The 57,671-nt window shown below is 28.7% G+C and carries 54 protein-coding genes and 1 pseudogene (1 of these 55 running past the window's edge); 4 read left to right on the forward strand and 51 right to left on the reverse strand.

Features of this window, described 5'->3' with window-relative positions:
• From CRU95_RS12135 to CRU95_RS12260, 26 genes are all read right to left on the reverse strand, one after another.
• A partial coding sequence (locus tag CRU95_RS12135; protein ID WP_164969782.1) for a hypothetical protein occupies positions 1-619 on the reverse strand: 619 nt, incomplete at its 3' end.
• Between the two features lie 22 nt (positions 620-641).
• Positions 642-1,100 carry a flagellar basal body rod protein FlgC gene (gene flgC / locus CRU95_RS12140; RefSeq protein WP_129101383.1) on the reverse strand — a complete coding sequence of 153 codons (459 nt, stop codon included), beginning with the start codon at positions 1,098-1,100 and terminating at the stop codon, positions 642-644.
• A gap of 13 nt (positions 1,101-1,113) precedes the next feature.
• The gene (gene fliE / locus CRU95_RS12145) at positions 1,114-1,416 is read right to left on the reverse strand and encodes a flagellar hook-basal body complex protein FliE (protein ID WP_129101384.1); all 303 of its coding nucleotides are present in this window, start codon (positions 1,414-1,416) and stop codon (positions 1,114-1,116) included.
• An 11-nt stretch (positions 1,417-1,427) separates the two neighbouring features.
• Entirely contained in the window at positions 1,428-1,754 is a 327-nt protein-coding gene (locus tag CRU95_RS12150; protein ID WP_129101385.1) for a hypothetical protein, read from the reverse strand.
• A gap of 14 nt (positions 1,755-1,768) precedes the next feature.
• Positions 1,769-2,593, reverse strand: a complete 825-nt coding sequence (locus CRU95_RS12155) for an AAA family ATPase (RefSeq protein ID WP_129101386.1) — start codon at positions 2,591-2,593, stop codon at positions 1,769-1,771.
• Between the two features lie 9 nt (positions 2,594-2,602).
• Positions 2,603-3,763: a flagellar biosynthesis protein FlhF gene (flhF, locus tag CRU95_RS12160; RefSeq protein WP_129101387.1), complete on the reverse strand. Its 1,161-nt coding sequence runs from the start codon at positions 3,761-3,763 to the stop codon at positions 2,603-2,605.
• On the reverse strand, positions 3,760-4,161 hold the full coding sequence (locus tag CRU95_RS12165) for a hypothetical protein (RefSeq protein ID WP_129101388.1): 402 nt from the start codon (positions 4,159-4,161) through the stop codon (positions 3,760-3,762). The genes flhF and CRU95_RS12165 overlap by 4 nt, the downstream gene beginning before the upstream one ends.
• The gene (locus tag CRU95_RS12170) at positions 4,145-4,522 is read right to left on the reverse strand and encodes a hypothetical protein (protein ID WP_129101389.1); all 378 of its coding nucleotides are present in this window, start codon (positions 4,520-4,522) and stop codon (positions 4,145-4,147) included. The genes CRU95_RS12165 and CRU95_RS12170 overlap by 17 nt, the downstream gene beginning before the upstream one ends.
• A 13-nt stretch (positions 4,523-4,535) precedes the next feature.
• A complete protein-coding gene (locus tag CRU95_RS12175; protein WP_129101390.1) occupies positions 4,536-4,829 on the reverse strand; it encodes a rod-binding protein in 294 nt (97 codons plus the stop codon).
• Positions 4,826-5,596, reverse strand: coding sequence for a flagellar motor protein MotB (locus tag CRU95_RS12180; protein ID WP_129101391.1), 771 nt, complete (start codon positions 5,594-5,596; stop codon positions 4,826-4,828). The genes CRU95_RS12175 and CRU95_RS12180 overlap by 4 nt, the downstream gene beginning before the upstream one ends.
• A 12-nt stretch (positions 5,597-5,608) precedes the next feature.
• A complete protein-coding gene (locus CRU95_RS12185) occupies positions 5,609-6,364 on the reverse strand; it encodes a motility protein A (RefSeq protein WP_129101392.1) in 756 nt (251 codons plus the stop codon).
• Between the two features lie 3 nt (positions 6,365-6,367).
• Positions 6,368-7,252, reverse strand: a complete 885-nt coding sequence (locus tag CRU95_RS12190) for a FliM/FliN family flagellar motor switch protein (RefSeq protein ID WP_129101393.1) — start codon at positions 7,250-7,252, stop codon at positions 6,368-6,370.
• Between the two features lie 13 nt (positions 7,253-7,265).
• Complete coding sequence (locus CRU95_RS12195; RefSeq protein WP_129101394.1) at positions 7,266-7,583, reverse strand: flagellin; 318 nt, start codon at positions 7,581-7,583, stop codon at positions 7,266-7,268.
• Between the two features lie 63 nt (positions 7,584-7,646).
• Entirely contained in the window at positions 7,647-9,635 is a 1,989-nt protein-coding gene (locus CRU95_RS12200; protein ID WP_258238707.1) for a tetratricopeptide repeat protein, read from the reverse strand.
• Between the two features lie 42 nt (positions 9,636-9,677).
• A complete protein-coding gene (locus tag CRU95_RS12205) occupies positions 9,678-10,007 on the reverse strand; it encodes a hypothetical protein (protein ID WP_129101395.1) in 330 nt (109 codons plus the stop codon).
• A 48-nt stretch (positions 10,008-10,055) separates the two neighbouring features.
• The gene (locus tag CRU95_RS12210) at positions 10,056-12,392 is read right to left on the reverse strand and encodes a flagellar hook-basal body complex protein (protein ID WP_164969783.1); all 2,337 of its coding nucleotides are present in this window, start codon (positions 12,390-12,392) and stop codon (positions 10,056-10,058) included.
• Between the two features lie 77 nt (positions 12,393-12,469).
• Entirely contained in the window at positions 12,470-13,930 is a 1,461-nt protein-coding gene (locus CRU95_RS12215) for a flagellar hook-basal body complex protein (protein ID WP_129101396.1), read from the reverse strand.
• Positions 13,931-13,941: 11 nt separating this feature from the next.
• Complete coding sequence (locus tag CRU95_RS12220) at positions 13,942-14,532, reverse strand: flagellar hook assembly protein FlgD (protein WP_129101397.1); 591 nt, start codon at positions 14,530-14,532, stop codon at positions 13,942-13,944.
• A gap of 9 nt (positions 14,533-14,541) precedes the next feature.
• Positions 14,542-14,829 (reverse strand): FliM/FliN family flagellar motor switch protein, encoded by a 288-nt coding sequence (locus tag CRU95_RS12225; RefSeq protein ID WP_013136293.1) that lies wholly within the window; start codon positions 14,827-14,829, stop codon positions 14,542-14,544.
• Between the two features lie 137 nt (positions 14,830-14,966).
• A complete protein-coding gene (locus CRU95_RS12230) occupies positions 14,967-15,638 on the reverse strand; it encodes a FliH/SctL family protein (protein WP_129101398.1) in 672 nt (223 codons plus the stop codon).
• A gap of 3 nt (positions 15,639-15,641) precedes the next feature.
• The gene (gene fliG, locus CRU95_RS12235; protein ID WP_129101399.1) at positions 15,642-16,646 is read right to left on the reverse strand and encodes a flagellar motor switch protein FliG; all 1,005 of its coding nucleotides are present in this window, start codon (positions 16,644-16,646) and stop codon (positions 15,642-15,644) included.
• Positions 16,647-18,389, reverse strand: coding sequence for a flagellar basal-body MS-ring/collar protein FliF (fliF, locus tag CRU95_RS12240; protein ID WP_129101400.1), 1,743 nt, complete (start codon positions 18,387-18,389; stop codon positions 16,647-16,649). It abuts the gene before it with no gap.
• A gap of 16 nt (positions 18,390-18,405) precedes the next feature.
• Positions 18,406-18,813 (reverse strand): flagellar basal body rod protein FlgB, encoded by a 408-nt coding sequence (flgB, locus tag CRU95_RS12245; RefSeq protein ID WP_129101401.1) that lies wholly within the window; start codon positions 18,811-18,813, stop codon positions 18,406-18,408.
• Positions 18,814-18,815: 2 nt separating this feature from the next.
• Positions 18,816-19,541, reverse strand: coding sequence for a flagellar hook-basal body protein (locus CRU95_RS12250; RefSeq protein WP_129101402.1), 726 nt, complete (start codon positions 19,539-19,541; stop codon positions 18,816-18,818).
• Positions 19,542-19,544: 3 nt separating this feature from the next.
• Positions 19,545-20,684 carry a hypothetical protein gene (locus tag CRU95_RS12255; protein WP_129101403.1) on the reverse strand — a complete coding sequence of 380 codons (1,140 nt, stop codon included), beginning with the start codon at positions 20,682-20,684 and terminating at the stop codon, positions 19,545-19,547.
• A 20-nt stretch (positions 20,685-20,704) separates the two neighbouring features.
• Complete coding sequence (locus tag CRU95_RS12260; protein WP_129101404.1) at positions 20,705-21,076, reverse strand: response regulator; 372 nt, start codon at positions 21,074-21,076, stop codon at positions 20,705-20,707.
• Positions 21,077-21,228: 152 nt separating this feature from the next.
• Between CRU95_RS12260 and flgG the strand changes: the two genes are divergently transcribed.
• Genes flgG through CRU95_RS12275 form a run of 3 tightly spaced genes read left to right on the forward strand, consistent with a single transcriptional unit; the run spans position 21,229 to position 23,754 of the window.
• The gene (gene flgG, locus CRU95_RS12265; protein WP_129101405.1) at positions 21,229-22,020 is read left to right on the forward strand and encodes a flagellar basal-body rod protein FlgG; all 792 of its coding nucleotides are present in this window, start codon (positions 21,229-21,231) and stop codon (positions 22,018-22,020) included.
• A 13-nt stretch (positions 22,021-22,033) separates the two neighbouring features.
• Positions 22,034-22,471, forward strand: a complete 438-nt coding sequence (locus CRU95_RS12270; protein WP_013136302.1) for a hypothetical protein — start codon at positions 22,034-22,036, stop codon at positions 22,469-22,471.
• Between the two features lie 2 nt (positions 22,472-22,473).
• Positions 22,474-23,754 (forward strand): hypothetical protein, encoded by a 1,281-nt coding sequence (locus CRU95_RS12275; RefSeq protein ID WP_129101406.1) that lies wholly within the window; start codon positions 22,474-22,476, stop codon positions 23,752-23,754.
• Here CRU95_RS12275 and rimM read toward each other — a convergent pair.
• The 25 genes and pseudogenes from rimM to CRU95_RS12400 form a co-directional block, all read right to left on the reverse strand.
• A complete protein-coding gene (gene rimM, locus CRU95_RS12280; protein WP_129101407.1) occupies positions 23,751-24,278 on the reverse strand; it encodes a ribosome maturation factor RimM in 528 nt (175 codons plus the stop codon). The two genes, CRU95_RS12275 and rimM, sit on opposite strands and share 4 nt — an antisense overlap.
• Before the next feature lie 6 nt (positions 24,279-24,284).
• Positions 24,285-24,524, reverse strand: coding sequence for a KH domain-containing protein (locus CRU95_RS12285; RefSeq protein ID WP_129101408.1), 240 nt, complete (start codon positions 24,522-24,524; stop codon positions 24,285-24,287).
• A gap of 8 nt (positions 24,525-24,532) precedes the next feature.
• Entirely contained in the window at positions 24,533-24,763 is a 231-nt protein-coding gene (rpsP, locus tag CRU95_RS12290; RefSeq protein WP_013136306.1) for a 30S ribosomal protein S16, read from the reverse strand.
• A gap of 83 nt (positions 24,764-24,846) precedes the next feature.
• On the reverse strand, positions 24,847-26,202 hold the full coding sequence (gene ffh / locus CRU95_RS12295) for a signal recognition particle protein (RefSeq protein ID WP_129101409.1): 1,356 nt from the start codon (positions 26,200-26,202) through the stop codon (positions 24,847-24,849).
• 172 nt (positions 26,203-26,374) lie between these two features.
• Positions 26,375-27,124 (reverse strand): RluA family pseudouridine synthase, encoded by a 750-nt coding sequence (locus tag CRU95_RS12300; protein WP_129101410.1) that lies wholly within the window; start codon positions 27,122-27,124, stop codon positions 26,375-26,377.
• Complete coding sequence (gene waaA, locus CRU95_RS12305; RefSeq protein WP_309109223.1) at positions 27,111-28,259, reverse strand: lipid IV(A) 3-deoxy-D-manno-octulosonic acid transferase; 1,149 nt, start codon at positions 28,257-28,259, stop codon at positions 27,111-27,113. Before waaA ends, CRU95_RS12300 begins: the two co-directional genes overlap by 14 nt.
• Positions 28,260-28,261: 2 nt before the next feature.
• Positions 28,262-28,981 carry a zinc ribbon domain-containing protein gene (locus CRU95_RS12310; protein ID WP_129101412.1) on the reverse strand — a complete coding sequence of 240 codons (720 nt, stop codon included), beginning with the start codon at positions 28,979-28,981 and terminating at the stop codon, positions 28,262-28,264.
• Entirely contained in the window at positions 28,978-29,730 is a 753-nt protein-coding gene (locus CRU95_RS12315; protein WP_129101413.1) for a Nif3-like dinuclear metal center hexameric protein, read from the reverse strand. The genes CRU95_RS12310 and CRU95_RS12315 overlap by 4 nt, the downstream gene beginning before the upstream one ends.
• Positions 29,730-30,611, reverse strand: coding sequence for a glycine--tRNA ligase subunit alpha (glyQ, locus tag CRU95_RS12320; protein WP_129101414.1), 882 nt, complete (start codon positions 30,609-30,611; stop codon positions 29,730-29,732). Before glyQ ends, CRU95_RS12315 begins: the two co-directional genes overlap by 1 nt.
• Positions 30,612-30,690: 79 nt before the next feature.
• Positions 30,691-31,185 carry a 5-(carboxyamino)imidazole ribonucleotide mutase gene (gene purE, locus CRU95_RS12325; RefSeq protein ID WP_129101415.1) on the reverse strand — a complete coding sequence of 165 codons (495 nt, stop codon included), beginning with the start codon at positions 31,183-31,185 and terminating at the stop codon, positions 30,691-30,693.
• 68 nt (positions 31,186-31,253) lie between these two features.
• On the reverse strand, positions 31,254-34,733 hold the full coding sequence (locus CRU95_RS12330) for an acyl-[ACP]--phospholipid O-acyltransferase (protein ID WP_258238708.1): 3,480 nt from the start codon (positions 34,731-34,733) through the stop codon (positions 31,254-31,256).
• A 113-nt stretch (positions 34,734-34,846) separates the two neighbouring features.
• The gene (rarD, locus tag CRU95_RS12335) at positions 34,847-35,743 is read right to left on the reverse strand and encodes an EamA family transporter RarD (RefSeq protein WP_258238709.1); all 897 of its coding nucleotides are present in this window, start codon (positions 35,741-35,743) and stop codon (positions 34,847-34,849) included.
• Between the two features lie 60 nt (positions 35,744-35,803).
• On the reverse strand, positions 35,804-37,216 hold the full coding sequence (locus CRU95_RS12340; RefSeq protein ID WP_129101417.1) for a PepSY domain-containing protein: 1,413 nt from the start codon (positions 37,214-37,216) through the stop codon (positions 35,804-35,806).
• Between the two features lie 75 nt (positions 37,217-37,291).
• Positions 37,292-37,519 carry a thioredoxin family protein gene (locus tag CRU95_RS12345; RefSeq protein WP_129101418.1) on the reverse strand — a complete coding sequence of 76 codons (228 nt, stop codon included), beginning with the start codon at positions 37,517-37,519 and terminating at the stop codon, positions 37,292-37,294.
• Positions 37,519-37,863 (reverse strand): gamma-glutamylcyclotransferase, encoded by a 345-nt coding sequence (locus CRU95_RS12350; protein WP_013136317.1) that lies wholly within the window; start codon positions 37,861-37,863, stop codon positions 37,519-37,521. Before CRU95_RS12350 ends, CRU95_RS12345 begins: the two co-directional genes overlap by 1 nt.
• A 59-nt stretch (positions 37,864-37,922) precedes the next feature.
• A complete protein-coding gene (locus CRU95_RS12355) occupies positions 37,923-38,528 on the reverse strand; it encodes a hypothetical protein (protein ID WP_129101419.1) in 606 nt (201 codons plus the stop codon).
• A gap of 3 nt (positions 38,529-38,531) precedes the next feature.
• Positions 38,532-40,631 carry a TonB-dependent siderophore receptor gene (locus tag CRU95_RS12360; protein ID WP_164969784.1) on the reverse strand — a complete coding sequence of 700 codons (2,100 nt, stop codon included), beginning with the start codon at positions 40,629-40,631 and terminating at the stop codon, positions 38,532-38,534.
• Positions 40,632-40,812: 181 nt separating this feature from the next.
• Complete coding sequence (locus tag CRU95_RS12365) at positions 40,813-41,664, reverse strand: NAD(P)-dependent oxidoreductase (RefSeq protein WP_129101421.1); 852 nt, start codon at positions 41,662-41,664, stop codon at positions 40,813-40,815.
• Positions 41,665-41,776: 112 nt separating this feature from the next.
• Positions 41,777-43,693, reverse strand: a pseudogene (gene tkt, locus CRU95_RS12370) (transketolase); the annotation flags it as partial.
• 105 nt (positions 43,694-43,798) lie between these two features.
• Positions 43,799-50,119, reverse strand: coding sequence for an immunoglobulin-like domain-containing protein (locus CRU95_RS12375; RefSeq protein WP_129101423.1), 6,321 nt, complete (start codon positions 50,117-50,119; stop codon positions 43,799-43,801).
• 114 nt (positions 50,120-50,233) lie between these two features.
• Positions 50,234-51,040 carry a sensor histidine kinase gene (locus CRU95_RS12380; RefSeq protein ID WP_129101424.1) on the reverse strand — a complete coding sequence of 269 codons (807 nt, stop codon included), beginning with the start codon at positions 51,038-51,040 and terminating at the stop codon, positions 50,234-50,236.
• A 2-nt stretch (positions 51,041-51,042) separates the two neighbouring features.
• Positions 51,043-51,759, reverse strand: a complete 717-nt coding sequence (locus tag CRU95_RS12385) for a WG repeat-containing protein (RefSeq protein ID WP_164969785.1) — start codon at positions 51,757-51,759, stop codon at positions 51,043-51,045.
• A gap of 10 nt (positions 51,760-51,769) precedes the next feature.
• Positions 51,770-53,209, reverse strand: coding sequence for an HlyD family type I secretion periplasmic adaptor subunit (locus CRU95_RS12390; RefSeq protein ID WP_129101425.1), 1,440 nt, complete (start codon positions 53,207-53,209; stop codon positions 51,770-51,772).
• On the reverse strand, positions 53,202-55,355 hold the full coding sequence (locus tag CRU95_RS12395) for a type I secretion system permease/ATPase (RefSeq protein WP_258238710.1): 2,154 nt from the start codon (positions 55,353-55,355) through the stop codon (positions 53,202-53,204). The genes CRU95_RS12390 and CRU95_RS12395 overlap by 8 nt, the downstream gene beginning before the upstream one ends.
• A gap of 94 nt (positions 55,356-55,449) precedes the next feature.
• Positions 55,450-56,922: a TolC family protein gene (locus tag CRU95_RS12400; RefSeq protein ID WP_129101427.1), complete on the reverse strand. Its 1,473-nt coding sequence runs from the start codon at positions 56,920-56,922 to the stop codon at positions 55,450-55,452.
• Between the two features lie 79 nt (positions 56,923-57,001).
• On the opposite strand from CRU95_RS12400, the gene CRU95_RS12405 reads away from it, so the two are divergent.
• A protein-coding gene (locus CRU95_RS12405) for a response regulator transcription factor (protein ID WP_129101428.1) crosses the window boundary here: on the forward strand, positions 57,002-57,671 show its 5' portion. 65 nt of this gene lie beyond the right edge of the window; the window shows 670 of its 735 coding nt (coding positions 1-670); the start codon lies at positions 57,002-57,004; the stop codon falls past the right edge of the window.

The raw sequence follows: 57,671 nt of genomic DNA on the forward strand, positions 1-57,671 counted from the left end.
TTAATCTATCCATCAAAGAAGTTGTTTTTGCATCAGTTTTTGTTGTATCTACTTTTGTTTCAGTTTTAGCTTCACTTTTTGTAGCATCAGTTTTTTCTATTTTGTCTGTATTTGTATCTTTTTTTACTTCTTTTACATTTGATTTTGTTTCTTGGATTAATCTATCCATCAAAGAAGTTGTTTTTGCATCAGTTTTTGTTGTATCTACTTTTGTTTCAGTTTTAGCTTCACTTTTTGTAGCATCAGTTTTTTCTATTTTGTCTGTATTTGTATCTTTTTTTACTTCTTTTACATTTGATTTTGTTTCTTGGATTAATCTATCCATCAAAGAAGTTGTTTTTGCATCAGTTTTTGTTGTATCTACTTTTGTTTCAGTTTTAGCTTCACTTTTTGTAGTATCAGTTTTTTCTATTTTGTCTGTATTTGTATCTTTTTTTATTTCTTTTATATTTGGTTTTGTCTCATTTTCAGCATTTTCAATATCATTTTTTGCTTTTGATAAGAATTTGTCAAATATAGATTCACCCTCTTTTTTTTGAGAATTATTTTGTGCAATTTTGGAAGTATTTGTGATTTCTGTTGATTTTGGAGTAGTGAAAAGTTCTAATTCATTGCTCATTCTTTATCCTTATAAGGAGTTATTATCTTAATAATTCTAATGTTTTCGTATCAATTGTTTTAGTAGTTGTAAAAGCGGAAACATTGGCTTCATAAGATCTCATAGCCTCTATTAAATCAACCATTTCTATAACAGGATTAATATTTGGATATGCAACATAACCATCTGCATTTGCATCTGGATGATCTGGTTCAAACTTCATAACAGGTTTATCTTTTGCTTCAACTATTTGTTTTATACCTACTCCACTTAAGTTTTTACTTGGAAGAGCAGACTGTTTATCTTGACTATCATTAGCTTTTAATTTTTCATTTTCACTTAATAACATCTCTTGAAAAACAACATTTTGTTTTTTATAAGGACCACCATCTGTAGAATGTGTAGTCTTAGCATTGGCAATATTCGCACTTACAACATTTATTCTTGTTCTTTGTGCACTCATTCCAGAGCTTGCTATATTATATCCATCAAAAAAACCCATTATAACTCCAATCCTAAACTTGCATTGCCATTACTTGTTTAAATCCTGCCATTGCTTTATTTTTAACTTCTAGTGCAAGTTTTAATGTCAATTCTGCTTCTTCTATTTTAGAAACAGCTTCTTGCAAGTTTTCTACTTTTCCAGTTGCAATGTTTTCCATTGCTTTGTATCCATCAACTTGAGTATTATTTACTTCGTTAACTGCATTTTTTAGCATTGAAGCAAATGATTCACCTTGATTTTCAGTTTCGTTTGTTTTTTGAACATTATTTTTATTAAAAACATTAGAAATGCCATTAATTCCTGAAATATCCATTTAATACTCCTCTAACTTGTCGTACTAGTATTTTTACTATTTGAGTCAGTTGTTGTTAACTCACTTAATAATTCATCAATTTTTTGCGTATGATATTTAAAATCCAACTCAGCTTTTTTATTATCAAGGTTAAACAAAAGTATTAACAATGATAACATTACATTTGACAATGTTTTAAAAAAAATTGTTGCAAAAATAATACCTAACACAATTTCCATGGGTGTAAATAAACTTACATTGAATAAAAAAAATAAAGATATACCAAAGAAACCAGTTGCTACATAAAATCGTAAAATTCCACTTGCAATAACTGTTTTTGAAAATCTTTCTATAATCACTTTTTATCCAAACTCTATTTATTTAATTTTTTTAGCAATGAACTAACAATAAACTCCAATTCCCTTGTAACTAGTTGATCTTCAAACTCATTTACAAATAATTTTCTCAATCTTCCAGTTGTAGAAATATTTTTAGAACTGCTTACATTACCCATATATTCTATCATAAAATTTGGATTTAATCTATTTTTGAGAGCTAGGTTCTGCAATGAATTAGTTATAGATTCCCCTATTTTATAGTTTTTTGTATGATTAAAAGATAACATAAGCGAACTTTTATCTTTGGAAAGCATTTTCATCAAAGCGTATACATCTGTTAAAGCACTAGGATCTGTTGTAGTTAAAGCTAAAATATTACCAGAAATTGATAAAAATTCCTTCACATATTCATTTAATCCAGCTCCTGTATCAATTAATACAATATCAAAAACTTCTATATCAATTACATCTTGTACAATTCGTGCTAACACTAAGCTATTTGAGTGTTTAGAATATTGATAGCCACTTTTACCAGCAATCAATGTGATATTTGGATATTTAGTTTGAATAAATACTTCTTTTAAATTAGCTTTACCATCAATATAATCAAAGAGAGTTAAAGTAGGTTTTACATCAAAAAGAACTTGCATATTTGCCAAGCCAATATCTGCATCAATTACCGCAACTTTTAACCCCCTTTTTGCTAATAAAGAGGCTATATTTGCAGTAAATGTTGACTTGCCAACTCCACCTTTTCCAGAAGTTATTGTTAATAATTTAGTATTAGAAGGATTAATCTTTTGTTTTCTTTTTGTAAGATTAATTAATTTATTTGCTTGTGTAGAAATAGTGTTAATCAATTTTTTTTCCTATTTAACACATGTATGATTCATAAAACAATCAATTAAAAATGATGAATTAGATACTACCAAATCATCAGGAACATTCTGCCCAATTGACATATAAGTGATAGATTTTTTAGTTTTGTGGGAAAAAGAGATTAAGTTTCCAAAACTTTTTGTTTCATCAAGTTTTGTAAAAGTCAAATAATCAATATTTAATCTTGAATAATTTGTATAAATATCCATTAAATCACTTTGTTTAACATTTGCAGGAAGAACTAATACTTTTTCAATTGGAAGTTCATCTACTTTTTTTTGAAATTCATTTATTAATTCTATTTTATCTATATCATATTGACTAGAACCTGCTGTATCAATGAAAATATAATTACAATCTTTTAACCTTAACAATGATTCTACTAAATCTTCTGGTTTTTTAACAATTTCTAAAGGTAGTCTCATTATGTTTGTATACGCTTGTAATTGTTCAATCGCACCAACTCTAAATGAATCAAGTGTTACAACACCAACTTTATAGTTTTCTCCTAATTTATAAGCATAACGAGCTGCTAATTTTGCTATGGTGGTTGTTTTACCAACTCCTGTAGGTCCTACCATCATCATTATTTTTCTTTGATGTTTTCTAAGTGGCACCTCATTTTTAATAGGAATTATTCTTCTTAATATTAATTTAAAAAAATCATTAATCTTATGGGGATTAGATTTCATAGCAACAGGTAATTGTTTAATTGTTTTTTTCATAATAGTATATGTCATCTCTTGATCAAATTCATTTGATTCAAATAAATTGTAAATATCCACAAATTCAGGTGGTATAGTTAAATCATAAAGTTGTGACTTAGGATCCCAAATTGATTTTTGAACTTGTTCTATTGCATCTTGCATTTTAAGAATTTCTTCTTTAAAATCATACACTTTTGCAGAGAAATCTTTATCTTTTAATTTACCATTACTTGTTATAATCTTTTTTGTAAAAGATGATGGTTTTTTATTCTTATTTACATCATAATCTTCTTCTAAAGCAACCACAACTTCATACATACTCTTTTTGCTATCTGGATCTGAGATTTTTTTTGTAGAAATTACTATTGCATCTTCTCCACACTCTTCTTGGGCTTTTCTCAAAGCCTTTGTTGGTGTTTCACCTAAAAATGATAGCATATTCATTTATCTCTTCCATCTTTGTAAATTTTTTCTACTTTTCCATTCTCTTTTCTTATTTTAATATATTCATCATTCTCATACATTATTTTACCAGGTGTTTCAATTTGTATTGAACCAAAACTAAATATAACTCTATTAGAATCTTCTTTTTTTAAGTCACTATGACAAATAATTTTATCTTTTTGTAAATACTTACTTGTAAAATATTTTCTTTCTTTTAATTCTTTTAAACTAATAGGCTTACAATCATCAGGTAATTTTTCTATTTGTAAAATAGCAACATTAGATGGAGTTAACGCACTTCTAAAAGGAATATCAACTTTTGCAATAATGACTTCATATGAAAAAAGTTTTAAAGTAAAAAGAAAAAATAGACAAAATAAACTAAACTTTAATTTCAACTATATTTCCTCCACTCTGACTTGTTAATTCTTCAACTATGTCTTTATACATTTGTTGAATTGGAAGAACAATTGAAGCTAATTTAGCATTTAATAAATGTAGTTCTTTTAACTCTTCTTCTAAACTATCTACATCATTTCTATAGGCATTAATATCAACACCTTCTTGCATTTTATTAACTAACTCTTCATTTAATTTTTTTCTTAATTCAATTATTTCATTCATATACTCTTGTTTGTTATCATTTCTATCTAAAAGTTTTTCATGATGAGCAGCTTTTATATCTTCAATATCACTATTTATTAAATCTTTCATCTTATTAACTAAAGAACTCATTTCATCTGTAATATTTTTAATCATGTTATTGCCTAATTTAACTATTTTTTTTACTCAAAAAATCATACAACATATCACTAATACCCATTCCACCTGCAACATCATTTGAAACAGCATCAGTGTACATTCCTTTAATTATGTCAGAACCTGCACCCTCTCCAGCTATAGGAGAAGACTTTAAAGAAACATCCATAATTTCTTTTAAAAAAAATGATTCAAAATTATCACATACTTCTTTTAACTTTTTATCATTTAAATTTTTAGTATTTACATTATCAAATTTTTTTTGGTTTAATGTTGATACATCAACATTATTTGTTAAATCCATCATTGTTCCAACCTATCAAAGAAATTTTCTTTTTCTAATATATTCTTTTGTTCCGTTGCAGAAACAAATCTTATTTCAACTCTTCTATTTTCAACTGCATTTTCACTTTTGGGTCTATAAGAACTGTATGCGGAAACTTTCAATTGAGAAGGATCAATACGATTTTTAATTAATTCTTTTACAACTGAAATAGCTCTTAGTGCAGAAATATCCCAACCATCTCTTGGTATAGTATCACTTTTGAAATTACTTCTATCTGTATATCCTATTATTTCTATATCAAATGTTTGAGGCATAGTTCTAATTACCCTTGCAATTTTAGAAATAAAATTCTTTGCTGACCTATTTGACAAGTTATATTCTCCTTCATTAAACATAATTGAAGAAGGAATATCTAAGGTAAACTCATTATTACCCTCAGTAATTTGTACTTGCTCACTTTGAGTTGAAACTTGTTCATTAATCTCTTGAGCAATTTGACTCATCTCATCGGCAGCTGCTGCTGTATCTTGTGCATTACTATCTGCATCATTTGATGCCTCTTTTGAGGTATTAGTTGATTCATCTCTTTTTACTGTATCTTGTGTTTGATCTAAAAAGCCCATAGCTTTTCTCATTATATCAAAATACTCTTCTACTTTCTTTTTATCCATCACGGCCATAGACAATAAAAGAATAAAAAAAGTAAGTAACAAAGACATTAAATCACCAAATTGTACTAACCAACCTGGCAAACATTTTGGGCAATCAGGACACTTTTTTTCAGCCATTATTATACTTTATCATTGAGGTGATTCAACTAAGATTGCATTTAATTTCATCTTTATATTACCAATTGACTCTTCTGCTGCAATCATTGAAGTACCAGTAATTATTACTTCGCATGCTGTTACTTCAGTTTTATGTTTCTGATCTAATTTTGACTCAATTAATCCAGCTATTAAAGTACCAATTAATGCACCATACAGTGTTGTAATCAAGGCAACTGCCATTGCAGGACCAACTGCTGCAGGATCAGAAAGGTTAGCAAGCATAGCAACAAGACCAACAAGTGTTCCAATCATACCCATAGAACCTGCGGTTCCACCAATATTTGAAAAAACACCTATTAATGAAGTATGTCTTTTATCCATATGCTCTAACTTTAGCTCTAACAAAGGTACTAATACATCAGGCTTAGTACCATCTACAAGCAATTGAAATGCCTCTTTAAAAAAAGCATTTGATTCACTTAAAACTTTTTGTTCTATTTGCATAACACCATGTTTTTTTACTTCAGTTGCATAAAAAATGATTTTTTCAATCAATTCAGGAAGTGGCTCAACTTTCGATTCATTCATAGCAATTTTAAATCCAGCACCAACTCTTTTTAATTCACTTGGTTGAAATTGCCCTGCAGTTACAGCAATAGTTCCCCCAAATACAATGGCAACAGAAGGGATATCAATGTATGGACCAAAGCCAACTCCCCCTAATATAATTGCAAGAGCAATTAGAGCCCAACCAGCAGCTAATCCTCCAACCGTAGTTTTATCCATATCTTATCCTAATCCTAATTGACTTAATCGTGATGAATCATTTCCAATATTCTTAATTTTTAAACCAAATTTCCCTTCAACAATAACTGCTTCACCTTCTCCAATTTTAATTCCATTTACCAAAATATCTAATGGTTCATTTACCATTTGTTCTAATTCTATAATCTCACCAACATCCCATTTTAAGATGTCTTTTAACAAAAATAATTTTGTTCCAAGTCTAACACTCAGTTTTAATTTTATGTCAAAAAGAAGTTTAAGATTTTTTGAGGATTCATCAGATAATAAAGAATCAATATTACCAGAAGTAGGTAAAGATGAATAATTTTGAGAAGAACTATTTTCATCACTTGAAGTACTGCTTGTCTCTTTTCCTGTTATTTCTGAAAGAAAAGGAAGTATAACATCATCAAAAGATATAATAACTTCAGATATTTTATTATCTAAATTCAGTTTAAAGGAATAAGTATTTTCATCATTATTTTTTCCATTACATTCAATGATTTTTGAACCAAGAACTTCATGCTTAAGTCCTGAGATATCAGGAAAACCTTGAGCATTAACTGATGTTGAAATACTTCCACATATATTAGAGACTATCTCATTTATTGCATCTGTTATTTCATCATCAATGTGTTCTTTTAAATCTCCTGTTCCACCAAGCATTAAATATTCAAATCTTGCGGCACTAGAAGTTGGAATAAAAAAGTTCCAAGTTGATGAAGTATTTTTAAATTCAAATTTAACATCAATCTCAACACATTGAGAAGAATCAACTTTTGAAAAGTCAGCTTTTTCAACATTTTCACATTTGGTCGATTGAGAGAGCAATTGTTCCAGAGTATTAGATAGCTCATCTCTTAAAATATTTGATAAATCTGATGCCAAAGCTAAACCTTAATTAATTATTTTTATCTAAATTATCTACTAACTCATGTAAATGAGCTTTTACTTTCATCATATCTTCTGTTGGATATTTAAATTCAGCATTACCTCTTGTAACTTTTACAAAAAAGTCTTGTGTATCTTTATTGTAACCAAATTTTACATTATCCAAAACAACTTCATTTATCTTTTCGCTTTGCTCGTTTGTTTTGGCATTTTTATATTTTTCATCAGGAACAATCTTATCTTTTTCATCAACTTCTTGTACTTTCTGAATCTTAACATCATAATTTGCTTTTGCAGCGTCGATTTCAGGTAATCTACCAATTTCCATAGCTTCTCCTTTATCAATTCATTTTAAAATATTATATCTAAAAAAATTTAAATTAATAAAAAATTAGAGACTTTCTAAAAATTTATCAAATCCTTCTATCTTAAAATCTATCATATCATCTAAATAAGGCTTTAAAAAAAATTGTTTAGCACTACTTATTTTTAACTCTTGAATTAATTGTACACCTGTTAAGAAATCTGCACCACTATCTTTTAGTAAACCTTTTATTAAAGAGATTTGAACAGAGGCATCGTTGTATCTATTATCATCTAAATAAGAAGCAACTACCAAATACATAGTATATTTATCTTCAAGTTTATACTCACTTTGTAAAGTTTCAATAAGGTTTAAGGCCTTTTTAGGATAACCATCATGCAATAGTTTTAAAGCTTTAGTTCTTAAGTAAGTTGGTGTAATATTGCTTTGCATACTAAAGTCTGCTTTATTAAATAATCCCAAAGCTTTTAATAAATCAACATAATATTGAGTAATTAATATTGAACCATCAAGAAAATTATTATTTATTTTTAAAGGAACAGTATCTTGTAATCTTGAAAAATAAGTAAAATCATTTTCATTTTCTCGTTTTATAACTTCTTTTAGTAAAAAAGTAAGTGGTTCTTTAAAATTATCTTTTATTAATGGATCATCTAAAGTTGCAGTACCTTCATTAAACTTAGGTAAGAAATTTAAAGCTTTATAAAAAATCGTTTTTGCATAGTGTTTTGGTTCTGTTGAAGTTCCAATCTTATCATTAATTATTAAATTATAAATTTTTTGCCCAAAATATTGATACATTCCTTTTTTCAATTTAATATTTGTATCTAAATAATCCTTGTCAGCAATTGTAGTATTAGAACGGATTGCAGTTATTAGTGTCATTGCAGAATATAATTTATTCCCAGGATTAAGTTTGGTTGCCTGTTCAAAGTATTTTAAGGCATTGTAAAAATCATCTATTTGGGCATAAGATAATGCTAAGTTATAATAAATATATGACTTGGTATCTTTATTTAACATTTTTTTTAGTTCAGCAACTTTTTGTATTGGATCTTTTTTTATAAGTTTTAAAAATGAAGCATTATAAGAAATCATATCATCTAAATTATCTAAACTACTTTTATCTTTAAATATAAAACCTTTTGTAGAGTCATACATAATTTCTTCATTATCTGAGAAAATATATGGTGCAAAATAATAAATAAAATCAATCTTTCTATTTAAATCAAATTTTGTAATAAATTTAAAATACTCATCTGGTGTATATTTATTTTTATTAAAAAACATTTTAAGTTCTAACTCTTTATTAGCTTCAAATGATGACTTTCTTGCTTGTATCAAATCTAAGTTATCATTTAGTTTTTCTAAGTTATTTGATTTTAAATTACTAAAAACCATAAACCATAATATTTTATCTTTTTTATCCAAATTAACATTATTTTCATAAGCTTTTCTTAGTAACAAGTCAGCTTTTTCATAATCTTTTAACTTAATTAACAATAAGCCTTTTTTAAAATCAGAAGCATAATCCATTGTATCTAAAAGAGAGAGTGCCATTTTATAATCTTTTAAAATTATAAAAGTATCAGCAATCAATCTTTTAGCATGTTCTGATAAATCTTTTTTTGTTTTAGCCAATTGAATAATTTTCTTTAAAAATTTTTGATTATCTGAAATTAAATATAAATAATAACAAGCAGACATATAAGAATAAGTATCTTCAGTAATAGCAGCATCATGAGAATAAATTCTTTCTAAATATACTTTTGCATTATGAATAGAATTCAACTTATAATATGCAATTCCTATATTTAAATATGATGGTATTTTTAAGAATTTAGAAGTATCTTTTAAAATATCTATAGCTTTTAAATATTCACCTTTTTCTAAAAGAAGAACAGCATTATTAAATTCTACTTGTTGAGATAATGTTTTCTGATTTTTTTTTAAATCCTTATATTTAAACAAAACATCAGGTTGTGATTCTAATTTTGAGATATCTTCATCTGCAAATAAGTTAAATTGAAAAATAATAATTAGGAAAAAAAGCAAACCCTTTTTTCTAGTAATAGCTAATTTAATAACAGGCTCCTATTAAATCATAGTATTAACTTGAGCATAGAGCTCTTCTGACCTCTTCTTAAGTTTATCAAGTTGATGTTTTAAGTCATTATTTTCAAGTTTTGCAGCTCTTAAATCATTTCTTGCAACAGAAAGATTATTTTCTGTATTTTTTATTGCATCATCTTGTGCAATAACTTGTTTATTATATCTTTCCATCAATTGCGTATATTTATTTTTTTCTTCTTCTAAAACATTCTTTTCTTCATTAATTTTTACATATAATGATTTATATACATTTGTTGTAGAAAAATAGTATAAAAGCATTACTAATAAAAACAAAATCAATAAAAAATTTTCCAAATTTACCCTCTTTAAAAAATAGATAGAGAAATCTATCTATTTTATTTATTATCGTTTTAACTGAATCAGTGTTGTTAGCAGTGCATCTGCCGTTGTAATTGATTTAGCATTTGCCTCAAATGCTCTTTGAAATACCATTAAGTTTACTAAACTTTCACTTAAATTTGCGGTACTTAACTCTAGGTTTTTACCTAAAATAGTAGCTGTTCTATCATTATTTATATTAAATGTTGGTTCACCACTTTGAGTAGTTTTTGCCAAAAGGTTATCTCCCATTGGATCTAATCCTCTTTCATTATTAAACAATGCAATAGAAACTTGTCCAATAGCAAACTCTGCTCCATCTTGTTTCATTATAATTAAACCTGCATCATTAACTGAAAACTCACCAAAACCGGAATCTGATATGCCAAGGGTATCAAGCCTCAATTGTAAAGAATCTTGAGAAGAAGTTTGATCAAGGGTAGTTTTGATCTCTAAAAACTCTGCACCTGTACCTTTACGACCAGAAGCATCAGCATTTTTGTCAATACCACCTGCAAGTTTATTTATAGTTAAATTAGCTGGATAAACTGCACCACCTGAAGTTTGCTCAATAATTAAACTTCCATTAACAACAATTGCATTATATGGAGTTGAAACTGTTCTTCCACTAGCATTAGTCGCGGTATTCTTAGCAAATAAGTCATTTAGTTTTCCAGCAAGAGTATCTAAGTCTCTAGGTGAATTTATACTTCCTCCTGTAGCACTTATTCCACTTATAACAGTACCATCACCTAAAGTTATAGCTGGAATAGTTATAGAAAAACTAGTTTGCCCATTTGCCAAAATAGCATCAGTTCCTGAAAAAGTATAATTTGTCCCACTAGCTGCTGTAGTATAAGTTGCTCCATTAGCAAATAATTCCGTACTAAATTCTACATCATACTCTCTTGCCTCAATAACAAGTGATCCATTGATATTTTTAGCTGTAAAGTATTTATTAAAATTAGCAACTGAAACTGATGAACCTGAAGTAAGATTTGAAATAACACTATCTATATCTGTTGTTGGGTCAACACTAATTGCAGAACCGAAATTAATAGTTTTTTCTAAATCTTTATCATACACACTAAAATCAAAAGTATATGAATCTGAACCATTAAGATTTAACTCTTCCATTGTGAAAACATCTCTTTGATTACCACTAATAGCTTTAGCTAAAGCTTCTCTAGCACTTTGTAAACCACCAAGACCAGTACCTTTTTGAACATTTGTTGCACTTGTTGTTTCATTAAAAGACCCATAAACATAAGAACCAGAATACTCTCCAACTTCAGTAATCTTAAATTCTTTTCCAGGAACCATTGACTCAATTTCTATCATTCCATGTAATACATCCAAGTCTTTTGTAGATTTTGTAAAAGTATCAAATGATTCAAAAGAATCTATAGCACTACCAGTTTCTGTAGTTCCAGTAATATCTTGATCAGTAACCGTATAAGCTACAAATCCAGTTTGATCAGAAATTTTATCAGCTAGTGCTTTATATGTCGCTATTTGACTTGCTTCAACTTCTGTTAACATTCTACTTCCATCATCAGACATTCTTGCAGGTTTAGACTCATACTTTTGTTCTATCTTTGAACCATCGATATAGACATATATAGTGTCTGATTCTTTACTTAAATCAGTTCCAAGAAAATTGATTTGTGTTTTTTGAGCAATAGCACTTTGAGAAGGACCATCAGGATTAGCTTGATATTCAGTTAATGCATCTGAATAATTTTTAATCAATGCTTTTACATCATCTACTTTTGAACCCTCACTCTTAAGTCCATACCCAGAATAAACAGTAGATACATCACCTTTTACAGTTTGAGTATAGTCTGTAGCTTTTGCAGTATATGTTTCAACTGATTTATTAAGATTTATTATTTTTGATGTTAAAAGTTCTGTGTATGCACTCGTAAAAACATTAATATTAGGGTTAGTTGATAATCTATCTTGTTCGGTAATAGCACTCATTGCCCAACCTTGAACTTCATTCCCTGCGGCATCTTGCAAAGTACCATTATCACCCATTCTAAAGTTACCAGCTCTTGTATAATAAGTTTCACTAGTACCAGTTGAGCTTTTATTACTTACAGTAAAAAAACCACTTCCTGATAATGCCATATCAAAATTAACTCCTGTAGATTTAAATCCACCTTGAGTATAAAGTTTTTCAGCATCTAGAACTTTAGCACCTTTTCCTATTTTGTCTTGATACATTTGGTCAGCAAAAGAGATTCTTGATGATTTGTAACCTATTGTATTAACATTCGCAATATTATGTGACTCATTGTCTAAAGCTTTTTGTTGTGCTGATAGACCTGAAATTCCTGTCCATAGTGCTCCAATCATGGCTTATCCTTTTAGATAAATTATAAACATTTTATGTTTATTAATTAATACTTCTTAAGTACTAATTAATAGACATCTTATGTAGTTTTAAGTTGTATTGCTGTCTTTAAAAAATCATCAGATGTTGTCATAGATTTTGAATTAGCTTCAAAAGCTCTTTGTGCAACTATTAGTTTTGTCAATGCTGTTGATGTACTTATATTACTTACTTCCACACTATTTGCAGCTATATTATTTAATATATCTGCATTTTTTGGCTCGCCAGAATCTTTTGTTTGTGTATATAAATTATCACCTGCTGCATTTAAACTTTGTTCATCAGGAAAATAAACAGTTGATACTCTACCTACAACATAAGTATTACTTCCTTGTGTTAGTAATAAAACTCCATCATCTGCAACACTAAATTTTGTATCATTATATGATGCTAAACCTATATTTGTTAATTTTAAGTTTATAGGTTCAAGGGTAAGTGTTGCTTGATTTGGTGCTGGAATACCATTTTGAATATCAAGAAACTTTGCATTTGCTAATTGTACAGCTTGATTTAAAGCATCTCTTGAAGACTCAACCATTGCTAAACCTGAACCTTTAATTGCATCAACTGTATCAACAGTTGCTTCAGTTGCATTTATAGTTGGTGAAGTAATTTTTGTATTTCTTCCTGCTACTAAATTATTAATTGTTAAAGTACTTGTAGCTGGATCAAAAGAAGCGGAATATCCCTCTTCATCTGAAATCTGGTCAGCTAGTTTTTTCATAGTTGTTAAAGCATCAGTATCAAAATTTTGTTTAATTTCAACATTTCCTAGATTCAATCTTAAAACATCATTTTGATTATTTAATTTTGTTTCATAATCTTTGTAATCAATCTTTGATTCTTGAAAAGTAGAAGAAACTGAAACTTCATTTGGGTTAGACTCTAATAATTTCAACTTATCTGTATAATCTTTTTTTAACAATTCAATATCTGAAATAACAGAATTTGCTGTTTTATAATTATTACCTGAAACACCTACATCTGTTGCACTATCTCGATAATCAGTTGATTTAGTATTAATTGATAAAGTTCTATCTTCTTGCGTAATTATTGCTGATGCTAATGGCATAGTATAATTATCACCAAAAGCAGTTGTACCATCAGAAGTTGTTGTAGATATAACTTTTGTTTGAAGTCCCATTACCTCTAAACCTTGATTATTTACAAGCATCCCAGCTTTAGATTCTAAAAAATTTCCAGCTCTTGTATAAAATGTTTTATTTGTATCTGGGTCAGTTACAACAAAAAAACCTTTTCCTTGTATTGCAAAGTCGTATGGATTGTTTGTATCCTTTACTCCGCCTTGTCTAAATGTTTTATTTATTGTTCCTTCTCCAACACCTTTTCCTTCTCCATTTTGATACATTAAATCAGCAAAAGAAATTCTACTTTCTTTATGAGCAATAGTATTTACATTAGCAATGTTATTTGATGTTACATCAACATAATTAGATGCTGCACTAATACCAGATAATGCATTGTATAAACTACCATTCATAATTCTTTTCCTTAGCTATTTGTTGTTGTATCAGATGAACCAGTATTATTTTCAGCTGTAGTTGTATCATCACCAGTTGTTGTATCTGGTGGGTTCGTACTTCCACCTGATCCTGAAGTAGGAGTATAATTAATTCTACTTATGCTACTATATGGGATTCTAGTAGTTTCATTAGCATAAGTTAATTCACCCTTTTCATTTGTAATGATTTCAAGACCCTCTACATAAATTTCGCCATTTATTGATTCTGCTGAACCAATTTGATAAGCTCTTCTAAGTCCATCATCTCCTAATTCATCAGTTTCAACTATTTTACCTATAACATTAGTTGCTGTTGATAAATTCATTTGAGCAAAAGATTGTTGTAATGCTTTCATTGAAGTTGACATATCTAAGTTTGTCTCAATTGTTGACATTTGCATTTGTGAATCAAGCATACTTTGTGAATCCATAGGCTTAGTTGGATCTTGTTGTTTCATTTGTTCTAACATTAAATTTAAAAAATCTTCATTTGTAAGCTTATCATTACTAATAGCTTGTGTATACTGCTGACCGTTTACACCAGTAGCAGTACTTACTTGTACATTATCTGTAGTTGCCATAATTTTCTCCTATAACATATTTTCATCAAAGAAATATCTTACTACATTATCTGAATCCATAGCATCTTGAACTCTAACTGCTAATTTTTCATCAATAACGATAATATCTCCTGTACCAATAATTCTACTGTTAACATAAATATCACCTCCAGCTCCTGCTGCTTTATCAAGTGATAATATGTCACCCTCACCTAAATCTAGGAAGTCTTTAATAGTAATATTTGCACTACCTAGCATTACATCTACTGTAATTTGGGTATCGACTAAAAGATCGTATGCTCTGTCATTAATTTCCATAAATTTAAGTCTCTTTGTTTAAGTTTATAATGAATTATATCACAATGGCTTCTATTAATTTTAATAAAAAATAATAAAAAAGAGTGATTTTTAGATAGTTTTTAGTGTTTTAAGCTAATATTTACTTTTGTAGAATTTTACATTATAGAATCAAGTGATTCTAGCATTGAGTTTACTTTTGCTTCTATATTCCCATCAAAATTTCCTAGGTCACTGGCAATTACAACACCTCCAGCAGTTACATTTCCATCTTGAACTAAAGAGATATGAGTACCTTCAAGATTTAAGTCATTTTTTAGAAGTTCAAAGTCTCTAGGATTTAGATGAATCTTTACTTTTGAAGCAGTTTTTATTTTGTCTAATATATTATGAATAGTCTCTTTTGCTATTTTTGCTGAATTTTCCCCTATTTCTACGGAAATGATTTTTTGAGCTATAGAAATAGATGTTTTAAGTATTTTTGTTTCTAATTGAAAAGTTGCCTGTTCAAAAAAAGCTGCATAATGTTTTAAGTCTTTAATAGCTTGAACCACTTGATGATCTATATCTTTACCACCTGCTAATCCAATATGTTCTAAGCCATCAACTTTTTGTTGAACAGCAGCAATAGTTCCAGCAAGAGCTTTGATCTCAGCTAATATTTGATCACCATTAATACTTACTTGTTTCTCATCTAATTTTGCAACCATTTGCATTTGATCAGTTTGTGTAATTTCACCAGTATTTAAAAAAGTTCCTAATTGAAAGTTTTCAATTCCATCTTTAGATTTAATTACTTTTGCATTAGAGTATACATTGTTTTTTTCCATCTGTTATTCTACTTCCCTCTCAATTACACCCTCTTCAATAAGTTTTTGGGCTGCATCAAGCATTTTTCTTTGAGCTGATTCAATATCTTTAATTTTAACTTTTGTAAGCATTTCAAACTCTTCTTGAAATCTATCACTAGCTCTTTGAGACATTGCACTTCTTACAACTGCAAGATCATCTTCTGTTGCATTTTTCATTGCAACTGCAACATCTGCCATTTCTACATTTTGAAGTATTTTCATTATATCATCTTTATCTAAAGCAAGTAAGTCTTCAAATACAAACATGTTCTCTTTAATTTTTGTAGCTAGGGCGGTATCTACACCATTGATATTTTTAAGTATATCTTGAGACTTAGGTCCCATTCTATTTAACATATCAGCTACAACCTTAACCCCACCAACATCCACAATTGAAGATAAAAGTGATTCTAGCTTTTTTTCTAAAACTATTGAAATAGTTCTTACAACATCAGGAGATACATCTTTTATTGTAGCCATTTGCATTGTAACTTTAACTTTTACATCTTCATCTAACTGATTTAGAACATCAGCCGCACCATTAGCATTCATATGAGCCAAAATAACTGCAATTGTTTGAGGAGATTCTTCTTTAATAAAATCCGCTAATTGCTTTGGATTTATAGCATCAAGATAATTAAATGATTGTGAAGCTAGTTGCATTTTAGATAATTTTGCTAAAATTTCATCTGCATCACTTTTACCTAAAGATTTGTATAAAAGATCTTTTGCATAATCATATCCACCAGAACTAATAAATCCCTTTGTTCTTGTATATAAATGAAACTCTTCCAAAATAGCCAATGAAGTATCTTTATCAATCGAGCCCAATTGTGTAATAGCAGTAGATATATTTTCTACAACATGCCTAGGTAAATGTTGAAAAATTTTAACAGTTGCTTCTTCTCCAATTAATACAAAAAAGGTAGCCACTTTTTGTAGCATTGGCATACCCTTAGTCAATTCATGATCTAGTGGGTTTTGCATCTATCTTCCTTTCTTCTTGTTATTATTGTATTTTTTACCAGTATCTTCTGATAATAACAACTCTATCATTTTTGCCATTTCAGCTGGTTCATTATTGATTATTCTATCAATTTCTTCTATTAAGACTTCATATTTAGCTGCTGATTCTTCATCTAATCCTTCAAGATTATTTAAAATCTGACTTCTTACTTTAGATTTTAACCTACCTTTTGCACTATCTAAATTAAATTCATCTTCTAATTTAGTGTCATCAGTTATACCAGGAATATTAATATCTTTTCCCTTACCAGCTTTTCCAGTTCCTGTAGTTCCAACTCCATCGCCTAGAATAACAACATCATTTTTAACAATAAATTTTCTGTAAAAAATAAACAATAAGATTAAAGCAATTAAATATTGAAAATACTCACTAAACTCAGCTAATATAGCTTTTACCATACCAATTGTATCTCCAGAATCTTCTACAATTGGATTACCATTTTCATCAAGGTTTGCTTTTTTATCATAAGTGACAAATTTGAAATCTTTTACAGTGATTTTATCACCTCTTTTATCATCATAACCTATAGTATCTTGAACCACTTCTACAATATTATTAATAAACTCATCTTTATTTTGAACATCAGTTAAAACGGTAGAATCAAAAGTTACAGCTGCCGTGATTTTATTTATAGTTGCATAATTTTTGTCTTCATGATCTATAACTCTTTTAGAAATCTCATAATTAATTATATTTTTTGAACTTTCATTTTTTGATGAATTAGTTCCACTGTTTCCTTCTGGTTGCGGTGCTTGAATGTTACTTTGAACACCAGGAACTGCTGCTGTATCTTTTACTACTCCATCAGATGAAGAAGTATTTTCAGTAGTTTGTTGACTTCGAATAGTCCCTTCTGGTTCATAAATTTCTTCTTGAGTGTGTTTTTTTGAAAAGTTTAAACTTAGTGAAACCCTAGCGACTACTCTTCCTTTTCCAACAAAAGGTTCTAATAAATCTACAATTTTTCCTTCAAACTCTTTTTCCAATCTTTTTTTATACTTATTTTGAGTCACTGAGCTTAAATTATCTACTTCTTCTTTTGATTGTTCTAAAATTGAACCATCTTGATCTATAAGTTTAATATTTTCTATTGTTAAATTAGGAATTGCAGAAGCAATAAAGTTTTTGATTCCATCAATTTGTTTTTGAGTTAAAAAAACACCTGGTTTTAAACTTAAAACTGCAGATGCAGTAGGAGGTGTTTTTCTTTCAGTAAAAATTGTTTCCTTTGGAATAGCTAACTTTACAGAAGCCCTTAATATACCAGATAAAGATTCTAAGGCTCTTGAAAGTTCACCCTCTAAAGCTCTTAAATATTTAACTTTATTTTCAAAGTTAGTTGTACCTAATGAAGATTTTTCAAAAATTTCCCATCCAACATGTTTATTTGTGGCAGCATCACTTGTCACTAATTTTATTTTCGCAATATTTATAAAATCTTTTGATGTTTTTAAAGTAAGAGAATTACCACTTCCAACAACTGAAAATAAAATTCCAGATGCTTCTAATTCACTTGAAGCTAACATAACTTGGTTTTTTGTAAGATTAGTAGCAATTGTGTAATTTAGTTTACTATCTTCAGCTTTTACATTCGAATAAATTAATAATCCAAGTAGAAGAACCAATAAAAGGGAAAAACCTCCTATTATTACAGCTCTTTGAGCAGAATTTAAATTATTTACAAACTTTAAAAGTTGATCCATATATTATTTATCCTAATTAGTTTTTGGCAGAAGCATCTATAACTGATGTGAAAAAAGTAACATCTTTTCTTATTGAGCCTTGTATTGCTTGAAACATTGTATTATTTTTTGCCATTTCACTCATTTGTGTGTCCAAATTTACATTATTTCCATCATTTTGTTCTTGCAAGTTTTCAACTTCATAAACTTCCATTTTTGAATTTTTGCCATTTTGTTCTTGTGATTTAATATGATTTTGATTGGTTGTTACTAATTTCAAATTTTTTTGTTTATTTTTTTCTTGAAGTTGTGATTCAAAACTTAAATCTTTTGTTTTATAATCAGGAGTATTTATATTAGCAATATTACTAGATATAACCTTTTGTCTCTCTGCTCTATAACTTAATGTGTTAAATAAAAGTTCGCTTACATTACTTGGTTTCATAATTAACCGTTACCTAATTTTTGAATTATTGTTTTATTCATACTATCAATACCTGTTATACCTTTTTGTGCTTGTTCATAGCTTCTTTGAGCTTCAATCAATTGAACCATTGCCATAACACTATTTACATTTGATTGTTCCAGCGAACCTTGAAGCACAAAGTTTTCGTTATCTTCCTCAGCTTGAACTTGTACTGCTGCTTGTTGTTCATCTTTTAACTTATAATTATTATCTCCAAATTTTTCTAAATTATTGTAATCAATATTAAATACTCCAATTGCTTGTTTAAAGCCCTCTTCAATAGCTATAGGTTCGCCATCTGCACTTAAAACATTATTTCCTTTTGAGTCTACTAAAAATCCATCAAGGTTTTTAAATGAACCATCTTTTGTATATTGCACATTTCCATTTTGATCTAAAACTGCAAAAAAAGTTTGAGGTTCTTTCAAAGCAAAATCTAAATCATTTCCAGTTTGCACTATAGGACCTTGTGAACTATTAATAAATTTTTGATCAATTTTAGGAACTTTATTTGTCAATTCATTTATATATTCTGATTTTTTACCCTCAAGATTTGCTTTTAACAAATAGTTGTTAAAAGTGCCTTCAGCTAAGCTTTCTTGTTTAAATCCTATAGTTCTACTATTTGCTAAATTATTAGATACAGTATCAACTCTATTTATTTGATTTACCATAGCAGCTGCTAAAGGGTACATTCCTTGATTCATAATTTAATCCTTACTTTTACCAAATTCTGCAATTAACGATTCTAAATCATCACTATTAAGCAAATCATTAGAAGTATCTCCTGGTAGATGAGTAGCACCAGGAAGATTAACGCTATTAGATTCATCATCAAATATAGAGTTTAATTGACGAGATAGATTTATAACTAGACCCATAACTCGTTCTATTTTTTGTCTGTTTATGTCATGAAATTGCATTAATTCCATTGTTTCAAAAAGTTCTTTATCTCTATTATGAAGTCTTGTTTGAATTTCTTTTGGCTTTTCAAGAAGCTCTTTTACTGACTCTAAATTTTCTGAAAATTCTTTTACATTTGGAAATTTTTGATTTAACATCTCTAGCATTTTGTATTGAGATTGAATAAAACTATCTAAAGATTTAGTTGTTTTTCTAAGCTCTTCATTATCTTCTAGAATATAACTTAATGCATCAAATATTTTAGTTGCCTTTTCTTCTGAGTCGTTAGCAACTTCGCCCAATTGATTAGGGATATTGATTTGTTCAACATTTACTACATTATTCCCTCTTTTTTTGTTTGAAGGTGTAATTGTTATTTCTGGTTCTTCTGGCTCTTCTTTTAGATCAATTTTATCAATTTCATCAATTGATTCTGCATCAAAGTTAAGATCTAAATCTTTTAAATAGTCATCATCAGAGGACTCATTCTCAAGATCTTTATCATTTTCTAATCCTGCAATTAAATCATCAATTTCACTTGTATCAACAGTTTCATTACTATCAGTTTCATTAACAATTTTATTATTTTTTTCATCATTAGAATCAATATTATTAATAAGTGAATCTATTTCCTCACTAGAATCTGAAGATTCTTCTTCAGACTCATCTTCTAGTGAATTTAATAAAGCATCAATATCATTATCTGACATTTTTTGAGCATCGTCTGCTTTGTCTTCTGCTTTTTCAGATGTTACATCTGAATTATCTTCATCATCTACATTTTTATTTGATAAATTTGTTTCTGCAATTAAATTTGCAATATCATCTTCAGACATGTTTTCAGAATCATTTTCATCCGAGGATGTATCATCACTTGTAGAACTTTCATTTTCAGAGATATCTAATCCATTCATTAAGGCTTCGATTTCTTCTTGACTCATACTCATAGTTATGCCTTTTTATTTAACTATTTTTTAAATACACCATCTAATTTTTCTTTTAATATCTCTGCATTAAAAGGTTTAACAATATAATTATTTACTCCAGCTTTTAAAGCAGTAATAACTTCCCCTTTACCGCCTTCAGTAGTAATCATAATTATAGGTGTACTTTGATGATTACCCTCTTTTCTTACTTTTTTAACTAAATCTAAGCCATTCATATTAGGCATATTCCAATCAGTTAAAATAACATCGTATTGTTTGCTAGCCAATTTATTCCAAGCCTTTACTCCATCTTCAGCTTCATCGAAATCTTCTTTATCAATTCCTAACTGCATCACAACATTACCAATAATTCTTCTCATAGTAGAACTATCATCAACTATTAGTATTTTCATTTATACACCTTTGTTAAATTTAAAATTTCTTCTATTATAATTAATTTGTTTTAAATCTATACTTAATATTAAGTATATTTGTCTTCAAATTTATTTGAATTTAAAAATTCTTTAAATATAATGTATAGTATTTTGTCAATAAAGGATTCACCATGATAAAAGGAATGTATACAGCAGCTTCAGGAATGTATGCGCAGCAGCATCAAATTGATGTTACTTCAAATAATATTTCAAATGTAAATACGGCTGGATTTAAAAAAGACAGAGCTGAATTTCAAGATTTAATGTATCAAAGATTAAACTATACAGGTGGTGCCACTAGTCAAGACACTAGAAATCCAACAGGAATTGATGTAGGTTCTGGAGTTAGAATTTCAGGTATACAAAAGTCTTTTACAGAAGGTGACTTACAATCAACAGGTAATGACTTAGACATAGCCATTGAAGGTAAAGGTTTTTTTAGAATAACTATGCCTGATGGAGAAATAGCCTATACTAGAAATGGACAATTCAAAGTTAATAGTGATGGTTCTATAGTAAATGGTAATGGTTACTTATTAGATCCTGAAATTGTTATTCCTGATAATCTTATAAAAATAAATGTAGCTGCAGATGGACTAATTACGGCAACAGATCCAACAACAGGTGAAGAGCAAGAGGTTGGACAAATAACTTTATCTGACTTTGTAAACTCAGCAGGTCTAGAACCATTAGGTGAATCACTTTTTAAAGCAACAACAGCTTCAGGTGATCCAATTGATGCAAATCCTACAGAAGAGCAATTTGGAAATCTTAGACAAGGCTTTGTAGAGATGTCAAATGTAAAACTAGTAACAGAGATGGTAGATTTAATAACTGCACAAAGAGCTTATGAAGCAAATTCAAAAGCAATTCAAACTGCAGATAAGCTATTAACAATAGCAAATCAATTAAAAACTAGTTAATTATTAGGTTAAAATGGATTTAGAAGAATTAAAAAGACTCAGAGAGCGAAATTTTTTAGATCATAAAAAAAAGAAAAGAGAATATTATCTAAAAAAGAAGCTTGAAAAAGAGTCTAACGAATCATTAAAAAAATCTAAACAACAAATTTATGATTATGAAAATGATTTAAATATTGATAATTTCGATTTAAAGATAAAAGAAATTATTAAAAAACAAAAATCTCATGTTGACAGTAGAAAAGATAAAATTATTCAGAAAATAAAAGACTACAGAAACCAGAAAAAAAGCTATTATCTTGAAAATAGAGAAAAAAGATTAGAATATGACAAAGAATACAGAGAAAAGAAAAAAGAAGAATTAAAAGAATACAGAAAAAAATATTACGAAGAAAATAAAGAAAAGATATTACTAAGACAAAAAGAATATAGAAAATCATCATCTAAAGAGTAAAAATGGCAGAAAATAAAGAAAAAACTGAAGCAGAACTTTTAGAAGAAACTATGCAAAACTTAGGTTTAGAAGAAGTTCTTGACGAAAAGAAAAGTGAAGATTTATTAGTTGAGGGAAGAAAGTCTTCTCTTTCCGATGAAGAGATAGAATCTTTAATAAGAGATGACGATCCTTCAGAAGATGAAGAAGTAATAGAAGAGATTCAAAGTAATAGTAATGAACCTAAATCTACAAATTCAAATGAAGATGAAATTTCACCTGTTGATGATATTAACTTAAATAATGCATCCACTAATTATGGTGAAGATATTGAATTAAATGAAGAACTTCCAATTCAGAAAAAACAAAATAAATTTATCAAAATACTTACAATAGCAGTTTCAATATTATTATCTTTAGTTTCAATTGGTGCAGTACTTTATTTAATTGGAGTTTTTGATCCAGAGCCTGTTGTAAAGCAACCAAAAGCACAAGAAGCTAAAGTTCAAAAAGAAGAGTACCAATTTACACCAAATGATATTGATGCAAATAGATTAAACAAAAAACTAAATCTTTTAACAAAATATGAAATAGTTGAAAATTCTACTACAGAAGAACAAAAAGCTCAAGAGAAAGAGAATTTGTACCTTGAAGCAAAAAAACAACTAGAAATGGAAAGATTAGCAAAAATTGAAAAAATAAAAGAAGCTGAAAGAAAAAGAATGGAAGAAGTACTTCCTGCAATTAAGAAAGAAAATATTGATGAAAATATTGATAAACAAATAGATAATGTTATCACAACAAAAGATGATACAAAAGAAGGAGAAAATGTACCTACAGATAGTTCAGATAAAGTTGATGAAAATACTAATCAAGAAACAGAACAACCAACTCTAACAACAGATACGCCAAATGAAGAAACAAAAGTAACTACAAATGCTCAAGTAGAATCAAATAAAGCAGAAGAGACAACTCCTTCAATTGAAGATACTACAAAAGAAAATGAAGTTGTGAAAGTAGAACCTGAAATAGTTAAAGAGAAGGTAAATCAGTTTGTAAAAGTTATAAAGATACAAACAAAAAGTAAAGATATCTATAAATCATTTCTTGACAAAGTTTACTCTGTTAATGATAGTATAACATTGTGTAGGGATTATCAAAATAATGTAGAGATTTTTGTGGGTCCATTCGAAAACGATATAGAAAGAGAAAAAGTTGCTAAAGAATATTTACTTAAATATAATATAAATGTAGAGATTTACGACTATACAACTGAAGAATATGATAAAAGATGTAATTACTAGCTATTTTCTAAAATAGCTTTTGCATCTTTTGCATCAATTTTTTTATTCTTAATATCTACACTTTTGATGTAGTTTTTTTCATAAGGAAGTAAAAAGTTTTTTGGAAGATCTTTTTCCACTAAAGATTTTTCTGTTTTTATTTCAAAATAGTCACCAAGTGGATACCTATGAATTTCAATAATTGTACCTAGAATTTCTTCGTTTTCAATCACCATACAATCTATTAAATCAAACCAAAAAAATTGATCCTTATTTAATTTGCAGTTATCTTTTGTGTCTTCTTCTGTGGTGAATAATTGTTGATTTGTTAGTTTTTTAGCATCATCAATATTATTAATTTCATCGAAAGAAATAATACCTCTTGATTCGTTATAATTCTTTACAGTAAGAGAATTATCTTTATTAGTTGTAAATGTAGCACCTTTTTTAAACTGCTCTGGAAAATCAGAATCAAGGAAGATTTTAATTTCTCCAGTTAATCCTACTGATTTTCCAAGTTTAGCTACATAGATTTTATTTTTCATTTTAAGTTAGTTTGCAACTACTTGTATTTTATATGATACACCATCTTTTGCTTTACAGCCATTAGCCATAGTTTTCAATGCATTTATCATATTTCCATTTTTCCCTATAAGTTTACCCACATCTTGAGTATCTGCACTTATAGTAACTTCAACAAAAGTATCATCTATTTGCTTTTCAGATACTACAATTGAGTCTGGATTACTAGCAATAAGCTTTACGTAGCTTTCAATGAAGTTTTTAATCATATTAAAACTTATTTTGCTTCAGCTAATTTTTTAACTTTTTCAGAAGGTTTAGCACCAACACTTAACCAATAGTTATATCTCTCTTCGTCAAGTTTTAACACTTTTGGTTCTGCTACTGGGTTATAATAACCAATTGATTCAATCCATCCTGAATCTCTTCTTTTTCTTGAATCTGTTACAACGATTCTATAAAATGGTTTTTTATTTCTACCCATTCTTGTTAATCTAATTACTGTCATGTTTTTCCTTTTTTTATTTAATAGTATTGAATTCTAAACTCGTCATTGAAGTTTACAACTCAACACTATTTGTGTTTTAATTTTTATCGTGGTAGACCTTGCATTCCACCAGGACCTTTCATTTGAGACATCATGCTTGATAAGCCTTTCATCCCACCTTTGTTTGATAATTGTTTTGCCATTTTTGATGCACTTTTAAATTGCTTCAAAATTTTATTAACTTGTACTTCTGATAATCCAGAACCCTTAGATAATCTTTTTTTTCTACTTGGATTAAGAAGTGATGGCATTTCTCGCTCTTTTGGAGTCATAGAACCAATTAATGCTTTGATTCTTTTTATCTCATCAGAATTTTCAAAATCCATATCTTTTAGTTGTCCAGCCATTTGTGACATACCTGGAATCATCCCTAAAATTGATTTCATAGAACCTAATTTACTCATCATTTTAAGTTGTTCTAAAAAGTCATTAAAGTTAAACTCACCTTTTTTGATTTTTTTAGTTACTTCTTTTGCTTTTTTCTCATCAATAATTGCTGATGTTTTTTCTGCAAGTCCTTCAATATCTCCAGCACCCATAAGTCTAGAAACAATTCTATCTGGAATAAATACTTCCAAATCTGGCATTTTTTCACCAACACCTATAAATCTTAAAGGAACTCCAACTTGATCAGCTAAAGAGATTGCAACCCCACCTTTAGTATCACCATCATATTTAGATAAAATAACACCATCTATTCCAATTTGTTCTTTAAAAGAAGTTGCAGTTTTTGTTGCATCGTGACCAGTTAATGAATCGGCAACATAAAAAATCTCATCTGGATTTAGGGCATCTTTTACTTTTGATAATTGATTCATTAATTCTGTATCAATTGCTAATCGTCCAGCTGTATCAACTAAAAGTACATCATAAAGTTCTTTTTTTGCTTTTTCTTGAGCAGCTTTTGCAATTTTTACTGGATCTTTTTCATTGTCATCAAAATATAAATCAACTTCAATTTGTGCACAGATTTGTTTTAGTTGTTCAACTGCTGCTAGTCTTTGTAAATCACAAGCAGCTATTAAAACTTTTTTCTTTCTTTGTTTTAAATAATTTGCAAGTTTACCAGTTGTTGTTGTTTTACCTGAACCTTGAAGCCCAGTCATTAAAACAGTTGTTGGAGGAGTATTTGAGAATACAAAACCTTGATTACCCTCAGCTGTTAAAATGCTTGTTAAATTCTCTTGTAAAGCTTTTAAAAAGGCGTTTTGACCTATTCCTAACTCTTTTGTTCTTAATTCAACATTGTTGATTAAATCTCTTGTAGTTTTATGGTGTACATCTGCTTTTAATAGTGCTTTTCTAAGTTCAGTTGTTGCTTTTTTTAATGATGCTGCATCATCTTTAAATCTTACTTTATTTACTGCACTTTTAATCGACCCAGTTATTACATCAAACAAAACTCTACTCCATTTTTAAAATTGAGTGATTTTACTAAAGTTTAACTTTATATATCTTTAATTGAGTCGATTTTAAGTTAAATTTAAATAATAAATTTAACTTTTTATCTCTTTTATAGCTATTTTAAGGGTTTTTAGGAATTTTCATAAATTATCAAACCTTAAATTTTATTTAAAGTCCATAGATGTTAAATTCTCTAGGAACCTTTGCTTCAAATGTATAATTAAATATTTTAGTTATTTTTGAGTGTAATAAAACTCTATTTACTTGAGGTGAAGGTTTCCCATAAACATTATCACCTATAATAGGATAGTCAATATAATTTAAGTGAACTCTAATCTGATGAGTTCTTCCTGTATCAATCACAACTTTAATTTTTGATTTATTCCCTTCAATAAGCATTGGGTAAACTGTAGTTTTAGCGCTTTTACCTTTTTTAATATCCACTTTACTTCTAGCAACACCTTTGTTGTTTTTAATAGTTAAAATTGGTTTATCAACTACAATTTCATCAATAACTTTTCCCTCAACTATAGCAACATATTCTTTATATACTGCATTATTTTTAAACTCTCTTATAGCTTTTGTTTGAAACTCTTCATTTTTTGCAAAAAGCATAACTCCACTTGTCTCTTTGTCTAATCTATTTAATAATAAATAATTGGGAAACTTTCTTGACACTTCATCTGCAGTTAAAAAAGCTGGTTTATCTACAGCCAAGATATCATCATCTTGAAATATTACTTTTATAGGTGCTACATCTTTTACTATAAATTTTGTATTTTCAGAGATGTCACCCCTTGCAATTAGAACTTTTTTATCTCCAACTTTTACTAAGCCTTTATCAATCAAATCTTTCGCTTTACTATTTGATATATTTTCTTGTTTTGCTAATACTTTATAAGCTTTATCTTGTCCCATTTATTTCCCTTAATATTGGTTCTATTGTTCCCCTCTCTTTTAAAGAGGCTGTTTTTAGATTTTTTATATCTCTCATTATATCTTTTAATTGAGAGTTTTCTACAATTTTATAATTCTCAATACACTCAAAAAGAGCTTTTTGATTAAAGTAATTTTTACCACTTATCACCCTGCAATTAAAAAATGCAGGTTCAACGGGATTGTGTCCACCAATTTTTTCAAATGCCCCGCCAAGTATAACTGCATCTGATATTTCATAGATATTATTTAACTCACCCATAACATCTACTAAAATTATATCACTTGAAAAATCATTTTTCAAGGAAAATTTATGATAAGTAATATCTTTATCTTTTACAAAATCATTTATAAGAAGATTTACTTTCTCAAATCTTTCTGGGTGTCTGGGGACAATAATCAACTTCCCAAACTCTTTTTCATAAGAATTTAAAATTAGTTCTTCTTCTTTTTCATGGGTGCTACCAGCTGTTATTATAAATTCATTTGTTTTTTTGTATTTATTAGTTCTTTTTGGTAATGTAGCTAATTTTATATTTCCTATTACCTCAATATTTGTTGCACCCAACTCTTCAAGTCTATTTTTGTCAATTTCACTTTGAGCAAATACTTTATCAATATTTTTAAAAATTCTTTTATAAAACCAAGAAAACTTTTTATATGAAGAGTATGATCTATCACTAATTCTTGCATTTATCAAAATAGTTTTTGTTTTTTTAATTTTTGCAACTAAAAAAAGCATATACCAAAGTTCTGCTTCCATCACTAATAAAACTTTTTGTTTTTTTATCCAAAATGGAAGTAAAAGTTCATATGGCAAAAATCTAACATTTTTACTCAATTTTTCAGCCTCTTCAAAACCTGTATTTGTAATAACTGATATATTAACATCTTCATTTAAAGCTTCAATAATTGGTTTTATTGCTTTTGTTTCACCAAAAGAGCAAACATGAAACCAAATTTTTGATTCACTAAAAGAGTTATTATCTTTTAAAAAAAATCTTGCAGGTAGAGCTTTTTTATATTTTTTGTTTTTTGACTTAAATAAAATAAAGGGGATTGCTAAAATATATAGTAGTAAAGATACTAAAAAATAAAATATCGAAAAGAGGCTCAAGATTAAGCCTCTACAGTTTCTTCTTCTTTATAAATTATTCTTCCACAATGTGGACAATTGATAATTTCTTCTGATTTAATTACTTCTGCATATGTTTGATCACTAATTTTCATAAAACAACCATAACAAGCCTGTTTTTTAACAGGAACAACTGCTGTATCTTTTGCCCATCTTTTGATTTTTTCATAGAAAGTTAAAACTTTATTGTCAAAATCAGCTAATAATTCTGATCTATCTTGATAAACAACATTTCTTTCTTTATTAATCTCTTCTATAGCACTATCAACAGCTACTTGTAACTCTTTTATTCCAGTTTCTTCTTCAGTTAATTTGTCTTGTAACTCTTTTAACTCTTCTTCTTTTACAGTTGATAGTTTATCAAGTCTTTCAATCTCTTCATTTGCAAATGAAATTTGTTCTTTTGCAATCTCTTCTTCTAATTGTAAAGCTTTAACTTCTTTTTCTGTTTGAACTATTGCACCTTTTTTAGATATATCATCTAATTTCGATTTTAATTCAGCTAAGTGAATATTATTTTTAGTTCTTTTTGATTTTATCTCATCAATTTGAGCATAAGTGTCATTTATACCTTTTTTAATCTCTTCTGCTATCTCAACAAAAGTTGCTAATTTTTCTTTTTCGTTGTCAATTTGTGGTTCAAATGAACTAATTTTGCTGTCAAATTTTGATAATTTGATTAAATCCTCTAAATACTTGTTCAACCGTTTCTCCTTGTATTATAAAAACTGAATGGATTTTTTGAATTCGCCATTATAGCTGTTAATTTATTTTTTTTCAAATATTTTTCAATAAGAGAGTATAAAAGTTCTGTAAAATGCTGTTCACTTTCATAATGTCTTATATCAATTAATGATATTCCTCTTGTTTTAGCATCCATTGCATCATGATATTTAATGTCTCCTGTTAAAAAACAATCAGCATCAACTTCCGATAGCATAGACATTCCTGCCCCTGTAACTAAGGCAACTCTTTTTACCTCATCACTACATTTTACAAATTTCAATTCTTCAATATTTAATTTTTTTGAAATTTCTTCACAAAATTTATCAAATGAAGAATTTACCTTGGCATATGAGATATATTCTTCATTATTTTCTAAATTTAGGCCTAAAATCTCTTTTCCAACATATTTATTTAAATGTGTTTTATCAATATTTGTGTGCATTGAAATCAGTGAAATATTTTTTTGTATCAAACTTCTTAAAATCTTTGTAGAGTAAGAATCAAAATTTACTCTTTTCAAAGGTGCAAAAATCAAAGGATGATGAGTTATCACTAAAGAATTTTCTTCCATATTAGAAACTAATTCTTCATCTAAATCTATACTAATATAAACTTTATTTATCTCTTCATCAAAAGCACCTACAACTAGTCCTGAATTATCCCATTTTTCTTGTAAAGAAAAAGGTGAAAGTTCATCTAAATAGTCATAAATCTCTTTGATTTTCATTATTTTCCAATTCTTTTTAATCTATCTTGCTCTTGTTCTTTATATAATAAAGCACAACCTTGTGAAAGTTCTCGCACTTTTAAAATATAATTTTGTCTCTCAGTTACAGATATTGCTTTTCTTGCATCAAGTGTATTAAAAGCATGACTTGCTATCATGCATTGATCATATGCAGGAAGAGGAAGTCCGTGCGCTAAACATGACTTACACTCATTAAAAGCATCATCAAAATGTTTAAATAGCATATCTACATTTGCTACTTCAAAATTATATTTAGAAAATTCATATTCTGCTTCTTTATGAACATCTGCATATGTTGTTTTGCCATGTTCATTTTCATTCCAAACTATATCAAATACAGAATCAACCTCTTGTAAATACATAGCTAATCTCTCAGTACCGTATGTAATTTCAACGGCAACTGGATCACAAGCTATTCCACCTACTTGTTGGAAGTATGTGAATTGAGTAACTTCCATACCATCAAGCCAAACTTCCCATCCAAGTCCCCAAGCTCCTAATGTGGGAGATTCCCAGTTATCTTCTACGAATCTAATATCATGTTTAGAAACATCTAAACCTAAATATTCTAAAGATTGTAAATATAAATCTTGGATATTATCTGGACTTGGTTTGATTAAAACTTGAAATTGATAGTAAGCCCCTAATCTATTTGGGTTTTCTCCATATCTTCCATCAGTTGGTCTTCTGCTTGGTGCTACATATGCTGTACTCCAAGGTGTTGAGTCTAAACTTCTTAATAGTGTTGCAGGATGAAATGTCCCAGCTCCTGCTGGTATATCATAAGGCTGAACAATATTGCAACCTTGCTCTGCCCAAAATTGTTGTAATTTTAAAAGAAGTTGTGAAAATGTAATCATCTAATTTATCCCTAAAGCTTTGTTTTTTATTTTTCAAAATGCAAATATCACACTATAAAAAATAGTGTGATATTTTAAACTATATTAGTACTTCTATACTTTTAGAATCAACTTCTACAGCTTTACTTTTTACTATTCTATCTTCTTTTAATTTTATAGCAAGTTCTTTATCTGTAATTGCTAAGATTTGAATAGCTAGGTATGCAGCATTAATAGCTCCAGCTTTTCCTAAAGCAACGGTAGCAACAGGCATTCCTGAAGGCATTTGAACAGTTGAAAGCATAGCATCCATACCATCCATTGCACCACCTTTCATAGGTACTCCAATAACAGGCTTAGTTGTAGCAGAAGCTAATGCACCAGCAAGGTGTGCAGCCATTCCAGCAGCAGCAATAAATGCTATTGCACCTTTCTCTTCAGCTTCTTTAATGTAAGTTTTAGTTCTCTCAGGAGATCTATGTGCAGAAGAGATTATCATTTCATATTGAACATTGAATTGCTCCAATGTTTCAGCACAGTTTTTCATAATTTCATAGTCAGATTTACTACCCATAATAATAGAAACAAAATTCATATTTTTCCTTTAGTATTTTTTATAAATAGTGGCGATTATATCAAAAATAGCCTAATTATTTTATAAATTTATAAAGCTAATTCTTTTGCCCTTTTAAAATCCTTTTTCCCACTTCCTAATTTTGGTATATCTTCCACAATTTTTATACTTGAAGGAATCATTAATTTATTATCAAATTTTTTGATAATCTCATCTTTTAACTTTGCAACTTCTTTTTCACTTACATTAGAAATAAGTAATATAATCTTTTCACCTTTTTTTTCATCTTCTATGGAAGTAACTATAAAATCAACTTCTGAGTTTTCATCTTCAAATAAAAGTTTTGAAATCTTATCTTCAACACTTGCTAAACTTATCATTTCTCCACCCAATTTTGCAAACCTTGAATATCTGTCTACTATTGTAATAAAACCATCTTTATCAACTCTTCCTTTGTCACCTGTGATATAAAAAGTTTTACTATTGATTGTTTTTAATACTTTTGATGTTTTTATTTCATCTTTTAAATAAGCTTTCATAACTTGAATTCCAGAGATGATAATCATACCCTCTTCACCTGTTTCTAACTCTTTAAAACTATCAGGATCTACTATTTTTATGATTGTTCCTGGTATTGGCATACCTACACTTCCTTTTTTTGATCCCACTTGAATAGAACCATCACTTGATAATGTATCTGGAATATTGCAAGCAACTACGGGAGAAGTTTCACTTGTCCCATATCCTTCTAAAATCTCTTTTTCAAACTTATTTTTAAAATCAACTCTTACCTCATCCCTTAATTTCTCAGCTCCAGCTACTGCAAGTCTAATACTTGAAAACATAGCTTTATTTACTTTTGGATTTTTTGTATAAAGTCTATAAAATGTTGATGTTCCAAACATAATTGTAGCTTTATATTCATCAATTAGTTTTCCCAATCCAAAGCCGTCAGTTGGATCTGGGTGGGCTACACATTTAATCCCTTCAATCAAAGGTAAAAAAGTGGTTACAACTATACCAAAAGCATGAAATAAAGGTAGTGAACCTACAATAATATCATCATGTGTTGCATTTACTATTGTAGCTATTTGTTGTGAGTTACCCAAGATATTATCACTTGTAAGTTCGATTCCCTTTGGTAAATCTTCGCTTCCAGATGAGAATAAAATCATAACAATATCATCTTTTTTGATTTTTGTTAAATAAAGAGGTTTTAATAAGAATGCTGGAAAAAATTTAATACTAAGAAGAGTAAATAAGCCAGATACTTTTGATATCTTCTCTTTTAACTCTTCCACATAAACTACATCAACTAAGTCAAATATTTCCCTTACATCTATACCTTTATTTTTCAATTTTTCAACAAATTTTTTTGAAGCAATTATTGTTTTGATTTCTGCTTGTAAGATAGCTTGCTTTATTGAGCTTAACTCACTTGTATAGTTTAAGTTTACAAGGGTTTTTCCCAACATCAGACATGAATAATTTATAAACGCTCCTGCTACTGTTGATGGTAAAAGTAAACCTACATTTTTTCCTTGTATCTTTTTATTTAGTAAATTTTTAAATAAAATTGAGGCTGTGAGAAATTTATTACCTGATAGATTTACTCCCGTAGAATCTGCAAAAATCATCTCACTTGATACAGATTTTAATCTATCAAAAATAACTTCATTTAATGGTGCTAGGTTATTTATATGTTCTTGCCATGCAATTGTTGAAAGATTTACAATCTCTTGTTTTACACTTATTACATTTGCTTTTTCTTTTTTAACTCTTTTCCCAAATGATATGGTTACACTATTTACTTTAGATGATTTTTTGTATTTTTTACTAGCTCTTGAAAAAACTGTCTCCCAAAGACCTCTTATATAAAAAGGAACTACTCGTACATCACTAGTAGTTAGTTCTAATATCTTTTCAAATCCTTTTTTAAACTCTCCTAAATGGCCATTTCGTGTAATTCCTCCCTCAGGAAAAAGTACAACTATACTTCCTTTATCTAACTCATTTGCAATTATTTTAATTGTATTTTTGCTTCCTGTAATTCCAATAGGTATTGCTTTAAACATCTTTAAAATCCAATTTAAGTACCATTTTTCATAAATTGGTTTATGCATTACAAACTTAACTTCCCTAGGAACTGACATCAGTACAACTGCCCAATCTATCCATGAAACATGATTCCCAAGTAAAAGTACTCCACCGCTTGAAGGAATATTTTTTATTCCACTTACTTCAAGTTTATACTTTAATCCAATAACACTTTTTAAAAAAAGTAAGATTAAAGATTGAGGTAATTTTATTACTGTATAAGCTGTCCCAACTATAGTAATAAATAAAATCAGATATATTGTATTTAATGGGTCCAAATTATAAAAAGATACAACTGTAGTCATACACAACATCAAAAACATAGAAACAGAATGAAACCAATTATTACCAGCTAAAATTGTTCCTAATATCTTTTTCTTTGCATTAAATTGAATTAAAGCATTTAAAGGAACAACAAACATTCCTCCAAATATTCCAAAAATGAAAAATGAGACACCTATTAGAAATGGACTTTGTGCTATAGTTGCTGTATAAATAGTAGTTGCCATTCCTAAAGCTGATAAAGGTATAGTTCCCACTTCTATATAGTGTTTTGAAATTCTAGAATAAAGTATAGAACCTATTGCTATACCAATTCCAGATACTCCAATAACTGCATTTATTACAAACACATCAGTAACATTTAAATACTCTTTTGCAAAAGATGGGAAAACAGCCATCATACCTTGTGATATTCCCCAAAATACAGAAAGCCCAATAACTGATAAAAATATCACACTATTTGAAGATAACACTTTTATATTTTTACCTAATAGTTTTCCCTTTAATAACTCACTCTTATTTAAAGATAGTTCTTCATCTCTTTTGTAATAAGTATTCACTCTTCTTAAGACTAGAAAAGAGACAAACATCTCTAAAAATGCCACAGGCAAAATATAATAAGTCAAAGGTAAGATTGCATATAAAAGTTCTTCTTTTGTACTTAATAATTCAAGATGCTTACTATTATAAAAACCTTCAAAAAAGTATGAAGCTCCTGCTATTGAAAAAAGTATTGCTATTATTGATATAGCTTGCAGGGCAGAGTTTCCACTTGATAGGTTTTTCTTTCCATATATATCTAAAATCAAACCAAATTTTGCAGGTGAGTATATAGCACTTTGAGTAGCTAATAAAACCAAAACAAACATTGCTAAATAAAAGTTTGAAATAGCATAAGCAAATATCATAAGAATTGATAATGAAAAGGAAGATACAGCCCCATATATCAAAATATTTTTTTTATTATATTTGTCTGAGAGGTATCCACTTAGTGTGAATAAAAGTACATAAGGAATAAGAATCAAAGCATTTATAATAGATATCCAAATTACTTGAGTACTTCCATCAAATATCTTAAAAGCAATATTTTGTAAAAATATTTTATGGGCAATATCAACCACAACATTACAAAATACTACAAACAAAAAGGCGAATTTTATTACTACTAAATTATTTATTTTACCTATCATCTATTTTTCATCACAAATTTCATTTAACACTCCAATAAATGTACATATTATGAAGTATAAATATTTATGAATAATAAGTCAAGTTAAAATTTTAATGTGAAACCAAATTGTAATTATTTAATTTTAACTTTTTTCTTTGAAAATGAATCTAATGAATAAATAATAAGAGCTAACCAGATTAAACAAAAGGTTACTAATTTATCAAAATTAAACTCTTCATGATAGATAAACACAGCAGTAAAAAAAGAAACTGTAGGAGCAATGTATTGAAAAAAACCTAATGTAGCAAGTTTCATTCTTGTAGCTGCTCCATTAAATAATAACAAGGGAATAACAGTTACTAGCCCTGCAAGAACTAGCATAAAAGAGACATAAACTCCACTATTTTCACCAAAAGCTATTCCTTTAGTATTATAAATATAAATTAAATATGCACCTGCAAAAGGTAATAATAAAAGAACTTCTACAAATAGACCTACGATAGAACCTACATTTATTTTTTTTCTTATCATTCCATATATAGCAAAAGAGACAGCTAAGGATAAAGAAACTATTGGAATATAACCTAACGTTATTAACTGGTATAATATCGCTAAGATAGCTATAAAGATTGCTAGATATTGATATTTTGTCATTCTTTCATTGAAAAATAAAAAGCCAAATAAGACATTTACAAGTGGATTTATATAATATCCAAGTGAAGCCTCTAATATTCTATTATTTGTTATTGCCCAAATAAATATAAGCCAATTTATTGATACAAAAAGTGTAGATAAAAATAGGTTTCTTATTTGCCTAAAATCTTTTATAATATTAAAAAAAGCAATAAGTTCTTTTTTGAAAAAGAAAAAAGGCAAAAGGGTAATAACTGAAAATAAAACTCTATAAACTAATATCTCAATTGGTTCTACAGAAGAAACTTCTTTAAAATATATTGGAGATAAACCACCCCAAAATAAAAATGCAAATATTGCATAAAGTTGACCTAATCTTTCATTACTCAAGTGCACTCTTTATCGTTTTTGAAACTATATCAAAACTTGAGTAAATAAAAGTACTTTTTCTTAGTATTATTTAAATATTTTTTTAAGTATTGGAATACGAGATAAAACAAACATATCCAATAATAAAACACAAACTAAAGTAATACCTACTAATGGGAAAAATAAAGAAAGGGCTAACATAAGAATCATAGCATTATGCCAATGGGGCAATTTACTTGGAATAGCCGGAGGAACTAATTTAAATCCAGATTTTTCAGGTCTTCTTTTCCACCACATAATAACACCTGTAATACTTAAAATTATAACTGATAGACAAATTATTGTATTAATTATAAGATTCCAAATAGTTACCAATCCCATATGAATAGGAATAGATACAGCCATAGTTTTACCTGCAAGTGAATAATCATCAAAAGTAACCTTTGCTAAAACTTTTCCTGTATATCTATCCACATGGACTGTTTTGTCTGCAAAAGGATTTTGAGCATCACTATTCATGGTATCTTGATTTATTGTCCATACACCTGTTTTTCCTTTTGGAAAAGATACTCTATATCTTCCTTCAAAACCAATTCTTTGGGCAAGTCTTTCAATACTATCTATATTTACAGCTTTGTTTGGAAGTGTCCCATCTACTCCTAATTTTGAACCAGAAGCAGGAAGAGGAGTCTCTTCTATTGCCCAAGGCATTCCAGCTGATGGACCATAGTTTAATGAAGCATGAGTTTCACTAGAAAGTGGTATATTATCCCACTTTTGGGCAGGGAAAGTACTCCATGCTTGGAAAATTTTTCCACCCCAAATACCAGTCCAAGACATACCAGATAATAAAAATAGAAAAAAGAAAATAGATACATAAACTCCAAGTGAGACATGTACTTCTTTCCAAAAAAGACGACCTTTTAGTGATAGTTTTGGAATCAAAGAATCTCTTATTTTCCTATCCTTTGGCCACCAAAGATAAACTCCTGTGATAATTAAAATAATAGCAAAGCCAGCAGCTATTTCTAATATCCTATCACCAATAGTTCCTAAAAGCAAATCACTATGAATAGCATCAGCTAAATCATACCAACCTTGTCTTCTTAGCCATTCATTTACAATCTCTCCATTATATGGATTTACTGCAACCATAGATTGGCTACCATCAGAATCTTTTATTCGAAAAACATTTACTCTATTTGGTTCAGAGGCTTTTATCCACTCTACTAATTTTCCTTTTGGGTGAGTGGCTAGTGCGATGTTTGATTGTTCTTGTAAGGTAAGCATAATAGCATTTGGTGGTACAGGAACAGTTACTCTCTCCCCATCTCTTCCATCAAAATAACCAATATACATCATAAGCATACCAGTTACTGCAAGTAACAACATAAAAGGTGTTACAAATATTCCTGCATAAAAATGCCAGCGCCAAGCGGCTTTATAAAAAAGTGTATCTTCATTTACTTTTTTATATTTACTAGATGTTCCTATATCCATCTTCTCTATCCTTCATACAAACTAAAATTTAAGTCTGAAAGGTTAGAGAAAGATAGTTAATTATCTGTTAATTTATCAAAAAAATACTTTTATCTCTTCACTATTTAATAGTTTACCAGTAGATTTAACTTCACCATTTATCACAAGTGCAGGAGTACTCATAACTCCATATTCCATGATTTTTTGTATATCTTCTACTTTTTCAACTTGGGCAAAAATTTTAGCATCTGCAACTGCTTTTTTTGCATTTTCTTCCAAGGCTTTGCACTTTGTACATCCTGTACCTAATATTTCTATTTTCATTATATCTCCTGTATGTGATCTTTTAATGTATAAATATAAGTATCAACTTCTAATTCATCATATCGTTCAACAGTTACTGGTGTTCTTACAAATTCACCACCTTCAAATTCATCTAAATAATCCCAATGATTAATTAAATTTGAAGAAGTAAATAAAAACCCATGAACAGTATCCCCATCTGGATTAAGTCTTATTCCTGGATACCCCATACTTGCACTCCAACCAGCATCTATTAAAAAACCTTTTACAGTAGCAGGTACAAATTTACCTACAATTTTTTCTAATACATGAGCATTTGGACAGTTTGGCATAAGTGTACCATAAACAAAAAGAGTTGTATCCAATCTATTTCCTTTGTAATAATTTATTAGATTTTTGAAATTATAACAAAGTAATATAAATATTAAGAAAATGAAAGGGCTAAAAAAATCACAACTGTAAATATTCCTGTTAACATTAATAGAAAGCCTCTTTTTTTAAAACCATATTTTCCCTTTACCATTACGATAGCTGATAAAGCAAAAAAGGCTAAAACAATACTATAAACCATAGCTAAATAATACCAAGCTCTATTATTAGTTGATAAGTGAGAGTTAATAAACATCTGTAAAAAAGCTGGATAAGAGATATATTTTATATTTGTCTCTCCAGAAGTTTGATTATAAATTATATGCATATACTTATAATCAAAAAACAAAGTACTATTTTCTTGTTTCACAAAATTCAATCTAGATATGTTTTTTTCTACAGTACTCTTTGATCCAACTTTATAAATATAATCAAGCTTCCCAATTTTTGCTTCACTTATTAGCTTTTCTTTAAAATCATCACTTGAAATATTTTTTGAAATATTTGTTTGAAAAGTATACTCATATTTAAACCAACCTAAACCACGAGCAGATAATATAAAACCCGTAATTGCATATATAAGTGAAATACCTATAAAAAAATACCCAAGATCTCTATGAAGAGATCTTGCTTTATTACTTAATGATTTCTTTTTTGACATATTTTAAAATGTTCTTTTAATATTGATAGTGAATTTTCTAGGTTCACCAGAGAAAATTCTATTATCTTCTCTACCTGATTCATAATACTTTTTATCTGTTATATTTTCAATATTTAATGAGAAATCCCAATCATTGATTGAGTAATATGCTCCCACATCAACTCTTGCATATGATGGTAACTCTACTCTTTTTGCTACAGCTGAATTTGTATATATTTTATCTCTATATGATATTCCTGTTGATAATCCAAGTCTTCCATCATATATTTTTTGGGGAATATTATATCTAGTAAATATATATGCAGTAACCTCAGGAGTAAGAGCTTGTGTATTTCCAACAAATTTTCCAGATACATATTTTGCTTTATTATAGGCATACCCTGATTTAAACTGCCAATTAGCAGTAGGTAACCATTGAACTTCTAGTTCTACACCCTTACTTTCTACTTCACCTGAAATTTCATAAAAATCAGTTCCTGAAATCTGTTCAGCTACATTTTCTTTATTTATTTTATAAAAAGAAATTCCTGTATTAAACTCTTTACTTACATTAATTTTAGTTCCAATTTCATATTGTTTTGATTTTTCAGTATCTAAGAAGTTACCAGAAGTATCAGTCCTTTCAGCACTACTAGGATCATAACTTTGTGCTAAACTTCCATACACTGAAAAGACATCATTAATATTGTAAATTGTCCCAATAGATCCAACAAAATCTCTAGATTTTTTTATTTTATCAGGTGATACACAAGGTCCTCTTGAACACTCAAAATCAATTTTTGTTCTATCCACTCTAGCAGAACCTACAAGGGTGAGTTTATCTGTTAGACTTATTTTATCTTGTAAATATACTCCTGTGCTAAAATATTGAGTTTTTCTTCTATCTTTTTGCTTAATAACAGCAGTTCCCCCATGAATAAGATTATAGATATTTATATTTGGAGTTACAAAACCTCCTTGAGCAATTCTATCATAATCAGTTTTTCTATAATTTCCAGCTAATCCAAAAGTCAAACTATGTTTCATATCTGCAATAATTGTATCAAGATTTAGATTTGTATCAAAGCTATGCCAATCTCTTTCATTGTATTGATGTCTATTTCTTCTTTTTAGTGTTGTATCTGATGCAGTTACTCCTTGTTTTACTTCATTATTTTCATAAAGTTTTCTTTCATCTGTATGAAATACACTTCTCCAGTCAAAATTAAAGAAAAGATTATCACTAATATAATGATCTAAATTAATATCAAAAGCTTTTCCTTCATCATTATCATAGTCATCTGATTCTTGATAAACCGTATTTAAACTAGCAGCTGTTGATATATCATGATTTGCTACAAACAGTCCATCATCTGCACTTCCATCTTCATGTCCATATTCCATTGCAACTAATAAAGAAGTATTATCACTAGCATTCCATAACAAACTTGGATAGATATAAAGATTTTTAAAATCAACATTATCTCTATATGAATTTAATTTTTCCCCAACCGCAATAAATCTATAAAATAAATTTTCAGTAATAGGTCCCGTTGTATCTAGTGTAGTAGTTATACCATTATCACTTCCAAATTTAGAAACTCCATTTGACATGTATGTTTGAAGGGATGTTTCTAAAGTAGTTTTTTGCTCTGACTGGGGTCGTTTGCTTACTATATTAACCAATCCTCCTGGTGTCATTGAACCATATAATACTGCTGCTGGACCTTTTACTACTTCTATTCTCTCAACATTTGCAGTTGAAGGTGAGCCCATTCTACTTATAAGTCCTGACATACCATTTACTTTGATATTTTCTAAAGAAAGATCAAATCCACGTATCATTATGGCATCTGCATTCTTTCCAACTTTTGTTACTCCTGTTGTATAATCAAAGGTATCTTCTATTCTTTGAGCTTGCAAATCATCTATTAAAGTTCCCTTTGTCACAGAGACTGTGTAAGGTGTTTTTTTGTCACTTGACTCACCTTTCATACTTGAAGAAGAGTTCTGTTCAAAATATGACTCTTGAGCTCCTTGTACTACAACTGTGTCTAATTGATCTGCAAAAGTTAATCCTTGAGAAACAACTAAAGACATTGCAATAACTAATCTTTTTTTCATAATATCCCTTTTAATTTTTAATAAGAGAATAAATATATTCACTAAAGTGGGGAATTGTAAGAAAATTAATATTAATAGTTTATTAATATAGATTATCATTATTGTTATTTATATATAAGTAACTAGAAAGTGTTTTTTAAGTAGCTAACTTAAAAGCCAAGATAGCTTTTAAGTCTCATTTTTATTTTTTGAATAATTGGTAAATTGATGAAAAATCTTCATCACCCTTACCTAACATCTTCATTTTTGAGAATAACTCTTTAGGAATAGCTGCACTATATAGTGGTTGATTTAAACTAAAGGCTAAATTTTGAAGTAGATGTAAGTCTTTATTTATTGCACTATTAGAAAAATGTGGTGAAAAGTCTTCATCAATTAGTTTTTGTGTTTTTGCTTTTAGCACAAGTGATTGACCACCACCCACACCTAAAATTTCTAAAGCTTTAGCTTTTGGAATCTCACAACTTTCTGCTAAAGCAGTACACTCTGCAAGTGTTGCCATAAAAGAACCAAGGCATAGATTATTGATAAGTTTCATTTTAGTAGCACTTGAAGGTTTTTCTAAATAAAATATCTCTTTAGCTATTTTTTCTAATATTGGTTTTACATTTTCAAAAACTTCTTTTTTACCTGAACTTACAACTGTCAATTCACCTTTTAATGCTGGTGCAACACTACCAAAAACTGGATTTTCTAGATAGTTACCACCTAAAGTATTTACTGCTTCATAGAACTTTAAAACATCTTCATAATGATTTGTAGTCAAATCAATTATTGTCTTACCTTTTAACTCTTCACTTAAAAGTCCATCATGCATTGAAAAGATATTATTAACAGCTGGGGAATCAAACAAACACATAAAAATAGTATCACATTTAGTTAATAACTCCTTTGGTGAACTTGCAATTTCATAACCCAAATCTTTTATTTTCTCAGCATTTCTATTATAAACAATAAGTTCTTCACCAACATCACTTAGTCTTGTGGCTATTGCTTTTCCTAAGTTTCCAAGTCCTATAAATCCTATTGACATTATTTCTCCTAATTCTTTTAGGACTATTATAAGAAGATTAGATTAAAAAAAGATGATATTTTTAAATTGAGTTAAAAGAAGTTTGAAAAGATGAGTTGCCTCATCTTCTCTTTTATTTTAAGTCAGCTAAGATTTTAGCTTTTAGTTTTGGAATTGTAAATCCAAATTGTTCAAATAATTCATTTGCAGGGCCAGATGCACCAAAAGTATCCATACCGTAAACCACATCGGCAAATTTATAGTACTCTAAACCTCTAGCAGCCTCAACTGCAAATACTTTTGTATTTGGATCAATGATTGTATCAATATATGTTTTATCTTGCTCTACTAATAAATCATAACAAGGAACAGAAACAACATTTGCAATCACACCCTCTTCTTCAAGTGCACATCCAGTTTGTAATGCAAGCATCAATTCACTTCCAGATGCCATAATTGTAATAGTTGCATTTTCTCTTTTTTTAACTAAATATCCACCATTTGCAACTTCACCATAAGCTCTATCATCTTTTAGTACTTTTAATCCTTGTCTTGAACAAACAAAAGCAGAAGGTGCATTTAGTTTTAATGCTACTTTCCAAGAAGCAATATTTTCAGTAGCATCTGCTGGTCTAAATACATAAAAGTTTGGTAATGCTCTAAATTGAGTTAAATGTTCAATTGGTTGGTGAGTTGGTCCATCTTCTCCCACACCAATAGAATCATGAGTCCAAACAAAATGTTGTGGAATAGAAGCCAGTGCTGCAATTCTAGCTGCTGGTTTTAAATAATCACTAAAGACAAAGAATGTAGCAGAGAATACTCTAAATAATCCATATAAATTCATAGCATTACAAATAGATGCCATAGCGTGTTCTTTAATACCAAAGTGGATATTTTTACCAGTTGGAAAATCTCCCGCACCTTTTAATTCTGTTTTATTAGATGGTGCTAAATCTGCACTTCCACCTATAAATCCAGGAATAGCTTGTGAAATAGCATTTAAAATTTTATGATTTGAATCTCTTGTAGCAACACTTGTATCTGCTTCAAATTCAGGATATTCAATAGAATCAAAATCAGGCTTTTGTAACATCTCAATTTTCTCTTTTGATTGAGCACTTAAAGAATCATTCCAAGCTTTTTCAATCAATGACCCAGTTGTAGTTTTATCAAATGCAGCTTTTACTTCATCAGATACAAAAAATGAATCTTCTGGATTAAATCCAGCTTTTACTTTAGAAGCAGCGATTTCATCAGCACCTAAAGGAGCACCATGGGTATGGTGACTTCCTTCCATAGTAGCAGCACCTTTCCCAATAGCAGTTTTTGCTATGATAAGTACTGGTTTTGTAGCAGTTTTAGTTTTTACAATAGCATCATCAATTTGAGTGAAATCATGACCATCTATTTCTAATACTTCAAAGTCAATAGCTTCAAATCTTTTTTTAACATCTTCACTCCAAGCAATAGAAGTATCACCTTCAATTGTAATTGAGTTTGAATCATAAATAATAACTAAATTATCAAGTCCTAAATGTCCAGCTGTTGCAGTTGCTTCATAAGATAAACCTTCTTGTAAATCCCCATCTCCACATAAACAGAAAACTTTATGATTGATAACATCTTCACTTAAAATATTTTTTGCATATTTAGAAGCCATTGCAAAACCAACTGCATTTGCAATTCCTTGTCCTAATGGTCCAGTTGTGATTTCTACCCCATGTGTATGTCCATATTCTGGATGTCCTGGAGTTTTAGAATTTGTTTGTCTAAAGTTTTTGATATCTTCAATACTTACATCAAATCCCCAAAGGTGTAATAATGAATAAACTAATCCAGTTGCATGACCACCTGAAAAAACTAATCTATCTCTATTTAACCATTTAGAATTTGCTGGGTTTACATTTAAATGTTTACTCAATACCGTTGCAATGTCAGCAAGTCCCATAGGTGCACCTGGGTGTCCTGAGTTTGCTTTTTGAACCATATCTGAAGCCAAGAATCTGATTGTATCCGCTTGTTTTTGAAGTAAATTATTTGACATATCTTTCCTACTGTGTTGTGAGTTTTAAATTGTATTTTGCGGATTATAACTAATTTTTAATAAAGATAAAATTTGTAGAAAAGAGAAGTCTCTCTTTTCTACTTTTTATTACACATCAGGAGTAACTGAAACATCATCGTCAATTAAGACTTTTACATTTGAACCACCAACGGTTCCTTGATAAACATGGAATGTTTCTCCTGTATCACTTACATAATCAGCTTGTTGCGACCATTTTGCATCTCCACCTTCAAGAGTAACTTTATCATCACTATCACCAAAGATTTTTAACTCATTGTTATTATCTGTCATATCTAAAATATCATCTAGATTTATATTCATTTCTTGCGCATGATTATTAGTTAAATCTATATTTTCGATATTTTTTATCTCTGTATGTTTTAAAACCTCTTCTAAATCAATTGTATCATTATTCATAACTAGTGTATCATTTCCTTCTCCACCATCAATTGATTTTTCCGTTCCATTAAATACAATAGTATCATCACCTGCACCTGCATCAATAATATCAGCACCACCTTTTCCATCTATATGTTCATTGGCAGCAGTTCCGGTGATGGTATTTGCATTTTCATCACCCTCAATTGAAATTTTTGCAGATGTTGTTACAGTTGATTGAGCATCATTTTCTGATTCTGTTGATGTTACACTCGCAGTCATTGAATTAACTTCGCTTGACTCTAAATGTTTTGTAGAAACAAAGGTAAATTCTTCTTCTTTTCCCTCTTCAATTGGTAACTGAACTGTTCCACCACTTACATCATATACATTTCCACTACTATCTTTAACAGATGTTATAGTATCAGGAATATTATCTAGTGTTACTTTTGATAAAGATTCACTTCCATCAACATCAGATAACAGTGCAGCTAATGTAATAGTATAATTATATACTGTTGTAGATAATGGTGAAGTATTAAATACACTAGCATCTCCTTTAACTACTCCATCACTACATTTAATATTTTCGAAATTTGAAATTTTATCTCGAATATTATCTTCATTTTTATAATAATCATTAATTGTGTAACCTTTTAAGTATATAGAATCAGTTCCATCTCCTCCATCTATTGTTGCCCATCCAATATTTCCAACTTTATCTCCAATAGTAATGAAATCATTTCCAGAACCTAAATCAACTCCACCATAATTAATATCATCACCAATATTAACTACATCATCACCTCCAAAAGTTTTTAATCCATCCCATCCATATAAATCATTTTCTATATTTATATGATTATCATTATCTCCATAGAATGCTTTTGAACTTGAATTATAAACATTATAGTCATATTCATTTGTTATAGAAATAGATCCATTATCTTCTACATTAAAAGACAAACTTGGTGTACTTGCAATATTATCAATAGTATTTGTAATATTAATATTTACATCAAAACTTGTAGTATCCCCATCTTCATCACTTGCATTAACAGTAAATGATTCTTTATCTTCAACTACATCTTTATTTGTACCACTGTAACTATATTCACCTGTTTCAAAATTAAATTTAAGTGTTCCACCTGCACTTGTATTAAGAGATAAAACATTATCAGTTGCCTCAGATACATTATGAGTAACACCATCAACTACAATAGAATCAATTGTTATCTTACCATCCCCACCTGTAATATTATCTGATACATCTCCATGTATAGTTGATTCAACAGTATTTTGTAGAGTTACATCCAAATCATCTGCATCATTTACAATAATTACATCATTATCTGAGTTAGATATTTCTTCTAAATAAGTAGTTAATGAATTATTCCCAATCCCAATAGAATATGCTTTATCAAAACCTAAATCTTTCCATTGTGCTGCAATATCATCATTTACAGAATAAGTATCATGTCCATTACCATGTCTATAGTATGTACCATTATATTCACTCATTCCATATGTTGGTTTTCCATCAGATACAAAATAAGAAATAGTTTCTCCATTTAGTGGTGCTGGATTCTGTTCTAAACTATCAATTACTTTTAATAATGCATCATCATAATTAGTTCCACCATTTGCTTGTAAGTTATTTATTAAACTTATTGCATCATTTGCATCTAACCAAACATCACCATTACTTGATAGAGTATTACCATAATCACCAAATGTTGTAAGTAAAACTTTTACATTACCTGCACCATCATAGTTATTTATCATATTAATAATTGATTGTTTTGCAAGTGATAATTTATTATCATAATTCATGCTATTAGATATATCTATAGTAATTGCAAGATTTACATTTACTTGTCCAAAATCCAATGTTTTTGAGTCATCACTACTATACAGTAAGGCATCACTATCAGTTGTTTCTTTATAGTTTGTTCCATCTTCATTATCATTTGTTTCTGTTGCTCTTGCTGTGATACCTAAATCTATATTTTCTGTTCCTTTTGGAACTGTCATTTTGATGCTATCACTTATATCTTTTGTACCATCAGGTAAATTAACAGTCCATGTTCCATCATTATTATTTGTTAATGTATAAGATGAATTTGAAGAAGTAAATTCTGCACCTTCTGGAACATTTGTTATTGTAACTGTTAAACTTTCACTTCCATCAACATCATTTAGTGCTGCATTAAAATCAACATTATAATTTTCAGTTGTTTCTATAGTTCCACTATCTTTATCTGATTCAAATACGACATTTTCAATATTTTTTACAACAAATTTAGACCCTTGTAAAGTACCATTTCCATCAACTTCATATATTGTAAACTCTTTGTTTGCATAACCTTCTGGGTGTTTATTCATTTGAGCATATTCTTCCCAGCTAATTAAGTTGTCTTCTCCACCATCAACACCAACTGATACTTTATAATCTTCCATTTTTCCAGAAAAGTGAAGAGTGTCTTGACCTTTTCCACCGTCAATTACTGTATTTATATTAAAGTTTACATCACTATCTGAAGATAAATTGATAGTATCATTTCCATCTCCTAAATCAACTTTTGTATCTTGTACATTTCCATTAAACTGTACAATATCATCACCTGCACCTGTTGATATAGTATTGGCATCACTATTATTTCCGACAATTAAAGTATCGTTTCCACTACCTGTACTCACATTACTTCTATTTAATGATTCACCTACACTTATAGTATTGTCTCCATCACCTAAATTTACAGTTGTTTCATTTGTTCCTTGATTTACAATAAATGTATCATCACCTAAACCAGCTTGTGTTGAACCTTGATTTAGACTTCCTGCAACTGTATAAGTATTATCACCTTCACCTAATTGAATATTTGCACTTGAACTTTGATTAACAACTACTTTATCATCTCCATCTCCAGTGTTGATATTTTTTCCATTATTTAAACTTTGGAATTCTAATGTGTCATTTCCTTTATCTGTAGTTATACTTGATGCATTTACATTTTGATAATCTTTTACAATATTATCTGTTCCATCATAATTAAAATTACTATCTAAATTTCCATCTTTACCTGTACCTTCATGTAGTGCTTGTAATACATCTAAACTATCAGAATTTGAATTTCCACTTCCATTTCCACCTTGGTTATGTTCACCACTTGTAGACTCAATTTTTGTAACATCAATACTTGCATTTGGCGCATCTGCAACTGCTTTAATATTTATATCAGTTTTATAATCTACATCTTTAAAGTTTTCATTTCCATCACCAATTTGGAATTTAAAACTTGCATCATTATCACTATCTTCTTTTGGAACATATATTAAGTTTCCAGCTGCAACATTTGCTAAAGATACTACTTGTCCTGAATTAACTTCAATCTGAGTATCTTTAGATACAACATGTTTATTACCATTTGCATCAATTATTGTTTCACCTTCATGAACAGTCAAATACAAAATACCTTCACTTGGAATTTCTGTAATTTTAAACTCTTTTACTCCAGTACCAATATCACCAAAATCAGTCTCAGTTAATACATAAGTTTGATCTTCGTTTATATTAATAACATCATCAGTTGAACTAAAATCATCTGTAAATGAACCACTTAAATCAAAAGATTCACTAGCACTATTAACTTTTTCATAATTTCCGCCAATAACTTCTTTTACCTGAATATCAACTTTTGATAAATCAGGGAAGTCTTTTGCATCAAGTGAAAGAGAACCTCTTCCTGTAGCATTTAAATCTACTTCATACTCTTGTCCATTAACTTCTACAATTGCTGTTGCTTTTCCTTGAGGAGGATAATCTTCATCAATTTGAATATTAAATGTAATTTTCCCATCTGTTGTACTAATATTTGTAACCTCAGGGTCAATTACTTCTGTATATGATATTTCATGTATCAAATAATCATCATCATATCCTGGTGCACTAAACTCGACTTTATCGAATGCTACTGGATTACCAGTAGCATCAGGGAACTCAAATGTATATGATAAATCAACTCTGTCTGTTCCCCCTTGTGCGGGAACTTCTTTTATTAAATTATTATTCATATCAAAATATCTAACAACAGCATCTACATCACTACCACCACCTGAAACAGTTGCATAACCTATTCGTTCACCATCATTTGAAAAAGTGATTTGTGCAGTTTCTTGATTGTTTCTCCATGCAAAGGCAACATCTACTGAGTCTACATCATTAGTGAAATCAAAAACTACTTTTTCACTAACTCCATTAGAACCATGTCCTATCTCTGAATTTGCTCCAGAACCATCAGTATTTCCTTGAACACCAAATCCATCATGATTTGTTCCTTTTACAACAGATAAATTACCTTCATTGCCATTTACATCATATGCAGTAACTTTAATGCCTGTACTTTCACCAAATTCTGTATCAACATCTATAATCTTTGGTGCAGTTGCAACTGCTGTAATTGTGATATCGATAGGAGTTATTGTATCAGCTATATCTGCTGTTACTGTATTTGTAGAAGGTGTTAATTTCTCAAAGTTTCCACCCTCTACACTTGTAATTGAATTATCTAATGTACTTGCATCTTTATATACATCTTCTGTATTTGGATTTGTTACTTCTAGTGTTCCTGTACTTCCTTCAGTAATTGTAATATCACCAAGTTTTGTATGTATTACTACTGGTGTATCACCTGCTACTACTGGGTTTGACAAGGTTGCTGTAAATGTTACTGTTCCTGCTGCCTCATTTGTATCTGTTGCACTTAAACTTACTGTTGTCTCATCAGGCGTTGTCTCTGTTACAGTTGTTGTTGCTGTATCACTTGTATTTAGGTTTTCATAATTTCCACCAGTAGTTCCTGTGATTGATACTGTCTGTGTTTTTCCATCTGTTTGTCCATATACATCATCAGCACTTGCTACTGTTACACTTCCAGTAGTTTCTCCAGCTTTAATTGTTATCTCTGATCCATTACTTAATGTGATTACTAAATCTGTCTCTGGTTTATGATCTACACTTGCAGTATATGTTATATCTTCACCTGCTTGTACACTTTGTGTTGCAGTAAGTGTTACTGTTGTATCATCTATTGTATCAGCTATATCTGCTGTTACTGTATTTGTAGAAGGTGTTAATTTCTCAAAGTTTCCACCCTCTACACTTGTAATTGAATTATCTAATGTACTTGCATCTTTATATACATCTTCTGTATTTGGATTTGTTACTTCTAGTGTTCCTGTACTTCCTTCAGTAATTGTAATATCACCAAGTTTTGTATGTATTACTACTGGTGTATCACCTGCTACTACTGGGTTTGACAAGGTTGCTGTAAATGTTACTGTTCCTGCTGCCTCATTTGTATCTGTTGCACTTAAACTTACTGTTGATGTTACTGTAGTTGATGGAGAAACTGATGTTCCGGTATCTTCTGGATCGTTTGGAGTAGGAGTACCTCCTGTTCCAGGTACATTTAATATTGATCTTGTTGTTCTAAATCCATCAGGTCTTTCTCCTGGATTTAAATCTAAAGGAATATCATTATCTGTAGCATTTGGAGTAGTAGACGAATCTGAAAGTACTTCTCCTGCTGCTGATGCTTCCATTGCACTTGCTAAAGAACCAAAGTCATCAATTATAACCCCATATGGTTTATCTGCATTAGCTAAATTTTCATCAAATCGAGCTTCTAAATCTTTTATAATATCATCACTTTTAAAATCAGGGTTTAAAACTGTTTCTTTTAAATCAGTCACTCCCTCTTTGTCATAAATTACTGAAAGTACAGTCTTATTTACTTCACCATTTGATTTAATAAGATCGGCCATTCCATTAAAAGTTAATTTTAATTTTGGATTAGTACCTAAAGTCAATTGAATTGTACTCTCTCCATCAATCAAATTTAGAGCATATCCAGGATTTTTAGAATTATCTAAAAAATATTGTTCACCTTCTTTTGGAGTAAAAGTTGTATTTTTGTTAACTTCTATTTCTCTATAACTTCCATTTGGTTGTTTAATAATCAGATTCATTTTAGACCTTTTAGTGAATATTTTGTATATTATATATAAAAAAAGTCTCTAAAAAGTCTCTATTATGAAAAAATAAAGTTTCTTATAATTTCAATTATTATTTATTCTAAAAAATTATTTTATTGGGTTATTATGAGTAATTATTTTAAATTCGGCACCTAAATTATTATTATTAACTAAAAGTTTACCATTCATATTATTTTCGATTATTAGCTTAGACATAAAAAGTCCAACTCCAGTTCCATTTTTTTTGCCATATGTAAAAAAAGGTTTAAAAATATTTTCAAGAGGATCTACTTTTATTCCACCTGCATTATCTTCTATTTTTAGAATAACTTCATTATTTTCTTCTTTTACGCTAATAATAATTTTAGGATTTGAAATCTTTCTATCTATTAATGCATCTTTTGCATTATTAAGAAGATTTATTAAAACTTGTGTATATTCATTTTTATAACCAATTATTTTAGGATTTTTACTCACTCTTATTTCAAGTAATATATCATTGGCTTTTAAACTTGCACTTGTGAGTCTATATGCAGTATTTATTTCTTCTAATACTTTAAATTCTTCTATTTTTTTATTTGTAGCAAAAAAATTCCTAAAATCATCAATTGTATTTGACATATATTTTGTAATAATATTCAAATTTTCAATTGATTCTTTTAACTCTTCTTGTTTCACTTCCATATTTAGATTTAATTTACCTTCAATAGGAATGAATAAAGAAGATATTTCCATCAAAGGCTGTCTCCATTGATGAGAAATATTATTTAACATCTCTCCTAAAGCAGCCATTTTATTTTGAGCAAACAGAAGCTTATCTTTTTGTCGATTTTTTTCAATCTCATTTTCAATAAGAATTTGCAATTCTTTATTCTTCTTTGATAAGGATAAAAATTTTTCTTCTTTTTTCTCCATATTTAATAACCAAACCTTTGTCCAAATTCAAAATCTGGTTTTACAACTTCATTACCTTTTGTATTTATATATCCCACTTTTTTATTTAAAACTACTTTTGTAAATTTTGAATAAAAATTATTTATGTAGTCATACTTTGGCTCAATAATAACTTCACATTTCTTATTTATAAAACCCCATTTATCATCAAGTTCAGTTCTTGCAAACGAATTTACAAGAGGAAATATTTCATCATATTTCCCATCTAATAATACTTTCATATTATTTGAAATACAACCCCATTTATTATTAGGGAACTGCACAAAAGCAACTCCATTTGTAAACTCTTTTGCGCCTAAATAAAATGGCTTTTGCACTACTTCGAAGTTTTTATTTACATAGCCATATTTATCATTTTCTTTTATAATAAAAAACTTATTGTAAAATTTTGAGATGTAGTCATATTTTGCTACTAATAAAAACTTATTTTTATCATTAATTATTCCATACTTATTATTTTGTTTAACAATAGAATAATACTCACTGTCTTTATTCTTTTCATTAATACTTTCAAAAGGAGTAGCATCTTCGTAAACTTTATTGAGGTTAAGTTTATCTTTTTCTTGTAAAATCATATATTTATTATCTTTTATTACAAGAATTGAATTTTCTTTTGAACTACATCCAATTATTAAAAAAGAAGTTGCAAGATATAAAACTGCTAGGTATAATTTATTCATAATATTTCCTTTATCTTTCATGTAATGCATTATCTTTTGTTTTCAATATAGGTTTCAAAATAAAATCAAGTATTGTTTTTTTACCTGTAATAATATCAACTGTAGCAACCATCCCTGGTATGATAGGGAGTTTTATCCCATTTCTTTCAAGATAATTTTTATTTGTTTTTATTAAAACTCTATAATAACTTTTCCCTTCTTTTGATTCTTTATCTATAATACTATCAGCAGATATCTCAATAATCTTACCTTCAAGTCCACCATAAATAGAAAAATCATAAGCAGTAATTTTTACTATTGCCTTTTGACTTGGATTAATAAAAGCAATATCTTTGGGATCAATTTTAGCATCTACTACTAAAACATCACTCTCTGGAACAATTTCTATAAGATCAACACCTGATTGAACAACACCTCCAATCGTATTATAATAAAGTTGTTTCACAATTCCATCAACAGGTGAAGTAAGAATTGTCTTTGCAACTTTATCTTTATCTCCTACCATTTTTGCTTCAAATTTATTAATTAAACTTGCCGTCTCTTGGAGTTTTTTAGAAGATTCTGCCTTAAAAGTATTGATTTTTTCTGTCATTCTGCTTTTAGCTTCTTCAATTGCTAATTTTGATCTTTTTACAGATAATAAGGCAGCTTCCAAATCACCTGTTGTTTTGTTATACTCTTTTTCTACATCAAGTAAATCGTATTTTGATTTAACACCTCTATTTACTAATCTTTGAATAGTAAGCCTTTGTTCTTTTATTATGTTATAACTTTTGCTCAAATTTTTGATTGTATTTTCTATTTCTTTTAATTCTTGCTCTTTTTGTCCTGCTTGATTTTCCAATACTTTTACAGACGATTTTAGTTCATTAAATCTATTTATTAACAATCTTTTTTCTAAAATATCATATCTAGAAGGATCATTCATAACTTCTTTTGGAAAAACTAAAGTTGGTAATTCTTTATTTATATCAATATTTGATTCAACTTCTAATCTTACTTTCACAGCAAGTAAACTTAAATACTCTTGTTTACTCTCTTCTAAAGTTGCTTGAAATCTTGTTGTATCAATTTTCATCAAAGGAGTACCTTTTTTTACAATTTGCCCCTCTTTTACTAAAATTTCTGAAATAATACCACCATCAAGTGACTGTATTTTTTGTATTTTATCAGTGGGAATTACTTTTCCTTGTCCCCTTGCCAATTCATCTATTTCTGCAAAGGCTGCCCAAATAATAGCAATAGTAAATAATGATATAATAAATAAAAAAAGTATATTTGCAAACTTTGTTGGACTTTCATTTGCATTTGAATAACTTGTATATATAAATTCTAAATCTTTTGTTTCATTATCTTCTAGTCCATAAAGTCTTTTAAACCACCCAGAAACATTACCACTTAGGTCTTTTACGTTAATTACTTGCGACAATAATAATCTAACTTTACTCATTTTTGCCACCTTGATTTGATTTATATAGACCTTCTTTAGGCCCATCAAAAACAATATTCCCATTATCTAACACAATAACCCTATCAACAAGATCCAATATTGAAGTTTTGTGAGTAACTATAATTACAGTCTTATCTTGTATAATATTTTTTAATTTTTTAATAAAAGCTTTTTCAGTTTGACTATCCATTGAGTTTGTTGGCTCATCTAACATCAATATATTTGGATCGGAAATAAGTGCTCTTGCCAAAGTTACACTTTGTCTTTCTCCTCCACTTAATCCATCACCTCTTTCACCTACCATTAAATCAAAACCAGCTTCATGTTTACCTAGAAATTCATCAAGACCTGCAATCTTTGACACAGATATTAACTCCTCATCAGATACATATTGTTCACCAATTGTTATATTATCTTTAATAGTTCCCATAAATAAAAATGGTTCTTGAGGAACTACTCCAATTGAACTTCTTAAATCAATAGGATCTATTTGTCTAACATCTACTTCATCGACAAGTATTGAACCATTTGTTGGCTCATATAAATTCATGATAAGTTTTAATAAAGTAGATTTTCCAGTACCAATTTTTCCTAATATTGCTACTTTTTCACCTTTTTTAATTGTCATATTAAGATTATTTAGTATCTTGTATTTACTCTGTTTATATGAAAAATCGACATTTTTAAATTCTATATTACCATTTAAATTAGGTCTACTAATATAATTCTTATTTTCTTTTTCAACTGGCATTTTCATGATTTCATCTAAATTATTCAAGGAAAGCATTGTTTTATCGTATCTCATTATTAAAGAAACTAATTGTGAGACAGGTGCTATTGTTCGACCATTTAACATCATAGAAGCAATGATTGCACCCATTGTTATATCACCTTCACTTGCTAAATAAACTCCACCTGCAACAATCGCTATATTTGAGAACTGCGCTATATAGGCTGTAAAGAAAGTGATACTTTGAGATAAAAACTGACCTTTATCTGCAAAATGTACTGTTTTTCCAACACTTTGATCCCAATTTGTTCTCATTCTATTTTGTGCTTTCACACTTTTAATAATTTCAAGTCCAGTAACTGTTTCTATAAGTGTTGTTTGTTTTATTTGTTCTTCTTTTACTGATTTTTCAATTATGGTTTTTAGTGGTCTTTGCATATACCAAGATGTTCCAATAGAAAGAAGTACTGTTGCAAGAGTAATTAAAACAAGAGGGCCTGAAATATAAAATATTACTATTAAAAAAAATATGGCAAAAGGAAAATCCACAAAAGCAGCAACAGTTGCACTTGTAAAAAACTCTCTAACACTCTCAAATGATTGTAATCTACTTACAAATTGTCCAGTTGAAGCTGGTTTTGAATCAATTTTTATATTTAATACATGGTTAAATATTTTATTTGCGATAATAGTATCAGTTCTTTTGCTAGCAATACCTAAAAAATATGCTCTTAATATCTTCATTATAAAATCAAATAACATCACAAAACTAATGCCTATAAAAAGTACCCACATAGTATCAATAGCATTATTTGGTAAAACCCTATCATAAACATTCATTGTAAATAAAGGAGTAGCTAAAATAAAAAGATTTATAAACAAAGATACTAAAATAACTTGATTATAAAGACCTTTATTTCTAGCTAATGTTCCCCAAAACCACTCTTTTGGAGTTTCTACAAGAATTTCTTTATCTATTCTATTATTAAAATTATATTCTGGTTTTATAATTATTACTTCACCTATAAACTCAGAATTTAATTTTTCTAAAGATATTTCAGTCTCTCCAGAACTAACACCTGGAAGTATTATTTTAGCAATTGATGTTTTTTCATTATAATCTAAAAGTACACAAGATCTATTCTTTTCCAATAATAAAACTGCGGGCAATGCCAATTTTGTGAGATTTTGTACATTTTCTCTTTTTACAGTTTTTGTTGTTAATCCAATTCTCTTAGAAGCTTTTATAAACATAGGTAAATCAAAAGATCTATTATGTATAGGAAGATTAAATTTTAAAGAACCAGCTGAAGTTTCTCTTTTATAATATTTTGCCAAAAATAGTAAACACTCTAAGAGTGTATCTACTTCTCTTCGATCTTGTAAAGTGTTTAAATCTCGTTCTTCATTTTCCATGCTACTCAAAATAGACCTTTCTTATAATTATAGTTATAGTTATAGTTTAATACAACAATTAGTGTTTATTTGTACCGCCATTATTTTCTCTGATTTAATTATCAGTCTTGACATCATTGAGATGTTTTTTATTTTTCTCTTCTGATAACTTAAATGATTCTATTATAGAACTATCTGTATCACTTATCAAACTATCTAAATCTTCTTGTGTACTCTTATTTTGTTTATCTGGTTCATACTCTATTATTCTTGGTTTTATCTCTTCACAGTTTTGATTCTTTGATTCTAATACATTATCTGTCAATGATGAAAAATTGTACATCAATTGATAATAATTTACTATTCTATTATATTCTATTTCTATTAATGTTTTTACTGATTCAAATAACTCATCTTGTGCATTTAATATATCTATAAAGGTTCTTGTCCCTGCTGAAAATTGCTCTTTATATATATCTACTATATTTGTATTTGCTTTTACATACTCTTCTATCTCATTTATTCTTGCTTTATATCTCTCATTTTTCCCATACAATGATTTTACATTTGAAACTATCTCTCCTGTAATATCGTCAAGATTCTTCTTCTCTTCATTTAGAAATATCTTCTCTTGTTCTGTTGCTATTTTATTTTTATTCCCATTATACAAATTCCAGTTAAGGTTCAATCTTGCTGCAACATTTTTTGTTGTTCCATCTCCTAACAAATCTATATCTTTATCATATGATGCTCTTAATTCAAAGTTTAACTTTGGTAAAAACTCCCCTTTTGCTTGTGCTATCTTCTCTCTTTGTGCTTTTATCTTCTCTATTTGTTCTTTTATTTTACTATTATTTAATACTGCCCGTTTCACAGCATCTTCTATTGTTTTTGGTACTTTTTTCTCATCTATTATTGGTCTACAAACCCTTCCTTTTGGCTCTTTCCCTACATATCTTCTATATGATGCTATTGCTGTATCTTTTTTATCTTCTTCATCTATATATTTGTTTTTTACCAAATGCAATTTTGACGATACTTGATAAGTCTCTAATATCTCTCCACTTATCTTCTCATTTTCTTTTGCTATAATCATATTATCTTCATTTACTTTTACCATATTTTTGGTTACTCGTAATATCTCTTCACTTTTTACTAAATCTGTATATACTTTTATTGATTCTAACACTGTTGATTCTATTGCATCAAAGCTTCTATATTTATTTGACAAATCCTCGTATCTTGATTGTGCTACTTGCGATGGTGTTATCCCTCCATCATACAAATATTGTTTTAGAATTAGTGTTGCTAGCATCCCATCTTGTGTCGTCCATTCTCCATCTGTATTTGAACTCTTCCTATCTTTATTATCCCTTGATCGTTCTATATATGTCTCTAAATCTAAAGTTGGCAAGTAATTACCCTCTCTATCATCTACATATTTACTGTATCCTTTTTGATTTTCTAATTCTGCTTGTACTGTTGGATTATTTATTAAAACTTTTGATACTGTATCTTTTAAACTTACAGCATTTAATTCAATTGAGAATAAGGAAAAAGCAAAAATAATAAAGAATAGTTTTTTCATAGATTTCCTTAAGACAAAACATACATATAATTTATTTTATTATATAATAATATGAATTATAGCAAAACTAGGTTAATAAATGATTACGAATAAGTTACATAATATCAATAATAACATTTTACTTGATAAAATTCTAAAAGATATAAATATCCTATACATAGAAGATGAACTTAACATTAGAATGAATATATCCAAAACATTAAAACTTATTGTAAACAATGTTTTTGATCTTCCTGATACAGTTCATGCCCTTGATATATTAAATAACAATAAAATAGATTTAATTATTTGTGACATAAACTTGCCAAAACAAAATGGAATAGATTTTATTAAAATAGTTAGAGAGAAGTTTCCAAAATTTCCAACTATTTTATTAAGTGCTTCAACTGATAAAAAATATTTATTGGAAGCTACAAGATTAAAATTGATTGATTACTTAGTAAAACCAATTGATTTTGTTGTTCTTCAAAATGCCTTACATAAAGTTGCCCTTGAAATATTAGAAGAAGGCAAATATGTCCTTAAATTTAAAGATGATATTTTTTATAACTATATAGAAAAGAAGTTATATAAACATAATATTGAAAATGCAATTCCTTTAACATCAAATGAAATATTATTATTAGACTTTTTAATAATTCATGACCAAAGACTTATTTCACAAGAAGAAATAAAAGCTACTATTTGGGAAGACGAAGAGTATGCAACTGATTCTGCGTTAAAAAACTTGATTAGTAAATTACGAAAAA

Origin of the sequence: Arcobacter sp. F2176 (genome assembly GCF_004116465.1) — a bacterium.
In the GTDB taxonomy this organism is placed as follows: domain Bacteria; phylum Campylobacterota; class Campylobacteria; order Campylobacterales; family Arcobacteraceae; genus Arcobacter; species Arcobacter siniprincipis.

Bases quoted from the DNA above. Each gene is read 5' to 3' on its own strand.
- CRU95_RS12340 (WP_129101417.1), bottom strand. From the start codon at position 37,216: ATGGATATAGGAACATCTAGTAAATATAAAAAAGTAAATGAAGATACA.
- CRU95_RS12230 (WP_129101398.1), bottom strand. From the start codon at position 15,638: ATGGAAAAAAACAATGTATACTCTAATGCAAAAGTAATTAAATCTAAA.
- CRU95_RS12255 (WP_129101403.1), bottom strand. From the start codon at position 20,684: ATGAGTATGAGTCAAGAAGAAATCGAAGCCTTAATGAATGGATTAGAT.
- CRU95_RS12215 (WP_129101396.1), bottom strand. From the start codon at position 13,930: ATGAATGGTAGTTTATACAATGCATTATCTGGTATTAGTGCAGCATCT.
- CRU95_RS12225 (WP_013136293.1), bottom strand. From the start codon at position 14,829: ATGGAAATTAATGACAGAGCATACGATCTTTTAGTCGATACCCAAATT.
- flgG (WP_129101405.1), top strand. From the start codon at position 21,229: ATGATAAAAGGAATGTATACAGCAGCTTCAGGAATGTATGCGCAGCAG.
- CRU95_RS12270 (WP_013136302.1), top strand. From the start codon at position 22,034: ATGGATTTAGAAGAATTAAAAAGACTCAGAGAGCGAAATTTTTTAGAT.
- CRU95_RS12375 (WP_129101423.1), bottom strand. From the start codon at position 50,119: ATGAATCTGATTATTAAACAACCAAATGGAAGTTATAGAGAAATAGAA.
- fliF (WP_129101400.1), bottom strand. From the start codon at position 18,389: ATGGATCAACTTTTAAAGTTTGTAAATAATTTAAATTCTGCTCAAAGA.
- CRU95_RS12300 (WP_129101410.1), bottom strand. From the start codon at position 27,124: ATGGGACAAGATAAAGCTTATAAAGTATTAGCAAAACAAGAAAATATA.
- CRU95_RS12180 (WP_129101391.1), bottom strand. From the start codon at position 5,596: ATGGCTGAAAAAAAGTGTCCTGATTGCCCAAAATGTTTGCCAGGTTGG.
- CRU95_RS12260 (WP_129101404.1), bottom strand. From the start codon at position 21,076: ATGAAAATACTAATAGTTGATGATAGTTCTACTATGAGAAGAATTATT.
- CRU95_RS12170 (WP_129101389.1), bottom strand. From the start codon at position 4,522: ATGATTAAAAATATTACAGATGAAATGAGTTCTTTAGTTAATAAGATG.
- CRU95_RS12250 (WP_129101402.1), bottom strand. From the start codon at position 19,541: ATGAATCAAGGAATGTACCCTTTAGCAGCTGCTATGGTAAATCAAATA.
- CRU95_RS12210 (WP_164969783.1), bottom strand. From the start codon at position 12,392: ATGATTGGAGCACTATGGACAGGAATTTCAGGTCTATCAGCACAACAA.
- CRU95_RS12275 (WP_129101406.1), top strand. From the start codon at position 22,474: ATGGCAGAAAATAAAGAAAAAACTGAAGCAGAACTTTTAGAAGAAACT.
- CRU95_RS12380 (WP_129101424.1), bottom strand. From the start codon at position 51,040: ATGGAGAAAAAAGAAGAAAAATTTTTATCCTTATCAAAGAAGAATAAA.
- CRU95_RS12360 (WP_164969784.1), bottom strand. From the start codon at position 40,631: ATGAAAAAAAGATTAGTTATTGCAATGTCTTTAGTTGTTTCTCAAGGA.
- fliE (WP_129101384.1), bottom strand. From the start codon at position 1,416: ATGGATATTTCAGGAATTAATGGCATTTCTAATGTTTTTAATAAAAAT.
- CRU95_RS12315 (WP_129101413.1), bottom strand. From the start codon at position 29,730: ATGAAAATCAAAGAGATTTATGACTATTTAGATGAACTTTCACCTTTT.
- CRU95_RS12345 (WP_129101418.1), bottom strand. From the start codon at position 37,519: ATGAAAATAGAAATATTAGGTACAGGATGTACAAAGTGCAAAGCCTTG.
- CRU95_RS12330 (WP_258238708.1), bottom strand. From the start codon at position 34,733: ATGATAGGTAAAATAAATAATTTAGTAGTAATAAAATTCGCCTTTTTG.
- rpsP (WP_013136306.1), bottom strand. From the start codon at position 24,763: ATGACAGTAATTAGATTAACAAGAATGGGTAGAAATAAAAAACCATTT.
- CRU95_RS12220 (WP_129101397.1), bottom strand. From the start codon at position 14,532: ATGGCAACTACAGATAATGTACAAGTAAGTACTGCTACTGGTGTAAAC.
- purE (WP_129101415.1), bottom strand. From the start codon at position 31,185: ATGAATTTTGTTTCTATTATTATGGGTAGTAAATCTGACTATGAAATT.
- CRU95_RS12365 (WP_129101421.1), bottom strand. From the start codon at position 41,664: ATGTCAATAGGATTTATAGGACTTGGAAACTTAGGAAAAGCAATAGCC.
- flgB (WP_129101401.1), bottom strand. From the start codon at position 18,813: ATGAAACCAAGTAATGTAAGCGAACTTTTATTTAACACATTAAGTTAT.
- CRU95_RS12385 (WP_164969785.1), bottom strand. From the start codon at position 51,759: ATGAATAAATTATACCTAGCAGTTTTATATCTTGCAACTTCTTTTTTA.
- fliG (WP_129101399.1), bottom strand. From the start codon at position 16,646: ATGCAAAACCCACTAGATCATGAATTGACTAAGGGTATGCCAATGCTA.
- flhF (WP_129101387.1), bottom strand. From the start codon at position 3,763: ATGAATATGCTATCATTTTTAGGTGAAACACCAACAAAGGCTTTGAGA.
- CRU95_RS12195 (WP_129101394.1), bottom strand. From the start codon at position 7,583: ATGGAAATTGGTAGATTACCTGAAATCGACGCTGCAAAAGCAAATTAT.
- CRU95_RS12395 (WP_258238710.1), bottom strand. From the start codon at position 55,355: ATGGAAAATGAAGAACGAGATTTAAACACTTTACAAGATCGAAGAGAA.
- CRU95_RS12390 (WP_129101425.1), bottom strand. From the start codon at position 53,209: ATGAGTAAAGTTAGATTATTATTGTCGCAAGTAATTAACGTAAAAGAC.
- CRU95_RS12400 (WP_129101427.1), bottom strand. From the start codon at position 56,922: ATGAAAAAACTATTCTTTATTATTTTTGCTTTTTCCTTATTCTCAATT.
- CRU95_RS12355 (WP_129101419.1), bottom strand. From the start codon at position 38,528: ATGTCAAAAAAGAAATCATTAAGTAATAAAGCAAGATCTCTTCATAGA.
- glyQ (WP_129101414.1), bottom strand. From the start codon at position 30,611: ATGATTACATTTTCACAACTTCTTTTAAAATTACAACAATTTTGGGCA.
- flgC (WP_129101383.1), bottom strand. From the start codon at position 1,100: ATGGGTTTTTTTGATGGATATAATATAGCAAGCTCTGGAATGAGTGCA.
- CRU95_RS12285 (WP_129101408.1), bottom strand. From the start codon at position 24,524: ATGATTAAAAACTTCATTGAAAGCTACGTAAAGCTTATTGCTAGTAAT.
- CRU95_RS12185 (WP_129101392.1), bottom strand. From the start codon at position 6,364: ATGGATAAAACTACGGTTGGAGGATTAGCTGCTGGTTGGGCTCTAATT.
- rimM (WP_129101407.1), bottom strand. From the start codon at position 24,278: ATGAAAAATAAAATCTATGTAGCTAAACTTGGAAAATCAGTAGGATTA.
- CRU95_RS12175 (WP_129101390.1), bottom strand. From the start codon at position 4,829: ATGATGGATTTAACAAATAATGTTGATGTATCAACATTAAACCAAAAA.